At 52.2% G+C, this 57,671-nt stretch carries 56 protein-coding genes (2 of these 56 cut by a window edge); 16 read left to right on the forward strand and 40 right to left on the reverse strand.

Going from position 1 to position 57,671, the window contains the following annotated elements; all coding sequences use genetic code 11:
• The 7 genes from nuoG to lrhA all read right to left on the reverse strand — a co-directional run.
• On the reverse strand, positions 1-1,682 hold the 5' portion of the coding sequence (gene nuoG, locus PMPD1_RS15135; RefSeq protein WP_173634829.1) for an NADH-quinone oxidoreductase subunit NuoG. Its footprint begins 1,042 nt before the window's first position; only the first 1,682 of its 2,724 coding nucleotides appear in the window; the start codon lies at positions 1,680-1,682; the stop codon falls past the left edge of the window.
• A gap of 158 nt (positions 1,683-1,840) precedes the next feature.
• Positions 1,841-3,187, reverse strand: a complete 1,347-nt coding sequence (gene nuoF, locus PMPD1_RS15140) for an NADH-quinone oxidoreductase subunit NuoF (RefSeq protein ID WP_173634830.1) — start codon at positions 3,185-3,187, stop codon at positions 1,841-1,843.
• Complete coding sequence (nuoE, locus tag PMPD1_RS15145; protein WP_173634831.1) at positions 3,184-3,699, reverse strand: NADH-quinone oxidoreductase subunit NuoE; 516 nt, start codon at positions 3,697-3,699, stop codon at positions 3,184-3,186. The genes nuoF and nuoE overlap by 4 nt, the downstream gene beginning before the upstream one ends.
• Positions 3,700-3,701: 2 nt before the next feature.
• Positions 3,702-5,501, reverse strand: a complete 1,800-nt coding sequence (gene nuoC / locus PMPD1_RS15150; protein WP_173634832.1) for an NADH-quinone oxidoreductase subunit C/D — start codon at positions 5,499-5,501, stop codon at positions 3,702-3,704.
• A 116-nt stretch (positions 5,502-5,617) separates the two neighbouring features.
• Positions 5,618-6,292, reverse strand: a complete 675-nt coding sequence (locus PMPD1_RS15155) for a NuoB/complex I 20 kDa subunit family protein (RefSeq protein ID WP_173634833.1) — start codon at positions 6,290-6,292, stop codon at positions 5,618-5,620.
• Between the two features lie 15 nt (positions 6,293-6,307).
• The gene (locus PMPD1_RS15160; protein ID WP_173634834.1) at positions 6,308-6,745 is read right to left on the reverse strand and encodes an NADH-quinone oxidoreductase subunit A; all 438 of its coding nucleotides are present in this window, start codon (positions 6,743-6,745) and stop codon (positions 6,308-6,310) included.
• 666 nt (positions 6,746-7,411) lie between these two features.
• Positions 7,412-8,338 (reverse strand): transcriptional regulator LrhA, encoded by a 927-nt coding sequence (lrhA, locus tag PMPD1_RS15165; RefSeq protein WP_173634835.1) that lies wholly within the window; start codon positions 8,336-8,338, stop codon positions 7,412-7,414.
• Between the two features lie 1,023 nt (positions 8,339-9,361).
• Here lrhA and PMPD1_RS15170 point away from each other — a divergent pair.
• Together PMPD1_RS15170 and yfbR are read left to right on the forward strand one after the other, a co-directional pair.
• Positions 9,362-10,579: a pyridoxal phosphate-dependent aminotransferase gene (locus tag PMPD1_RS15170; RefSeq protein WP_173634836.1), complete on the forward strand. Its 1,218-nt coding sequence runs from the start codon at positions 9,362-9,364 to the stop codon at positions 10,577-10,579.
• Between the two features lie 77 nt (positions 10,580-10,656).
• A complete protein-coding gene (gene yfbR, locus PMPD1_RS15175) occupies positions 10,657-11,256 on the forward strand; it encodes a 5'-deoxynucleotidase (protein WP_173634837.1) in 600 nt (199 codons plus the stop codon).
• Positions 11,257-11,268: 12 nt separating this feature from the next.
• On the opposite strand, the gene PMPD1_RS15180 is transcribed toward yfbR, so the two are convergent.
• The 4 genes from PMPD1_RS15180 to yfbV form a co-directional block, all read right to left on the reverse strand.
• On the reverse strand, positions 11,269-13,101 hold the full coding sequence (locus PMPD1_RS15180) for an SLC13 family permease (protein ID WP_173634838.1): 1,833 nt from the start codon (positions 13,099-13,101) through the stop codon (positions 11,269-11,271).
• A 79-nt stretch (positions 13,102-13,180) separates the two neighbouring features.
• On the reverse strand, positions 13,181-13,840 hold the full coding sequence (locus PMPD1_RS15185) for a sugar phosphatase (protein ID WP_173634839.1): 660 nt from the start codon (positions 13,838-13,840) through the stop codon (positions 13,181-13,183).
• A 14-nt stretch (positions 13,841-13,854) separates the two neighbouring features.
• Positions 13,855-14,349, reverse strand: a complete 495-nt coding sequence (locus PMPD1_RS15190; protein ID WP_173634840.1) for a YfbU family protein — start codon at positions 14,347-14,349, stop codon at positions 13,855-13,857.
• Positions 14,350-14,492: 143 nt separating this feature from the next.
• Positions 14,493-14,945: a terminus macrodomain insulation protein YfbV gene (yfbV, locus tag PMPD1_RS15195; RefSeq protein WP_173634841.1), complete on the reverse strand. Its 453-nt coding sequence runs from the start codon at positions 14,943-14,945 to the stop codon at positions 14,493-14,495.
• Positions 14,946-15,279: 334 nt separating this feature from the next.
• Here yfbV and ackA point away from each other — a divergent pair, with 334 nt between their 5' ends.
• Positions 15,280-16,482, forward strand: coding sequence for an acetate kinase (gene ackA / locus PMPD1_RS15200; RefSeq protein WP_173634842.1), 1,203 nt, complete (start codon positions 15,280-15,282; stop codon positions 16,480-16,482).
• A 68-nt stretch (positions 16,483-16,550) separates the two neighbouring features.
• Positions 16,551-18,692, forward strand: a complete 2,142-nt coding sequence (pta, locus tag PMPD1_RS15205; RefSeq protein WP_173634843.1) for a phosphate acetyltransferase — start codon at positions 16,551-16,553, stop codon at positions 18,690-18,692.
• A gap of 60 nt (positions 18,693-18,752) precedes the next feature.
• Here the strand turns inward: pta and PMPD1_RS15210 are convergent, their stop codons facing one another.
• The 5 genes from PMPD1_RS15210 to PMPD1_RS15230 form a co-directional block, all read right to left on the reverse strand.
• Complete coding sequence (locus PMPD1_RS15210; protein WP_173634844.1) at positions 18,753-19,706, reverse strand: transketolase family protein; 954 nt, start codon at positions 19,704-19,706, stop codon at positions 18,753-18,755.
• A complete protein-coding gene (locus tag PMPD1_RS15215) occupies positions 19,699-20,532 on the reverse strand; it encodes a transketolase (RefSeq protein WP_173634845.1) in 834 nt (277 codons plus the stop codon). Before PMPD1_RS15215 ends, PMPD1_RS15210 begins: the two co-directional genes overlap by 8 nt.
• Positions 20,532-21,914 (reverse strand): PTS ascorbate transporter subunit IIC, encoded by a 1,383-nt coding sequence (locus tag PMPD1_RS15220; RefSeq protein WP_173634846.1) that lies wholly within the window; start codon positions 21,912-21,914, stop codon positions 20,532-20,534. Before PMPD1_RS15220 ends, PMPD1_RS15215 begins: the two co-directional genes overlap by 1 nt.
• Before the next feature lie 20 nt (positions 21,915-21,934).
• Positions 21,935-22,207, reverse strand: coding sequence for a PTS sugar transporter subunit IIB (locus tag PMPD1_RS15225; RefSeq protein WP_173634847.1), 273 nt, complete (start codon positions 22,205-22,207; stop codon positions 21,935-21,937).
• Between the two features lie 98 nt (positions 22,208-22,305).
• Positions 22,306-22,749, reverse strand: a complete 444-nt coding sequence (locus PMPD1_RS15230; protein ID WP_173634848.1) for a PTS sugar transporter subunit IIA — start codon at positions 22,747-22,749, stop codon at positions 22,306-22,308.
• Between the two features lie 350 nt (positions 22,750-23,099).
• Here PMPD1_RS15230 and PMPD1_RS15235 point away from each other — a divergent pair, with 350 nt between their 5' ends.
• The gene (locus PMPD1_RS15235) at positions 23,100-24,116 is read left to right on the forward strand and encodes a LacI family DNA-binding transcriptional regulator (protein ID WP_173634849.1); all 1,017 of its coding nucleotides are present in this window, start codon (positions 23,100-23,102) and stop codon (positions 24,114-24,116) included.
• On the opposite strand, the gene yfcD is transcribed toward PMPD1_RS15235, so the two are convergent.
• A complete protein-coding gene (gene yfcD, locus PMPD1_RS15240; RefSeq protein WP_173636244.1) occupies positions 24,093-24,638 on the reverse strand; it encodes an NUDIX hydrolase YfcD in 546 nt (181 codons plus the stop codon). The genes PMPD1_RS15235 and yfcD overlap by 24 nt on opposite strands.
• Before the next feature lie 125 nt (positions 24,639-24,763).
• Positions 24,764-25,405: a glutathione transferase gene (gene yfcF, locus PMPD1_RS15245; RefSeq protein ID WP_173634850.1), complete on the reverse strand. Its 642-nt coding sequence runs from the start codon at positions 25,403-25,405 to the stop codon at positions 24,764-24,766.
• Between the two features lie 238 nt (positions 25,406-25,643).
• Here yfcF and yfcG point away from each other — a divergent pair, with 238 nt between their 5' ends.
• Entirely contained in the window at positions 25,644-26,270 is a 627-nt protein-coding gene (yfcG, locus tag PMPD1_RS15250; RefSeq protein ID WP_173634851.1) for a GSH-dependent disulfide bond oxidoreductase, read from the forward strand.
• Between the two features lie 102 nt (positions 26,271-26,372).
• Positions 26,373-27,266, forward strand: a complete 894-nt coding sequence (locus PMPD1_RS15255) for a TIGR01777 family oxidoreductase (protein ID WP_173634852.1) — start codon at positions 26,373-26,375, stop codon at positions 27,264-27,266.
• A gap of 37 nt (positions 27,267-27,303) precedes the next feature.
• Here PMPD1_RS15255 and hisP read toward each other — a convergent pair whose 3' ends face one another.
• The 14 genes from hisP to pdxB all read right to left on the reverse strand — a co-directional run bounded on the left by hisP (position 27,304) and on the right by pdxB (position 40,341).
• Positions 27,304-28,077 carry a histidine ABC transporter ATP-binding protein HisP gene (gene hisP / locus PMPD1_RS15260; RefSeq protein WP_173634853.1) on the reverse strand — a complete coding sequence of 258 codons (774 nt, stop codon included), beginning with the start codon at positions 28,075-28,077 and terminating at the stop codon, positions 27,304-27,306.
• An 8-nt stretch (positions 28,078-28,085) separates the two neighbouring features.
• On the reverse strand, positions 28,086-28,802 hold the full coding sequence (locus PMPD1_RS15265; RefSeq protein WP_173634854.1) for an ABC transporter permease: 717 nt from the start codon (positions 28,800-28,802) through the stop codon (positions 28,086-28,088).
• Positions 28,799-29,485 carry a histidine ABC transporter permease HisQ gene (locus PMPD1_RS15270; RefSeq protein ID WP_173634855.1) on the reverse strand — a complete coding sequence of 229 codons (687 nt, stop codon included), beginning with the start codon at positions 29,483-29,485 and terminating at the stop codon, positions 28,799-28,801. Before PMPD1_RS15270 ends, PMPD1_RS15265 begins: the two co-directional genes overlap by 4 nt.
• A gap of 83 nt (positions 29,486-29,568) precedes the next feature.
• A complete protein-coding gene (gene hisJ / locus PMPD1_RS15275; RefSeq protein ID WP_173634856.1) occupies positions 29,569-30,351 on the reverse strand; it encodes a histidine ABC transporter substrate-binding protein HisJ in 783 nt (260 codons plus the stop codon).
• A gap of 276 nt (positions 30,352-30,627) precedes the next feature.
• Positions 30,628-31,197 carry a UbiX family flavin prenyltransferase gene (locus PMPD1_RS15280; protein ID WP_173634857.1) on the reverse strand — a complete coding sequence of 190 codons (570 nt, stop codon included), beginning with the start codon at positions 31,195-31,197 and terminating at the stop codon, positions 30,628-30,630.
• Positions 31,198-31,298: 101 nt separating this feature from the next.
• Complete coding sequence (gene purF / locus PMPD1_RS15285) at positions 31,299-32,816, reverse strand: amidophosphoribosyltransferase (RefSeq protein ID WP_173634858.1); 1,518 nt, start codon at positions 32,814-32,816, stop codon at positions 31,299-31,301.
• A 36-nt stretch (positions 32,817-32,852) separates the two neighbouring features.
• Positions 32,853-33,338 (reverse strand): colicin V production protein, encoded by a 486-nt coding sequence (cvpA, locus tag PMPD1_RS15290; protein WP_173634859.1) that lies wholly within the window; start codon positions 33,336-33,338, stop codon positions 32,853-32,855.
• A 156-nt stretch (positions 33,339-33,494) separates the two neighbouring features.
• The gene (dedD, locus tag PMPD1_RS15295) at positions 33,495-34,202 is read right to left on the reverse strand and encodes a cell division protein DedD (RefSeq protein ID WP_173634860.1); all 708 of its coding nucleotides are present in this window, start codon (positions 34,200-34,202) and stop codon (positions 33,495-33,497) included.
• Entirely contained in the window at positions 34,192-35,460 is a 1,269-nt protein-coding gene (gene folC / locus PMPD1_RS15300) for a bifunctional tetrahydrofolate synthase/dihydrofolate synthase (RefSeq protein WP_173634861.1), read from the reverse strand. The genes dedD and folC overlap by 11 nt, the downstream gene beginning before the upstream one ends.
• Before the next feature lie 67 nt (positions 35,461-35,527).
• Complete coding sequence (accD, locus tag PMPD1_RS15305; protein ID WP_173634862.1) at positions 35,528-36,439, reverse strand: acetyl-CoA carboxylase, carboxyltransferase subunit beta; 912 nt, start codon at positions 36,437-36,439, stop codon at positions 35,528-35,530.
• Positions 36,440-36,599: 160 nt separating this feature from the next.
• The gene (locus PMPD1_RS15310) at positions 36,600-37,250 is read right to left on the reverse strand and encodes a DedA family protein (RefSeq protein WP_173634863.1); all 651 of its coding nucleotides are present in this window, start codon (positions 37,248-37,250) and stop codon (positions 36,600-36,602) included.
• Between the two features lie 28 nt (positions 37,251-37,278).
• Complete coding sequence (truA, locus tag PMPD1_RS15315) at positions 37,279-38,097, reverse strand: tRNA pseudouridine(38-40) synthase TruA (RefSeq protein WP_173634864.1); 819 nt, start codon at positions 38,095-38,097, stop codon at positions 37,279-37,281.
• Positions 38,097-39,107, reverse strand: coding sequence for an aspartate-semialdehyde dehydrogenase (locus PMPD1_RS15320; protein ID WP_173634865.1), 1,011 nt, complete (start codon positions 39,105-39,107; stop codon positions 38,097-38,099). Before PMPD1_RS15320 ends, truA begins: the two co-directional genes overlap by 1 nt.
• Positions 39,108-39,204: 97 nt before the next feature.
• Positions 39,205-40,341 carry a 4-phosphoerythronate dehydrogenase PdxB gene (gene pdxB, locus PMPD1_RS15325; protein WP_173634866.1) on the reverse strand — a complete coding sequence of 379 codons (1,137 nt, stop codon included), beginning with the start codon at positions 40,339-40,341 and terminating at the stop codon, positions 39,205-39,207.
• Between the two features lie 293 nt (positions 40,342-40,634).
• Here pdxB and PMPD1_RS15330 point away from each other — a divergent pair, with 293 nt between their 5' ends.
• Entirely contained in the window at positions 40,635-40,934 is a 300-nt protein-coding gene (locus PMPD1_RS15330) for a hypothetical protein (protein ID WP_173634867.1), read from the forward strand.
• Between the two features lie 66 nt (positions 40,935-41,000).
• On the opposite strand, the gene PMPD1_RS15335 is transcribed toward PMPD1_RS15330, so the two are convergent.
• From PMPD1_RS15335 to PMPD1_RS15345, 3 genes are all read right to left on the reverse strand, one after another.
• Positions 41,001-42,626 (reverse strand): cholesterol oxidase substrate-binding domain-containing protein, encoded by a 1,626-nt coding sequence (locus tag PMPD1_RS15335; protein WP_354292646.1) that lies wholly within the window; start codon positions 42,624-42,626, stop codon positions 41,001-41,003.
• A gap of 258 nt (positions 42,627-42,884) precedes the next feature.
• On the reverse strand, positions 42,885-43,673 hold the full coding sequence (locus PMPD1_RS15340; RefSeq protein WP_173634869.1) for an AraC family transcriptional regulator: 789 nt from the start codon (positions 43,671-43,673) through the stop codon (positions 42,885-42,887).
• 64 nt (positions 43,674-43,737) lie between these two features.
• Positions 43,738-44,484, reverse strand: a complete 747-nt coding sequence (locus PMPD1_RS15345; protein ID WP_173634870.1) for an acid phosphatase — start codon at positions 44,482-44,484, stop codon at positions 43,738-43,740.
• 190 nt (positions 44,485-44,674) lie between these two features.
• Here PMPD1_RS15345 and PMPD1_RS15350 point away from each other — a divergent pair, with 190 nt between their 5' ends.
• On the forward strand, positions 44,675-45,592 hold the full coding sequence (locus PMPD1_RS15350; RefSeq protein ID WP_173634871.1) for a DMT family transporter: 918 nt from the start codon (positions 44,675-44,677) through the stop codon (positions 45,590-45,592).
• Positions 45,593-45,725: 133 nt separating this feature from the next.
• Positions 45,726-46,766, forward strand: a complete 1,041-nt coding sequence (flk, locus tag PMPD1_RS15355; RefSeq protein WP_173634872.1) for a flagella biosynthesis regulator Flk — start codon at positions 45,726-45,728, stop codon at positions 46,764-46,766.
• Between the two features lies 1 nt (position 46,767).
• Here flk and PMPD1_RS15360 read toward each other — a convergent pair whose 3' ends face one another.
• Positions 46,768-47,220: a rhodanese-like domain-containing protein gene (locus PMPD1_RS15360; RefSeq protein ID WP_173634873.1), complete on the reverse strand. Its 453-nt coding sequence runs from the start codon at positions 47,218-47,220 to the stop codon at positions 46,768-46,770.
• Positions 47,221-47,318: 98 nt separating this feature from the next.
• On the opposite strand from PMPD1_RS15360, the gene pdxR reads away from it, so the two are divergent.
• Positions 47,319-48,761, forward strand: a complete 1,443-nt coding sequence (pdxR, locus tag PMPD1_RS15365) for a MocR-like pyridoxine biosynthesis transcription factor PdxR (protein ID WP_354292918.1) — start codon at positions 47,319-47,321, stop codon at positions 48,759-48,761.
• Here pdxR and PMPD1_RS15370 read toward each other — a convergent pair.
• Positions 48,712-49,908 (reverse strand): MFS transporter, encoded by a 1,197-nt coding sequence (locus tag PMPD1_RS15370; RefSeq protein ID WP_173634875.1) that lies wholly within the window; start codon positions 49,906-49,908, stop codon positions 48,712-48,714. The genes pdxR and PMPD1_RS15370 overlap by 50 nt on opposite strands.
• Positions 49,909-50,527: 619 nt before the next feature.
• Here PMPD1_RS15370 and PMPD1_RS15375 point away from each other — a divergent pair.
• The 5 genes from PMPD1_RS15375 (at position 50,528) to PMPD1_RS15395 (ending at position 56,756) form a co-directional block, all read left to right on the forward strand.
• Positions 50,528-51,514 (forward strand): autoinducer 2 ABC transporter substrate-binding protein, encoded by a 987-nt coding sequence (locus PMPD1_RS15375; protein ID WP_173634876.1) that lies wholly within the window; start codon positions 50,528-50,530, stop codon positions 51,512-51,514.
• A gap of 152 nt (positions 51,515-51,666) precedes the next feature.
• Positions 51,667-53,166, forward strand: coding sequence for a sugar ABC transporter ATP-binding protein (locus PMPD1_RS15380; protein WP_173634877.1), 1,500 nt, complete (start codon positions 51,667-51,669; stop codon positions 53,164-53,166).
• A complete protein-coding gene (locus tag PMPD1_RS15385) occupies positions 53,159-54,145 on the forward strand; it encodes an ABC transporter permease (RefSeq protein WP_173634878.1) in 987 nt (328 codons plus the stop codon). Before PMPD1_RS15380 ends, PMPD1_RS15385 begins: the two co-directional genes overlap by 8 nt.
• A 1-nt stretch (position 54,146) precedes the next feature.
• The gene (locus tag PMPD1_RS15390) at positions 54,147-55,100 is read left to right on the forward strand and encodes an ABC transporter permease (protein ID WP_173634879.1); all 954 of its coding nucleotides are present in this window, start codon (positions 54,147-54,149) and stop codon (positions 55,098-55,100) included.
• 18 nt (positions 55,101-55,118) lie between these two features.
• Positions 55,119-56,756 carry an FGGY-family carbohydrate kinase gene (locus PMPD1_RS15395; protein ID WP_173634880.1) on the forward strand — a complete coding sequence of 546 codons (1,638 nt, stop codon included), beginning with the start codon at positions 55,119-55,121 and terminating at the stop codon, positions 56,754-56,756.
• Positions 56,757-56,819: 63 nt separating this feature from the next.
• On the opposite strand, the gene PMPD1_RS15400 is transcribed toward PMPD1_RS15395, so the two are convergent.
• The 3 genes in view from PMPD1_RS15400 to PMPD1_RS15405 are tightly spaced (at most 10 nt apart) and all read right to left on the reverse strand, a layout consistent with a single transcriptional unit that may run on beyond the window.
• Positions 56,820-57,158: a contact-dependent growth inhibition system immunity protein gene (locus PMPD1_RS15400; protein ID WP_173634881.1), complete on the reverse strand. Its 339-nt coding sequence runs from the start codon at positions 57,156-57,158 to the stop codon at positions 56,820-56,822.
• A gap of 10 nt (positions 57,159-57,168) precedes the next feature.
• Positions 57,169-57,231 carry a hypothetical protein gene (locus PMPD1_RS22890; protein WP_435529740.1) on the reverse strand — a complete coding sequence of 21 codons (63 nt, stop codon included), beginning with the start codon at positions 57,229-57,231 and terminating at the stop codon, positions 57,169-57,171.
• A gap of 8 nt (positions 57,232-57,239) precedes the next feature.
• Positions 57,240-57,671, reverse strand: partial view of a hypothetical protein gene (locus PMPD1_RS15405; RefSeq protein WP_354292647.1) — the 3' portion only. It continues 39 nt past the right edge of the window; the window shows 432 of its 471 coding nt (coding positions 40-471); its start codon lies beyond the right edge, outside the window; its stop codon occupies positions 57,240-57,242.

Consider the following 57,671-nt stretch of genomic DNA (forward strand, 5'->3'; position numbering starts at 1 on the left):
GCAGCTCCGCTGGCTAACTCGTCCAGCGCGGCATCCAGCGTTTTACCGCCAATCAGTCCCAGCCCCACGCTGTTGGCCGCACCGGCAAGGAGCGTAATGCCAACCTCGGCGCCGCGGCCTTTCAACGCTTTCGCTACGTTCGCCGCCGCTTCGATCATCGCTTCGCTACCCGAGTGGGTACCGGAAATAATCAACGGTTTTTTCGCACCGGCCAGCGCCTGAACGATAACGTCGATTTTGCCTTTCAGGCTACCCTCGATATCGCTCACCGCCGGGGCACTGTCATCCAGGGCATGTGCAATAGCAAACCCGAGGCGCGCCTGATCTTCTACCGGGGCGCGATAACTCCACGCGGCGATATCATCAAGACGCGTTTCATCCACGTTGGTCACAAACAGCGGATGTTTTGCGTGCTGACCGATATTCAGGATGGCGGCAATCTGCCAGTCGGCTACTTTCTGTGCCGCCGCCATTTCACGGGCCTTGCCTTTAACCGCCTGGCGAACCGACAGCGCCACGCGAGCGCCGGTTTGCGTCAAGTCTTCACCTAACACCAGCACCGCATCGTAGCTTTCGATTTCACGCAGCGCCGGCGTATGAATGCCGCCGTCTTGCAGCACTTTCAGCATCAATTCGAGGCGAGCCTGCTCGCCTGCCGGGATACCGGTGGAGAAGTTTTCCGCGCCCACCAATTCACGCAGCGCGAAGTTGCTTTCTACGCTGGCGCGCGGCGAGCCGATACCAATCACTTTTTTCGCCTGACGCAATATATCCGCCGCACCCTGCATCGCTTGCTCAGCGTTGAGCGCAATCCAATCATCGCCGCGGCGTTGCATCGGCTGACGGGGACGATCTTTCAGGTTAACGTAGCCGTAACCGAAACGCCCGCGGTCACACAGGAAGTAATGGTTAACCGTGCCGTTATAGCGGTTTTCGATACGGCGCAACTCGCCATAACGTTCGCCGGGGCTGGTGTTACAGCCGACGCTGCACTGCTGACAGATGCTGGGCGCGAACTGCATATCCCATTTACGGTTATAGCGCTCGGAATGGGTTTTATCGGTGAACACGCCGGTCGGGCAAATTTCCACCAGGTTGCCGGAAAATTCGCTTTCCAGCGTGCCATCTTCCGGACGGCCGAAGTACACGTTGTCATGCGCGCCATAGACGCCCAGATCTTTACCGTCGGCATAATCTTTGTAATAACGCACGCAGCGGTAACAGGCGATACAACGGTTCATCTCGTGGGAGATAAATGGACCGAGATCCTGATTGCGATGGGTACGTTTCGTGAAGCGATAACGCCGGAAGCTGTGCCCCGTCATCACCGTCATATCCTGAAGATGGCAGTTGCCGCCCTCTTCACAAACCGGACAGTCATGCGGGTGGTTGGTCATTAACCACTCCACTACGCTTTCGCGAAACTCTTTCGCTTCACCGTCGTCAATAGAAATGAACGTGCCATCAGACGCGGGCGTCATGCATGACATGACCAGGCGACCGCGGGTATCTTCGGCATTTTGATATTGCTTCACTGCACACTGGCGGCAGGCGCCAACGCTTCCTAGCGCCGGATGCCAGCAAAAATAAGGAATATCGAGGCCGAGGGAAAGACATGCCTGCAACAGGTTGTCCGCTCCATCCACCTCATATTCTTTACCGTCTACATGAATTGTAGCCATAGTAACATGCTCAAGTAAGGCCCATGCTCAACACAGGCGTTTAACACAAATTCTTTGAGTAATTCAGCAAGTCGCCGTTTTCGCTTATTCCCGTCCTATTTCAAGCTGCAGGTGCGTTAGCGACACTCGAATTATTTAGGGTTGATTCTTTTGCAAAATTACCAGCGCGCTTTCAACAGGTTGGGCTGAATACCGCCAATAGCACGGGTATTGCCGAAGACCTGTGGCGCGATGCCAGCCTCAAACTCATCACGGAAATATTTAATGGCGCTCTGTAACGGTTCCACCGCACCTGGCGCATGCGCGCAAAAGGTTTTACCCGGGCCGAGTTGGCGACACAGTTGCTCAAGCGTTTCGATGTCGCCTGGCTGGCCTTTCCCCTGCTCCAGCGCGCGCAAAATTTTCACGCTCCACGGCAAACCGTCGCGGCATGGCGTACACCACCCACAGGATTCACGAGCAAAAAACTCTTCCAGGTTGCGCACCAGGGAAACCATATTGATTTCGTGGTCCACCGCCATCGCCAACGCGGTGCCTAAACGGCTACCGGCTTTACCGATGCTGGCGAATTCCATCGGCAGATCAAGATGCTGCTCGGTCAGAAAATCGGTACCCGCGCCGCCTGGTTGCCAGGCTTTAAATTTCAAACCATCGCGCATGCCGCCTGCGTAATCTTCGAGGATCTCACGCGCGGTGGTGCCAAAGGGCAATTCCCAAACGCCCGGATTTTTCACCCGGCCAGAGAAGCCCATCATTTTGGTGCCGGTATCGTCGCTACTTGAGATGCCTTTGTACCACTCCACGCCATTGGCCAGAATCGCCGGTACGTTCGACAGCGTTTCAACGTTATTAACGCAGGTCGGTTTACCCCACGCGCCAGCAGAGGCCGGGAACGGCGGTTTTGAACGCGGATTCGCGCGGCGACCTTCAAGGGAGTTAATCAGCGCGGTTTCTTCACCACAGATATAACGTCCGGCGCCGGTATGCACGATCAATTCAAAATCAAAACCGGTACCGAGGATATTTTTCCCGAGGAACCCCGCTTCGGTTGCTTCGGCAATTGCACGGCGCAAGTTCACCGCTGCTTCAATGTATTCACCGCGTAAGAAGATGTAGCCGCGATACGCTTTCAAGGCAAAAGCGCTGATCAACATCCCTTCCACCAATTGATGCGGCAGTTGCTCCATCAATAGACGGTCTTTATAAGTACCTGGCTCCATTTCATCAGCATTACAGAGCAGATAACGGATATTCATCGACTCGTCTTTCGGCATCAGGCTCCACTTCAAACCGGTGGAGAAGCCTGCGCCGCCGCGCCCTTTCAGGCCGGAATCTTTTACCAACGCGACGATTTCATCCGGCGCCATGCCTTTCAGCGCTTTTTCCGCCCCGACGTAACCGTTTTTACTGCGATACTCATCAAACCAAATCGGCTGCTTATCATCGCGCAAGCGCCAGGTTAAAGGATGGGTTTCCGCAGTACGAATGATCTGTTTGAATGTCATTGATACTGCTCCAGTAAAGAGGCAATTGACTCCGGCGTTAAATGTACGTGGGTATCTTCATCCACCATCATGGTTGGGCCTTTGTCACAATTGCCAAGGCAACAGGTCGGTAGCAGCGTGAAACGCCCATCTTCCGTGGTCTGGCCCGGTTTGATGTTCAGGTTATCTTCTAATGCGGCCTGAATCCCCTGATAACCGGTAATGTGGCAAACCACACTATCGCAATAGCGGATCACATGGCGGCCAACCGGCTGGCGGAAGATCTGGCTATAAAATGTCGCCACCCCTTCAACATCGCTGGCCGGGATCCCCAGCACTTCAGCAATCGCCTCAATAGCGCCATCCGGCACCCAGCCACGCTGTTTTTGCACAATCTTCAACGCTTCAATCGAAGCGGCGCGTGCATCTTCGTAATGATGTTTTTCATGCTCGATGGCGTCACGTTCCGCCGTGCTCAGCACAAAGACCTCATTCGGGTCGATCGTTTCGATCGCAATTTTCTGATCGTGCATAATTAGCGGTCCACATCTGACATAACAAAATCGATACTACCGAGGTAAACGATCAAATCGGATACCAGACTGCCACGGATCACGGAAGGGATCTGTTGCAGATGCGGGAAGCTTGGCGTGCGCACGCGGGTGCGGTAGCTCATGGTGCTGCCGTCGCTGGTTAGGTAGTAACTGTTGATTCCTTTGGTCGCTTCAATCATCTGGAAGGATTCATTGGCTGGCATAACCGGGCCCCATGAAACCTGCAAGAAGTGAGTGATCAGCGTTTCAATATGCTGCAATGTACGCTCTTTTGGCGGCGGCGTCGTCAGCGGATGATCGGCTTTAAACGGACCTTCCGGCATATTGTTCAGACACTGCTCAAGAATACGCAGGCTCTGACGCAACTCTTCCACTTTCAGCATAACGCGGCTGTAGCAATCACTTACGCCATCGCCAACCGGGATTTCGAAATCGAAATTCTCGTAGCCAGAGTAAGGACGCCATTTACGCACATCGAAATCAACCCCGGTGGCGCGCAGACCCGCGCCAGTGGTGCCCCACGCCAGCGCCTCGTCGCGACCATAGGCGGCAACGCCTTTTGAACGCCCAATCAAAATGGTGTTTTTCAGCGCGGCTTTTACATAGGAATCAAGACGTTTCGGCATCCAGTCAAGGAATTCACGCAGCAAACGATCCCAACCTTTCGGCAGATCATGCGCCACACCGCCGATACGGAACCATGCCGGATGCATACGGAAACCGGTAATCGCTTCGACCAGATCGTAAATTTTCTGGCGATCGGTAAAGGCAAAGAACACCGGCGTCATCGCGCCAACGTCCTGAATAAAGGTGGAGATATACAGCAAATGGCTGTTGATACGAAACAGTTCGGACAGCATCACGCGGATCACGTCTACCCGCTCTGGCACCTTAATACCGGCCAGTTTTTCAACCGCCAGTACGTAAGGCATTTCGTTCACGCAGCCGCCGAGATACTCGATACGGTCAGTATACGGAATGTAGCTGTGCCACGATTGGCGTTCACCCATTTTCTCCGCGCCACGGTGGTGGTAACCAATGTCTGGCACGCAGTCAACAATCTCTTCGCCATCCAGTTGTAGGATGATACGGAATGCACCGTGCGCTGATGGGTGGTTCGGGCCGAGGTTCAGGAACATAAAGTCCTGATTTTCGGTGCCGCGCTTCATGCCCCACTCTTCTGGCTTAAAGGTCAGTGCCTCCATCTCCAGGTCTTCTTTCTGTTTGGTCAACACAAACGGATCGAATTCTGTGGCGCGCGCCGGATAGTCTTTACGCAACGGGTGCCCTTCCCACGTCTGCGGCATCATAATGCGCGTCAGGTGCGGATGGCCGTCGAAAGTAATCCCGAACATTTCCCAAGTTTCACGCTCATACCAGTTCGCGTTAGGGAACAGTTTGGTGATGGTCGGCACATGCAAATCGTTTTCAGATAATGCCACCTTGAGCATAATGTCGCGATTTCGTTCAATAGAAATCAGGTGGTAGAAAACGGAAAAATCCGCAGCGGGTAAACCGGTGCGGTTAGTACGAAGGCGCTCATCCATGCCGTGAAGATCGAACAGCATCACATAGGGTTTCGGCAGTTTACGGAGAAACTCCCCTATTTCCAGTAACTGTTCACGTTTCACCCAAACAACCGGCACGCCGGTGCGGGTGGCCTGAACAGTAAAGGCATCCGGCCCAAAACGGTTACGCAACTCGCCGATCACTGGATCATCCAGATGATCCCGGGTTTGCCATGCATCCTGCGCGAGATCTTGCGTGGTTAAATCTGTCATAAGTTACTCACTATTGTGGCCTGCGAACAGGCGCGAAGTAACAGGTTTCAGGATGGGATTTGCGCGTTAAGTTGTGGTGTTGTTGCGCTGTGGCTCCGCATCCATTTACTCCTGGCTTAAATTTCGTCAGGCGTACGCAGGTTGGTTACCGCAATACGCTCGCCGCGTTTTCTTTCACGCTCTGATTGCATATTGGCGCGGTAAACACCCTGATCGCCAACCACCCATGAAAGCGGACGACGCTCTTTACCAATCGACTCTTGCAGCAGCAATAATGCCTGCATGTAAGCTTCAGGACGCGGCGGGCAGCCAGGAATATACACATCAACCGGCAAGAATTTATCGACGCCCTGAACCACAGAATAGATGTCGTACATACCGCCGGAGTTAGCGCAAGCGCCCATGGAAATGACCCATTTCGGCTCAAGCATTTGGTCATACAAGCGTTGGATCACCGGTGCCATTTTAGTAAATGGCGTACCAGCCACCACCATGAAATCAGCCTGGCGAGGAGAAGCACGCAGTACTTCCGCCCCAAAACGCGCCACATCGTGTACCGCAGTGAACGATGTCACCATTTCCACGTAACAGCACGAAAGGCCGAAGTTATACGGCCAAAGAGAGTTTTTGCGTCCCCAGTTCACCATATCATGCAGGGCATGTTCTAACTTGCCCATGTAAACGCTACGGTGAACATGCTGTTCCAGAGGATCGGTAACGATCTCCTGCTTTTGTAGGGGATAACGGTCGTTCTCACCGTTCGGGTCTATGCGGGTGAGCGTATAGTCCATCTTAATGCCTCGCTGTTACTGCTTTTGAGGGTTGGTGTGACTGACCGTGTCGGTTTTAACCGCCACGCGACGACGCGCGGGAGCCCAATCCAACGCGCCAATGCGCACCAGATAGACTAAACCAGCCAACAGCACCAAAATGAAAATTGTGGCTTCAGCAAAACCGACCCAGCCACTTTCGCGGATAGAAGTCGACCATGCGTATAAATAGAGGGCTTCGACGTCGAAAATAACGAAAAACATCGCAACCAGATAGAATTTGGCAGAAAGGCGGATATGCGTGCTGCCAACCGGGTCAATACCGGATTCAAAAGGAGTGTTTTTATGCCTTGCGCGCGCTCTGCCACCCAATAGCCAGCCACCGGCTAACATAAAGCAACACAAGCCTAAGGCGATAACGACGAAAACAGCGAATGCCCAATAATGAGCGATGACTTCTGTGGTTGTTGACATACTCTATGCTTAACTCTAAAAGTGGCGCTTAGCGTCCTGCATAGCCTGGTTAGGCCGTGAACACACCACATCGATTCAAGGGAAGGATGAAAAACCTTATAAATTTTGCTGTCTTTAAGGCATAAGCAGCAATTTTATGGGGTTTTTTACTCCTTTCTATAACCTTTTGTCAACTTTGACAAAAGTATCCACACACTAATTTACACCCGCTGCATTTTATTAACATATGATGCGCAGAAAGTAGGCTAAATCGAGTCAGTCTAGTCGTGTGAATAAAGTGTAGCGGGTATTTATAAGTATGGATCGCGCGTTTAACAAACATATTTTGACAGGATTCCTGCCATTTTCATGCCCCTTAAAAGGGTTATTTTTTTGATCCAGAGCACACTTTTGCCCTTTTTGCGTTTAAAAACACCGCTTTTTTCTCTTGACGCCCCCGCTAACGACTCCGATCTGCGGTTTCCATACCTGCTGAGCAAGGTTCTGTTTATGGGTTGACAAAAGTTGGCAATCCTATTCTCTTTTTTGGCTCCCAAATGGCATAAAAGCCAAGTAAAAGTTATAAAAAAAGCCTTTAGAGTAAATCAGCGCTCTAAAGGCTTTTTTTGGCAAGCTAAGCTGGATGATTACCGCATAAAAATCCGGTAATAAGCACGCAATACACGGCTACTCTTCATCATCCACCAGCACTGAGCTGTCCTGGCCGCTGGCGGTCAAATTATAGGGGTCGTTACTGGAATCCATCGCGTTGAAAATGGCCAGCGCAAGCTCATTTTCACTGTCAGGATTGCGGCAAAGTAAGTATTGCGTATCCGGCAACACGGGCAGACCTTCCGCCGCGCCCATCACCCGCAATTCCGGGCTCATCATTTCAACCGGACGCGCCGTGACGCCGAGCCCCGCCTTCACCGCCGCACGCACGGCAGCTAATGTCGAAGCCACGTAGGAGATACGCCACGGAATCCCTGCCTCGTTCAAATGGTCGATAGCCATATCGCGATAGGGGCTTGGCTCATCCAACAACACCAGCGGAATCGCCTCGCCGTGCTGAAAGATATAATCTGCTGCGCAATACCATAAGGTGGGCGACGTGCGTAACACTTGAGAAGTAAAGGAGCCTGGGCTGGAAGTGGTCACAACCAGATCGACTTCGCCCTGGTTGAGCATTTCCATCATGAAGGGATTACGCTTCACGCGAACATCAATTGCCAGTTTGGGATAAACTGACGTCACGCGGTTCAGTAAGAAAGGTAAAATCGTATCTGAAGTGTCATCCGATGCGCCGATGGTTAACACGCCTTGCACATTGCTGTACATCAGAGAGGTGCAGGCTTCATCATTAAAACGCAATATTTTTCGGGCATAACCTAACAGTTGGATGCCGTGCTCAGTCAGTAACTTATTACGCCCATGACGGGCAAACAACTCTTTACCAACCAGTTGTTCCAGACGTTGCATCTGCTGGCTTACTGCCGATTGCGTTCTGCATACGGCCGCTGCGGCGGCGGCAAACGTATTAAGATCCGCAACCGCAACAAACGTTCTCAGCAGATCGAGATCGAGATTGAGTATCGGACGATTTGCATTAGTCATATTTTCTTCACTTATAAATTTTTTAAAAACAGCTACCCTGGTGTTATTACACGCGTTATCAAAACGATACGCGGTAATAATTGCGCGATGGTTAGAGTAAATAATGAGGCTTCAACACATCGCTATAACTTGCTTTACGAACCTGAGAATCTCCTTTTCATGATATCCAACCTGATATTTCCATATCAGGCACGAGAATGGATACCCGTTATCAGATACGCGACCGGCGCTCGTCGACCGTCAGTAAAATGCGGAATACCGCGTTGTAGTTTGGTGAATTAAAAACCGCCGCCCTTCTCAACAACAGGCTGCGGGGCCGCTGGTTTAACACAACCATTAGAGCCATACTGCCAAAAACGCGACGATTGTCGCGCAAAATTAGTAAACACTACTTAACTTTTATCACAATAAAACAGGAACCTTTATAACCTGAAACATTGCCATTTTTGACGCAATGTTCCCTGATGATTATCCTGCCATAATGCCGATTAATTTTTAAGCCCCAAATGAGTTATTCTTATCAGTAAATCGGGAAAACATCGCTAAACCGGCATTCCAACACGCCTCTTGCGCTAAATTTTTTCGATCAATTTACATACAGCGCACGCCAGTTCATATTACCCTTGACGGTAACTTTTCTGGTTGACGCCTGACAACTGGTCAAACCTGTGCTTAAAAAAAGCCATTTAAGTAGAAAAATTTAACTATTTCAGCGCGCATCAATCCATCATTTTTTATTTGTATTCACCCTTCGGGCTCGGCGCGCATCATTAGTCAAATACCGTTACGCCACCTTTACAGCATACGGTCATCCATCCAGATAAAAAACCAAACTCATCAAAATAATCAGTTAATAATACCAGTTATCTTACCATTACCGCCTCAGCGCACCAGCAGAGCGCGCAAAGCCTCCTGATAGCGCCAAAACTGGATACTACCCTTCAAAAGCGGCGGTCAGAGGAGTAAATTGTGCGGGTTCGTTTCCACGGCAGGAAAACGGTTCTGCCAGTTAAGGCGGTTGTGATGAATGTAATAATTAATAAATCCGGCAAGTTGGATAACGTCTGCTATGACATCCGCGGGCCAGTGTTAAAAGAGGCTAAACGCCTCGAAGAAGAAGGCCATAAAGTTCTCAAACTTAATATCGGTAACCCTGCCCCATTCGGCTTTGACGCGCCGGATGAGATTCTGGTCGATGTGATCAGAAATCTGCCAAGCGCTCAAGGTTACTGCGATTCGAAGGGACTTTATTCAGCCCGTAAAGCCATTATGCAGCACTATCAGGCGCGAGGAATTCGCGATATTACCGTTGAAGATATTTATATCGGTAATGGCGTATCTGAACTGATTGTGCAATCGATGCAGGCCTTGCTGAACAGCGGCGACGAGATGCTGGTTCCTGCGCCAGACTACCCGTTGTGGACCGCCGCCGTCTCGCTGTCGAGCGGAAAAGCGGTGCACTACTTATGCGATGAGTCCGCCGACTGGTTTCCCGATCTCAATGATATTCGCAGCAAGATCACGCCGCGTACCCGCGGGATTGTGATTATTAATCCGAACAACCCCACCGGGGCGGTTTATAGCAAAGAGTTGCTGATGGAAGTGGTTGAAATCGCCCGCGAGCATAATCTGATTATTTTCGCAGACGAGATCTACGACAAGATCCTTTACGACGCGGCGCAGCACCACTCTATCGCGGCATTGGCGCCTGACTTGCTGACCATTACCTTTAACGGCCTGTCAAAAACGTATCGCGTAGCGGGCTTCCGTCAAGGCTGGATGGTGCTTAGCGGGCCGAAGCAACACGCGAAGGGTTATATTGAAGGGCTGGAAATGCTGGCCTCAATGCGTCTGTGCGCGAACGTTCCCGCACAGCATGCCATTCAAACGGCGCTTGGCGGTTATCAAAGTATCAGCGAATTTATCGTTCCCGGCGGCCGGTTGTATGAACAGCGCCAACGCGCCTGGGAATTAATTAACGATATTCCCGGCGTCACCTGCGTGAAGCCTCAAGGCGCGTTGTATATGTTCCCGCGCATTGATGCGAAAAAATTTAACCTCCAGGACGATCAGAAAATGGTGCTGGATTTTCTGCTGCAGGAAAAAGTGCTGCTGGTACAAGGCACCGCGTTTAATTGGCCATGGCCGGATCACGTGCGCATTGTGACGTTGCCGCGTGTGGATGAGTTGGAAATGGCCGTCAGTAAGTTTGGTCGCTTTCTGCAGGGCTATCGCCAGTAAAACGACAGGCGTTATACTGGGTCACCGAAGGGCGGATTTTCCGCCCTTTGCCTTTTGATTACAGGACACCGCCGCTCATGAACCAAAGCCATTTCTTCGCTCATCTCTCACGTCTGAAGCTGATCAACCGCTGGCCGTTGATGCGTAATGTGCGCACGGAAAATGTCTCGGAACATAGCCTGCAGGTTGCGATGGTGGCCCATGCGCTGGCCATCATAAAAAACCAAAAATTTAACGGTAATCTCAATGCTGAACGCGTGGCGATGATGGCGCTTTACCATGACGCCAGCGAAGTTCTGACTGGCGATCTGCCCACGCCGGTAAAGTATTACAATGCGCAGATCGCGCACGAATATAAAAAGATTGAAAAAATAGCGCGACAGAAACTGATTGAGATGCTGCCCGCCGAGTTGCGCGATGCCTGGCGGCCACTATTGGATGAGCAACAGCATTCAGAGCAAGAAACCGCGCTGGTCAAACAGGCTGACGCGTTATGCGCTTATCTAAAATGCCTTGAAGAACTCTCTGCCGGTAACCATGAATTTAGCCTGGCAAAAACGCGTCTGGAAAAAACACTTAGCCAACGGCGTAGCCCGGAGATGGACTACTTTATCGAGGTTTTCGTCCCCAGCTTCAACCTGTCACTGGATGAAATCTCTCAAGATACACCCTTGTAATACATAGCGATGTTAAAAAGGAAACCACAACGGGACTAACACCACGCTGACCACCATCACCACCAAGGTAAAAGGCACGCCGATTTTAACGAAATCAACAAAGCGATAGCCGCCAGGCCCCAGCACCAGGGTATTGACCGGTGAAGAAACCGGCGTCATAAACGCCGCCGATGCCGCGATGGCAATAATCAAAGTGAAGGGATACGGCGAGAGCCCCATTTGATGCGCGGCCGCGATGCCGATCGGCGCCATCAACACGGCGGTCGCGGTATTGGAAATAAACAATCCGATTCCGGCGCAAAGCACAAACAGACAGGCCAGCATAACGTGCGCGCTGCGTTCTCCGGCGAGCGCCATTAATCCATCAACAATCAATGTGATGCCTCCGGTTTTCTGCAACGCTAGCGCAAATGGCATCATTCCGACGATCAACAGCAAGCTCGGCCAGTGGATAGCGCGTAATGCGCTCTCCATATCAATACAGCGAAATTTTCCCATCAGCAGGCAAGCGAGTAGCGCGGCAATCGGGTTAGGGATTTCGTCAGTGAGCATCATCGCCACCATCAACGCAAGGCAGAAGAGCGCATGCGGCGCCTGACTGTGCGCTGGCGTAACCTCATCCACTTCTTCAGGTAGCGTCAGCAACATAAAATCACGACTCTGTTGCTTCAGTTGACCAATACGCTTCCAACTCCCGATAACCAGCAAGATGTCGCCTAACTCCAATGCTTCATCGGTTAATGCTCCCGCGATTGGCGTACCACGTCGCCGAATCCCTACCACGCTGAGCCCATAACGGCTACGAAACGCCAGTTCACGCAAACTTTTACCGGTTAACGCTGAGTCCGGGATCAGTGCCACTTCCGCCATCCCCACATCCCGGGCGTGCCCAGAAAAATAGTCACCCCGCAATATTTTTGGCTCAAGTTGCTGTTCGCGACAAAACTGGCGCACATCTATCTCTGCGGCCGACATATCAATCAATAAGACATCCCCGGCGCGAAATTCGGTGGTTCCACTCACCGCCACCATCACCCGACGAAATTTTCGCCAGCGTTCCAACCCGACGATATTGGCACCGTACCGTTCACGCAGTTCGAGGGCGTCAAGGCGTTGACCAACTAATGGCGAAGAGGGACGAATGGCCAGACGACGCGCGCGTCCGGCTAATTTATAGTCGCGGATCAAATCATGAAAGTTACGCCGTCTTACGCCGCCTGGCGTGGTTTCTTGCGTGGGCGTGACCAGCCAGAAGCGTGCGACCAGCATATAACCAATCCCAAGCAGTAACACCACCAGTCCGATAGGCGTAACGGCAAAGAAGCTGAACCCTGCCAGCCCTTCACGCACTAACTCGCTGTTGACCACCAGATTGGGCGGTGTAGCCACCAGCGTCATCATGCCGCTGATAAGCCCGGCAAAACTAAGCGGCATCATCAAACGCCCGGGCGAGGTGCCCATTTTCGCCGCGATGCTTATCGCCACCGGAATAAAAATCGCCACCACACCGGTTGAACTCATAAATGCCCCGAGCCCGGCTACGGTGAGCATCAATAACACCAGCATCCGGGTTTCACTGCTGCCTGACATTTTGATTAACCACTCGCCTAATTGAAGCGCGACACCGGTACGCACCAACCCCTCGCCAATCACGAACAGTGCGGCAATCAGAATGACGTTGGGATCGCTGAAACCAGCGGTGGCCTCCTGGAGGGTTAACGGGCCGCCGAGGACCAGGGCGATAAGTGCTAGTAGCGCCACCACATCCATACGGAGTTTGCCCGAGACAAACAGGAAGATGGTAACGGCAAGGAGAGAGAGAACCCAGAGTAGTTGACTATTCATGCCACCATGCCCGGCAAAAACGGAATGTGCCAAGCATGCCATAAAATTAACCCCGCTATAGCGGGGTCAAATCATGAACTTAGTGTTTTCGATGTGCTTCTATCACACCCTCTTCGGATTTATTGATAATCAGCTCTTCGAGTGAGGTCAGCACCATATCAACTTCATCCAGCCGCGGCGAGTTGGCCGGTGCGTTAACAGCGATAACATGGCACCCAGCCGCTAGCCCGGACAATATCCCGGCGGCGGCATCTTCTACCACCACGCACTCTTCCGGCTCCAACCCGAGTTGCTGCGCGCCTAACAGATAGGCATCCGGCTCCGGTTTACCACGCGCGACGCGCTCAGCCGTAATAAAAATGTCCGGTTCAGGCAATTGAGCGGCGGACCGACGTGCCGACGCCACCGGCTGGGTTCCTGAGGTAACAATCGCCCATGGAATAGCCAGTTCGTCTAAGGTTGCCAGTAATTGCTGCGCGCCCGGCAACGCAGTCACGCCTTCGGTATCCTCTGCCTCTTGCGCTTCCAGTAGTTGAAACTCCCGCAGGATTTCCTCTTCTGAATGGTTAGCCATGAAATGGCGCAGTGAAGTGATCGCCTGTTTACCGTGGATGAAGTTCAAAATCTCATCGGCGGCGATACCACGACGTTTTCCCCAGTTTATCCATGCGCGTTCAACCGCGGGCAAAGAATCCACCAGCGTGCCGTCTAAATCAAACAGAAAACCTTTAAACTTCACTACATTATTCCTTCTCAGGCATTAATAATTTGCGCGATCTCATTCGCACTCAGGTGGTATTGACGTGGACAAGTTTGCCACACTGTCAGCATACGTTGGTACTTTTCCCACATCGGCGTCTGCGCGTTAAACCCATGGGTACCAGAATCAAAATGCGTATAGCGCCCTTCGACGTTCACCATAAAACGCACATAACCAAGGTAACGCGCTTCGGTCGCCGCATCAAAACCCAGAAAAGCCAAACGGCGTTGCTCCAGCGCTGCGGTGTCTTTTAGGTTGCCCCATGAAACCTGTAATGCGTGGTGCATTTCCATAATATTGATGATGGTGCGGCAGGTCTCTTCCGTCAGTTCGCCAAACTCACGATCAAGTTCGCGCATTTGCAAACCATAACCCCGTTCAATGATGGTTTGCTGACGGCGATAGCGCTCGGCGTTGTCCGGATCAAGCATTGACATCATTTTATATTGGTTGGAGAGAATGAGACGTTGGGCGTTGGTCATTTCCATTTAGAGCTCCTGTATCACCGGGCAAGGTAGTTTTAGCTTTAAGGATTGCACAATGGGAGATAACACGGTATCGCAAGCCAGCATTTCTTTGATTTAGCCCGGGTTCACTCTCATTTATTTTTCAGTGTGAACCCGAGGACAGATCAAAGATCGTCAAGAAAGGTTTTATCAAGCTGCTTGAAAGCACGCTTCAGCACATCAGCCAGCGACTGATAGGTCGGTTTCCCCTCAACCGGCGCAATCGCCTGCCCGGCTTCTTGTAGCTTGGCGCGCACTTCATGAAACCAGTGCAGCAGCGTAGGAGGAAGAGGCGTCACCGAGCGCTTGCCCAGCCACCATAAACCCTGCATTGGCAGGCTACAGGTGAACAACGCGGTGGCAACGGCGGGACCAAGTTGCCCACCTAACGCAATTTGCCAGGTCAGCGTAAAAACGGCCAACGGCGGCATAAAACGCACCGCGAAACGTGTGGCAGTGCTAATGCGGTTTTCAGGGAACATCGGCGCGAGGCGTTTATCATTCGGCCATGTCTTCATATAGTGCTGTCCGAGCTGGAAAAGTTTGAACCAACTCACGGTGCCAGATTCATTCGCCATGGCAAACCTCAACTTCGGGGATAAGGATTAAAAAAAACATATAACGAAACAACTATAAATAACATCCTTCAAAAGATTTTGTCTTTAAGAGTGACAGTCGGTATCCTGTGCGCGCTTTTCACACGCCGCAGGCATCTTCATCCTTACAATGCCCGGTCGAACCATGATTAGCTAAGTAATTTTCAAAAAAATTTGTAAAATTACCGTGTTTTTTTGCCATTGAACAAATTTTTATCGATGGCTTTATGTTTATCATTAATGTACCAGCTTTCATGCACTACGCTGATAGTCTGACTGACTTTTTTTTAGCCACTTTTATTAAATAGGTACTTCCATGTCGAGTAAGTTAGTACTGGTTCTGAACTGCGGTAGCTCTTCTCTGAAGTTCGCCATCCTCAACCCGGCGAACGGCGAAGAGTTTCTGTCAGGTTTAGCCGAATGTTTCCACCTGCCGGAAGCCCGCATTAAGTGGAAACTTGATGGCGCTAAACAAGAAGCGGCTTTGGGTGCCGGCGCGGCGCACAGCGAAGCACTCAATTTCATCGTTAAAACTATTCTGGCACAAAAACCCGAGCTTTCCGCACAAATTGCTGCAATCGGTCATCGTATCGTACACGGCGGCGAAAAGTTAACCCACTCCGTCGTCATTGATGAAAACGTGGTACAGAGTATTAAAGACGCTTCTTCTTTCGCACCGCTGCACAACCCGGCGCATCTGATCGGTATTGATGAAGCGATGAAGAACTTCCCGCACCTGTCAGATAAGAATGTCGCTGTTTTTGACACCGCTTTCCATCAGACAATGCCGGAAGAGTCCTATTTATATGCGTTGCCGTACAAATTGTATAAAGAACACGGTGTTCGTCGCTATGGCGCACATGGCACCAGCCATTATTACGTGACGCACGAAGCAGCGAAAATGTTGGATAAGCCGCTGGAAAACCTGAATATCATCACCTGTCACCTCGGTAATGGCGGTTCGGTTTCAGCTATCCGTAACGGTGTTTGCGTTGATACCTCAATGGGGTTGACGCCGCTGGAAGGTTTAGTCATGGGCACCCGTAGCGGTGACATTGACCCGGCAATCATTTTCTTCCTGCACGATACCTTAGGGATGAGCGTTGACGCCATCAACAAGTTGTTGACCAAAGAGTCTGGCTTGCTCGGCCTCACCGAAGTCACCAGCGATTGTCGCTATGTGGAAGAAAACTACACCACTAAAGAAGACGCGAAACGCGCGATGGATGTGTTCTGCCATCGTCTGGCGAAATACATCGGCTCGTACACTGCGCTGATGGAAGGCCGTCTTGACGCGGTGGTCTTTACTGGCGGTATCGGTGAAAACGCGGCGATGGTACGCGAGTTGACGCTGGGCAAGCTGGCCTTACTCGGTTTTGATGTCGATCATGAGCGCAACCTTGCGGCGCGTTTTGGCAATAGCGGCTTCATTAATAAAGAAGGCACTCGCGCGGCGGTGGTTATCCCGACCAACGAAGAGTTGGTCATTGCTCAGGACGCTGCGCGTCTCACCGCTTAATACTTCTCCTCCGCCAACGCATGTTGGCGGAGTTGTTTTGACACCATGCAATACCTGAGAGGTTTACCGTGTCACGTACAATTATGTTAATTCCGACCGGCACTAGCGTCGGTCTAACCAGCGTCAGCCTCGGCGTTATCCGCGCGATGGAACGCAAAGGGGTTCGCCTCAGCGTCTTCAAGCCTATCGCTCAGCCGCGCGCTGGCGGCGATGCGCCCGATCAAACCACCACCATTGTGCGCAAGAACTCCGCGATCCCAGCCGCCGAACCGCTGGCAATGTCTTGGGTTGAATCCCTGCTCGGCTCCAATCAGCAAGATGTGCTGATGGAAGCGATCATCGCGCGTTACCATGAAAATACCCAAGATGCGGAAGTGGTCTTGGTTGAGGGCTTGGTTCCTACACGCAAACATCAGTTTGCCAATGCGCTGAACTATGAAATTGCCAAAACGCTGAATGCGGAAATCGTCTTCGTCACGGCGCTGGGTAATGACTCACCGGCACAGTTGAAAGAGCGTATTGAACTGACGCAAAGCAGCTTTGGCGGCAGCAAAAATAAAAACATCACTGGCGTAATCATTAATAAACTGAACGCGCCGGTTGATGAGCAAGGCCGTACCCGCCCTGACTTGTCTGAAATTTTCGATGATTCGACAAAAGCCAGCGTGGCGAATATCGATCCGAAACAACTGTTCGCTAACAGCCCGCTGCCGGTACTGGGCTGCGTGCCGTGGAGTTTCGATTTAATCGCCACCCGCGCAATCGATATGTGCCACCATCTGGGCGCGCGTATCATTAATGAAGGTGATATCCAAACGCGTCGCGTTAAATCGGTAACGTTCTGCGCCCGTAGCCTGCCGCATATGCTGGAACATTTCCGTCCCGGCTCGCTGCTGGTGACCTCTGCCGACCGTCCTGACGTGCTGGTCGCCGCTTGCCTGGCGGCGATGAATGGCATTGAGATTGGCGCGATCCTGCTGACTGGCGGTTATGAAATTGATGACCGCATTAATAAGCTGTGTGAACGTGCCTTCCAGACTGGCCTGCCGGTATTTATGGTGACCACCAATACCTGGCAAACCTCCCTGAGCCTGCAAAGTTTCAACCTCGAAGTCCCAAGCGATGACACGCAGCGCGTCGAAAAAGTGCAGGAATATGTGGCCAGCCACATTGATGCCGACTGGATTGAATCGCTGACCGCCACCTCAGAACGTAGCCGTCGCCTGTCGCCGCCTGCCTTCCGTTATCAGTTAACTGAACTGGCGCGTAAAGCCGGTAAACGTATCGTTCTGCCGGAAGGCGACGAGCCGCGTACCGTTAAAGCGGCGGCCATCTGTGCCGAACGTGGCATTGCGACCTGCGTACTGTTAGGTAATCCGGATGAAATTCAACGCGTCGCCGCCGCGCAAGGCGTTGAATTAGGCAAAGGCATCGAAATCGTCGATCCGGAAGTGGTACGTGAAAACTATGTTCCGCGCCTGGTTGAGTTGCGTAAGAACAAAGGCATGACCGAGGTTGTTGCCCGCGAACAACTGGAAGACAACGTGGTACTTGGCACCATGATGTTGGAAAAAAGCGAAGTCGACGGTCTGGTTTCCGGCGCGGTTCACACCACCGCAAACACTATCCGTCCGCCGTTGCAGTTGATCAAGACCGCGCCGAATAGCTCGCTGGTGTCTTCCGTGTTCTTTATGCTGCTGCCGGAACAAGTACTGGTCTATGGCGACTGCGCCATCAACCCGGATCCGACTTCCGAGCAGTTGGCGGAAATTGCTATCCAGTCCGCAGATTCCGCCACCGCGTTCGGTATTGAGCCACGCGTTGCGATGATCTCTTACTCTACCGGTAACTCCGGTGCCGGTAGCGATGTGGAAAAAGTCCGCGAAGCAACCCGTATCGCCCAAGAGAAACGTCCGGACCTGGTGATTGATGGTCCTCTGCAATATGACGCCGCGATTATGGCGGATGTTGCCAAGTCCAAAGCACCAAACTCGCCGGTCGCCGGTCGTGCAACCGTGTTTATTTTCCCGGATCTGAATACCGGGAACACCACCTACAAAGCGGTACAGCGTTCAGCCGATCTGATTTCGATTGGCCCAATGCTGCAAGGGATGCGCAAGCCGGTTAACGACCTGTCGCGCGGTGCTCTGGTAGACGATATCGTCTATACCATTGCTCTAACCGCTATTCAGTCTTCACAGGCCGAATAAGCGTTACGCGCAACAGAAAAGGCGGCTGATTAGCCGCCTTTTTCATCTTCTTACCACGCCTTACAACAACTCGCGCGCCGCTTTAACTATCTCTTCCGCCGTCAAACCATACTCCTGCTGAAGAAACGCTTGGGTACCAACCTGGCCATAACGCTCCTTCACACCAACGCGGCGCATCGGCACCGGGCAGGTTTCGACTAACACTTCCGCCACCGCCGAACCCAACCCGTTATGGATACTGTGGTTCTCACAGGTCACAATTCGGCCGGTCTTTTCGGCATAATTTTTCACCAACATCCGGTCAATCGGTTTCAGCGTAAACATATCAATCACCGCCGCATTGACGCCCTGCTCCGCCAGAATATCAGCGGCTTTCAACGCCTCGGCAACCATAATGCCATTGGCGATTAGCGTAATATCCTTACCATCACGCAACAGGTTGCCCTTACCTATGGTAAAGGTCGATCCTTCCTGATAAATCTTCACCGCCTGCTTACGGATGGTACGCACCCAATAGAAACCGTTTAGCGTCATCAACTGGTTTAAAATGTCTTTAAACATGGCGGCATCGGTCACCTCCATCACCACCGAGTTCGCCAACCCGCGCACAATACCCATATCTTCAAACGACATGTGCGTACCACCATTGTGACACGCGGTCACCCCGGCATCGGAAGCGATCACCTTGACGTTGTTATGCTGATAATCCAACGACATAAACAACTGGTCGAAACAACGGCGGCTGGCGAAAGCGGTAAAGGTGTGAACAAACGGCGTCCGTCCGGTTAGCGAAAGCCCGGCCGCCACGCCGATGACATTCGCTTCCATAATGCCGCAGTTAATGACCTGATGCGGAAAATCACGTTGTACGCCATCCATCGCCATTGAGCTCATTAAATCGGCTTCCAGAGCAATAATGGGGCTATTGGCTTCAATCTGTTCACGCACCATACCGGCATAAACTTTGCGCATCTCCTGCGCATCTTTTTTCAGTTCCAACGCGACTTCAAACATGCGCCACCTCCAGTTGTTTAATCGCCTGCTCCATTGCCTGAAGCTGCTCATCGGTTAAACGTAAATGATGGGAATTCTTCATCTGTTCGAGGTAAGGCACACCTTGTCCTTTGATGCTATCAAGAATAATCACCAACGGACGTTGTCCCTCTTCACGCGCCGGTTTCAACGTATGTTGCAGCGTGGCAATATCATCCCCTTTGATCATCGCGGTATCGAAACCAAACGCGCGGAATTTCCCTTCCAGATCGAACGGTTGAATTACCTCATCCAGCGCACCATCAAGCTGCTGTTTATTCCAGTCGATAAATAGCGTCAGGTTATTCAGGCGATGATGGGCGATAAACTGAAATGCTTCCCAGCATTGCCCTTCATTCAGTTCACCATCACCGAGAATACAGAACACGCGGTTTGCACGATGCGCCAGCCGATGCGACAGCGCCATACCGGCGGCGATAGAAACGCCCTGCCCCAGCGAACCGGTGGTAGCGTCCACGCCGCGCGTTTTCAGCCGGTCGGGATGGCTCGGCAACCGCGTACCGTTTTCATTGAGCGTTAACAACTGTTCACGCGGGAAGTAGCCCTTAATCGCCAACGTGCTGTACAGCGCCGGGCCGGCATGCCCTTTCGATAACACCAGATAGTCACGCTCGGCCCAATCCGGGTCACCGGGATCAATGCGCATAATATCGCCATACAATACCGCCAGCGTTTCCACCACTGACATGCTGCCGCCGTAGTGACCAAACCCTAAGTGCGTTAACGCTTTTAATGTCTCAACGCGAATATCGCGTGCCAGTTCGCTGAGTTCCTCAAGATTACTCATTACTTAACCTCCGTATTTTTTTCCGCATCGGATACCGGGCGCTTACTCAAATAGTTATGCGCCACCAGTACCGCGAAGAAGCCAATCACCACCACCATGATGGTTTCCTTGTTGAGGAAGCGCGCGAGATTACCGAGGATGATCCCAACCACGCCAAAATCGGCGTCAGAGAAGGTGGTATTGGCGAAACCAATCGCCCCCAGTACCGGCAGCAACAGAACCGGTAAGAAGGTAATCAACAACCCGTTGGCAAACGCACCTAACATCGCGCCGCGTCGGCCGCCGGTCGCATTACCGAAAACACCCGAGGTCGCGCCAGTGAAGAAGTGCGGCACTACGCCGGGGAGGATCAATACCAATTTCATTTGCCCCAGCAGAAACAACCCCACCAGGCCGCCCAGGAAACTAAACAGGAAACCAATCAGTACCGCATTTGGCGCATAGGGATATACCACCGGGCAATCCAGCGCGGGCCGGGCATTAGGAACCAGTTTTTCCGAAAAGCCGGTAAAAGCCGGTACGATTTCGGCCAGAATCAGGCGGACGCCTTGCAAAATAATGAATACCCCGGCGGCGAAAGTAATCGCCTGAATAATGGAATAAACCAGAAAGTTTTGACCGGCACTCAGTTGACCTTCGACATATTCTTTACCGGCGCAGACCGCAAGGATCATATAGATAATGATCATCGTCATCGAGATTGAGATTGAGCTGTCACGCAAAAAGCTCAGGTTCTTCGGTAAGTTCATCTCCTCCGTTGAACGGGATGATTTGCCGCTGATACTACCGATCCAGCCTGCCAGTACGTACCCCATAGTACCGAAGTGACCAAAGCCAATATCATCATTACCGGTAATTTTGCGCATATACCGCTGCGCGATGGCCGGGAAAATCGCCATAATCATCCCTAGCGTCAGTGCGCCGGTAAATACCAGCGAAGCGCCTTCAAAGCCGGCAACGCTTAGGATTACCGCGATCATACACGCCATGTAAAAGGTGTGATGACCGGTCAGAAAGATATATTTCAGGCGAGTAAAGCGGGCGACAATAATATTGGCGACCATCCCGAATGCCATAATTAACGCGGTTGAAGCACCGTATTTCTCCAGCGCAATAGAAACAATCGCTTCATTATTAGGAATAATCCCCTGAATATTAAAGGCGTGTTCAAACATGCCGCCGAGCGGGTTAAGTGAACTGACCAACACCGTCGCGCCACCGCCCAGAACGATAAAACCAAGAATGGTTTTTACCGTGCCTTTTACCACATCGGAAAAAGATTTCTTTTGTGCCAGCAGGCCAATCAGCGCGATTAAGCCAACCAGAACTGATGGCACTTTCAGAATATCGACAACAAACTTCAGCGTTTCCTGGATAAACATATCCACCTCGCTAAGCGTGATTAGTGGTTGGCGAAATAAGCAGCGAGCTTAGTTTCCAATTCATTAATATCGATGATGTTATTTATCACCAATAGTTGGTCTTTCGGTACGCTAGCGCTTTCTGCAATATCTTTCGCCATCACAAACAGGTCGGCGGCGTCCGGCGTTGCGGAAGAAAGGTCGGAGTGTTCTACCTCCGCTTCAATTTCCAGCTTTTTCAGTACCTTTTTAATATTCATTTCAACCATAAAACTGCTACCGAGCCCGGAACCACAAATAGCCATAATTTTCATTCTATTTACCTTTACATTTTTTAGGGTACAAAGATCCCTCGCCATTTTATTATGGCGATGTCATCTTACGGTTTTTAATTAACCTGAAATCGGCGATATCAGAACGTTGATATTAGTTGTTCTATCTCCCCGACAGTACGCGCCTGGTGTAATTTTTCCATTACCGCATCAGCGGTAAACATTTCAGCTAAGCCCGTAATTATTTCGATATGGCTATGTTTATCCGGCGCCGCCAACATAATAATCAGATCCACCGGGTCATTTTCATCAGAGTCAAAACTCACTCCCTGCTCAAGTTTTAATAGCGAAAGCCCGAGCCCATTCGCTCCTTCTTCTGGCCGGGCATGCGGCATCGCTAACCCCGGCGCCAGAACATACCACGGACCTAACGTTTGGTGATTGTGGATAATTGCCGACAAATAATTCGGCGTGATGACCTGTTGCTGCAGCAGCGGCGCGGCGCAACGCTCCAACGCCTGCTGCCAATCAGCGACTGAACGCGCAAATTGTATCGTGTCATCATGAAGCCAGGTTTTTAGCACATTGCCTCCAGGTAATAACGTGAGGGAATAAAACGGCAGAACAAACTCTAATCAACGGCCATCGGACCAACCGTGATCAGTATCACAAAGATAGCGCTATCATCAGGAGAGCATCAGAAATGTGATAGCGCTATCAAAATCATTTCCCGTCACCAATTCCAGCGCGAATAAGCGTATACTTTCCCCCTATTAATCCGTGGGCTGATGCCAAAATGGCTTGATTTTTATCCTAAATAATTCGAAATGCAGTAAAGCAACAACCTTGAGCTTTACTTGAATAAGCGGTTCGGGTGACTGAGCCGGAGTATGACGGATAGACAAGGGCTCCCCTTTCCTCAACAGGAATGCAGATGTCGATTAATCGTAAAAGGCGCGGCACCGGTCGCGTTACGTTGGCTGACGTAGCCAACCTGGCGGGCGTAGGCACCATGACGGTTTCCCGCGCCTTACGCACGCCGGAACAAGTGTCAGATAAGCTGCGCGAAAAAATCGAGGCGGCGGTAAGCGAACTGGGCTATATGCCAAATCTGGCGGCCAGTAATCTGGCCTCCGCCTCGTCATACAATATCGCGATGGTGGTGCCCAGCCTGGCCGAAGCGGGCTGTACCGAAATGTTTGCCGGGTTACAACAAATCCTGCAACCGGCGGGCTACCAGATTATGTTAGCCGAGTCTCAGCATCGTCTGGAACGTGAAGAAAAATTACTGGAAACGCTGCTACCCTGGAACCTGGCTGCGGCAATTTTGCTCAGCGTTGAGCACGCCGATAGCGTGCGCCAGTGGCTGGAAAACAGCAGCATACCGGTGCTGGAAATTGGCGCGGTGCGTGCCGATCCGATCGATATTAATATCGGGATCGATAACGTTGAGGCGATGTATCAAATCACCCAAACCCTGATCAAGCGCGGTTATCAAAACATCGGTTTGCTGTGTGCCAATCAGGAACAGTGGATTTTTCAGCAACATCTGCAAGGCTGGCATAAGGCGATGTTGCGTAACCATATGTCGCCGCATCGGGTCATTAATGCCGCCGCCGCGGCGAATTTCTCTACCGGCGCACGTCAACTCCCGGAGTTTTTGCTTAACTGGCCGGAGCTGGATGCGCTGGTCTGCGTTTCTGATGAGCTGGCCTGTGGCGTTCTGTATGAATGCCAGCGGCGACGGATTAAAGTTCCTGATGATTTAGCGGTAGTGGGGTTCGGCAATAGCGATGTCAGCATGGTCTGCCAGCCTGCATTAACCACGATGGCAGTGCCACACCGGCAAATCGGTATTGAAGCCGGGCGCGCCTTGTTGGCGCGCCTGAACGATGAAGAGTGGGAAAGTAAACCTATTGCCCCACAACTATGCCTGCGGGAGAGCTGTTGAACGATGCGGTTCGTTGTTACGACTTAGCCATAGTGACAGCGCCTTCAGCGAGTCAGCGGTGAACTCGTCGCAACGGGCGGTGATCTCTTCCGGCGTTAACCAGAAGACTTCGTCCACTTCCTCTTCCTGCATAGCGAACGGGCCATGAGAGACGCAGCTAAATAACCCGCCCCACACGCGGCAATGCGGATCTTCAAAGTAAAACAGGCCATGTTCCGCGAACGGTACATCTGCAATACCGAGCTCTTCTTCCGCTTCGCGCCGGGCCGACTCCAGTAAAATCTCGCCGCTTTGCACCACGCCGCCAGCGGTGGCATCCAGCATACCTGGCATAAAATCCTTAGTCTCGGTACGTCGTTGTACCAGAATTTTACCCATGCCGTCATGTACCACAATATACGTCGCGCGATGACGCAAGCATTGCGCTCGCATTTGTGCCCGGCTCGCCTGAGCAATCACTTCGTTCTCTTCGCTAACGATATCGACCCATTCAGTTCCGGCAGCCTGACTTTGCTCCACCATCAGTAACCCTTTTATGTTTGGCGCGATTGCGCGTTGTCTCTTTGCCACCACCATTGCGTCTGGCCGACGCAAGCTGCCTTAAAGTAATGGCTTCATGGCCCGGACGCAATAAGCATGTCGCGGACTTAATGACTTTTGCCCGATTCCGCCAGCCAAAGCTGAACTGAAGCGCGTTGCCACTGAAACCAGGCGTATTCACGCAGCTTTTCAGGGATTTCATCGCCGTGTAATGCCAGGCGGTTCAGCATGACGGCCAAATCGGTATCGGCAATTGACCATTCGCCGAATAGGTTTTGTTGACCGGCGCTAAGCAGATGCCCGGCCCCGGCAATCAGTTTATCCGCCGAGCGTTGTGCCTCTGCCGACAACGGGGCGAATTTCTTACCGGCAAACAGCACCTCGGTCGAACGCTCGCTACGAATTGGCATAAAATCACTACGTAACCATGCCTGAACCTCTCTGGCACGCGCACGTTTTTCACGGTCGGCGGGATACAGCCGCTCGAAATCCGGCGCCGGGAAACGTTCTTCCAGATATTCATCAATCGCTGACGATTCACTGAGAAAAAAATCATCAACTTGTAATGTCGGAACTCGACGCGTCAACGAAATCTTACTGTAAGCGGTTTCCAGATTTTCACCGCGACCAAGGTCAATCCGTTGTAAGGTAAAGGGCACGCCTTTTTCACTCAGAGCAACATAGACCGACATGACATAGGGGCTAAAAAAAGACGCATCAGACCATAGGGTGATAGCGGGATGGTTCATTTTCTTTCCTCAACTGACTTCAGGCTGCATGTATACGGCTGCCACCCGACTGATTTTACGGATAACCTTCGCATAATTGAACCTTCTGTTTACCGACTTTTTGTGCCGAAGGCAATCCGTTCCGCGCGGGATTTTTTCCCGCTTTAGTACCAGACAAATGGAGATTGTCATCGCGCGCTGAATTGAACTATAGTCCTTAATTCCTGCCGATTACCGCTTGATTTTATTGGGAGTCATTATGATAGATCTCTACTATGCCGGCACGCCAAACGGTCACAAAATCACGCTTTTTCTGGAAGAAACCGGATTACCTTACAAATTACACCGTGTCGATATTAGTAAAGGCGAACAGTTTCAGGCTGACTTTCTCGCTATTTCTCCTAACAACAAAATTCCGGCGATGGTTGACCATCATCCGGTTGACGGCGGTGCGCCAATTAGCGTTTTTGAATCCGGCGCTATTCTGCTCTACCTCGCCGAAAAAAGCGGTAAATTCCTCAGCGCAGAGTTGCGTGAGCGCACAGTCACTATGCAGTGGCTGTTTTGGCAGATGGGCGGCTTTGGGCCAATGCTAGGACAAAACCACCATTTTAATCACTACGCGCCACAGCCGGTTCCCTATGCGATTGAACGTTATCAGGTGGAAACACAGCGTTTGTACGGCGTGTTAAACACCCAGTTAGAAAAACATGCCTACGTGGCTGGCGAACACTACAGCATTGCGGATATGGCGATTTGGCCGTGGGCCAACTCCCATGAGCGGCAGCGCATTAACCTCGCGGATTACCCGGCAGTACATAACTGGCTAGAGCGCATTCGCGCACGTCCCGCTACCCAGCGGGCATTGGCGTTAGCGAACCGCTGAAAACGGGTTAAACAACAGGGCGACGAATAAGGCGTGCGCGCGGCACGCCGTTCTCTTCTATGCTGAAACTATGCTGTTCAACAATGCATAAGGAAACTCAGCATGCACATTTTACTGACCGGCGGCACCGGTTTAATCGGCCGCCATCTGATCCCCCGCCTGCTTGAGGCCGGTCATGACATCAGTGTGGTTACGCGCGATGTCGGCGCGGCGCGTGAGCGGCTTGATGAGCGGGTCAATCTATGGTCCGGGCTGGCACAACAGCGTGACCTCAACGGTATTGATGCGGTCATTAATCTGGCTGGCGAGCCCATTGCCGATAAACGCTGGAGCGAGACGCAAAAACAGCAACTGTGTGAAAGCCGCTGGCAATTAACCGAACGTATCGCCTCACTGATTAATGCCAGCAGCGCCCCGCCAGCGGTACTGATTTCCGGCTCCGCCACCGGTTACTACGGCGATACCGGGGAACTGGTTTTAACCGAAGAAGATCAAGGACAAGAAGAGTTTACCCATACGCTTTGCGCGCGCTGGGAAGCGTTGGCGCTAACCGCTGCCAGCGATCGGACGCGCGTTTGCCTGTTGCGCACCGGTGTCGTGTTGTCGCATGACGGCGGGGCACTTGCCAAAATGAAACTGCCCTTTCGGTTAGGCATCGGCGGCCCGATCGGCAGTGGAAAGCAATATATGCCGTGGATCCACATTGAGGATATGGTTAGCGCGATTATGTGGTTATTAAATAATCCGCACTTACGTGGGCCGTTTAATCTGGTCGCGCCTTATGCGGTACGTAACGAGCAATTTGCCGCGATGCTTGGTCATGCATTACACCGCCCGGCCTTTATGCGAACGCCGGCCAGCGCCATTAAGCTGATGATGGGGGAATCGTCAGTGTTGGTGCTCGGCGGGCAGCATGTGTTGCCCAAACGCCTGCAGGAGTCTGGATTCAATTTTAAGTGGTATCAGTTAGATGAAGCGCTGGCGGATGTGGTGTGAATCAGCGAGTTGGCCGGGTCTCCCCGGCCAATGCCAATTATTTTAACGATCCGGAAAGGAACTGCTGCAACCGCTGGCTTTTCGGGCTACCGAATACCGCTTCCGGCGAGCCCTCTTCCTCAATCTTACCTTGATGCAAGAAAATCACATGGCTGGAAACATGGCGGGCAAACTCCATCTCATGCGTCACGACCACCATGGTTTTCCCCTCTTCCGCCAGCTTCTGCATGATCCTTAGCACTTCGCCTACTAGCTCAGGATCGAGCGCCGACGTCGGCTCATCAAATAACAGGACTTCAGGCTCCATCGCCAGCGCACGCGCAATTGACACTCGCTGCTGCTGGCCGCCCGACAGATGTACCGGATATTTCATCCGTGCCCGCTCATCAATTCCAACCTTATCAAGATAACGCACCGCCCGCTCGCGCGCCTCCGGCTTACTTAAGCCCAAAACCTGGATCGGTGCTTCCATCACGTTTTCCAACACCGTCATATGGCTCCAGAGATTAAAGTGCTGGAACACCATCGTCAGACTGGTACGCAACGTACGTAGCTGTTCTTTATTCGCCACTTTAAGCTGACCGTCGGTGTCACGCACCAACGACACTTCTTGGTTATTAACCGCTATCGAGCCTTCGCTCGGCTTTTCAAGAAAGTTGATACAACGTAAAAAAGTACTTTTCCCGGAGCCCGATGAGCCAATAATACTGATGACGTCGCCCGCATTCGCCTGCAACGAAACGCCCTTCAGCACCTCATGCTCACCGTAACGTTTATGGAGTTCGGTAACGCTTAATTTATTTTCGGCCATAGTCATACTCAATGGGACGATGAGGGGTTCACATGCGCTAACCAGCGTTTCTCCGCCTTGCGGAACAGGCTAATCAGCACATAAGAGATGCACAAATAGAGTACCGCCGCGATACCAAACGCGGTAAATGGCTGATAAGTCGCGGAGTTAATATCCCGGGCAACTTTTAGCAAATCCGGCACGGTTGCGGTGAACGCCAGCGCGGTAGAGTGCAGCATCAAGATCACTTCGTTACTGTAAACCGGCAAGGCGGTACGCAATGCGGAAGGCAGAATAATGCAGCGATAAAGTTTAAACGTCGAAAAACCATAAGCTCTGGCAGCCTCAATCTCGCCATGCGGTACTGCGCGAATCGCCCCGGCAAAAATTTCGGTGGTGTAAGCACAGGTATTTAAGGTAAATGCCAGCAGTGTACAGTTCAGCCCGCTGCGGAAAAACGCGTTCAGCAGCTCCGAGCCTTTGACGATTTCCAGGGTATACATTCCGGAATAAAACACCAACAACTGGACATACAGCGGCGTACCGCGAAAAACATAGGTAAACAGCCAAACCGGTAAGCTTATCGCCCGATTAGGAGAAACGCGGGCAATCGCCAGTATGACAGCCAGACAACCGCCAATGACCACCGAGATAATTAATAACCACAGCGTCATCGCCACGCCGGTAAAGCGGTAACCATCGGTCCAGAGCAGGGCTTTCCAATATTCGTGTAGTATATCGATCATAGCTCCGCCCTTTTCACGCCCACCGTATAACGGCGTTCAAGCCACAACAACACGCCGTTTGATAGCGTGGTAAATATCAGGTAAATCACCCCGGCAACAATCGCGAAGAAGAACGGCTGCCAAGTGCTTTTGCCCGCCAGTTGTGTGGCTTTCACCACATCTTCCAGCCCCAATAGCGACACCAGCGCGGTGGCTTTAAGGATTACCTGCCAGTTGTTGCCGATTCCCGGCAGCGCATAGCGCATCATGGCGGGAAACATTATCCGCCGGAAAGTTTGTGACCCGGTGAAACCAAACGCCGTCGCCGCCTCAATCTGCCCGCGCGGCACGGCAAGGAACGCGCCACGGAAGGTTTCCGTGAAATACGCGCCGTAAATAAAGCCCAGCGTAATGATCCCGGCCACCATCGGATCAATATCGAATTGCGCCATACCGAGCGCATCCGTAACCTGGTTGAGCATGATTTGCAGGCCATAAAAAATCAGCAACATCAGTACCAAATCAGGCACGCCGCGAATCAGTGTGGTGTAACCTTCAAAAATCAGGGCAAGGAAGCGATTACCAGAGAGTTTGGCGCCTGCGCCAATCAGGCCGAGGATAACCGCAAGCAAGACGGAGCTCAGCGCCAGTTCCAGCGTGACCAGCGCGCCTTTGAATATTACGTCAGAATAGCCATACAACATGGGAATTTTCCTGTCGTGCCAGAGCAAACGAAAGGCTACCCGCCTGATGACGACGGGCAGCGATGAAGAACGACAGGCGGCAATTAATCGCCGTACACATTAAAGTCGAAATATTTTTTCGCTATCTTGTCGTAAGTACCGTCTTTACGCATCGCTTCGAACGCTTTGTCGATAGACGCCTTCAGATCGGTATCATCTTTACGCAGCCCCATACCGGTGCCGACGCCGAAGATTTTGTCATCTTTAACTGCCGGACCGGCAAACGCGTAGTCTTTGCCAACCGGTTGTTTGAGGAACCCTTCGCTGGCCTGCACTTCATCCTGGAAAGCGGCATCAATACGGCCAGCGTTCAAATCCTGGTAGACCAAATCCTGGTTTGCATAAGGCGTCACGTTAACGCCTTTTGGACGCCAGTACTGGTTGGCATACGTTTCTTGGGTGGTGCCCTGTAGGAAACCGATATTTTTGCCTTTCAGCGATTCAATCGTCGGTTGCAGTTTAGAGCCTTTTGGCGCGACCAGACGTGCGTTAGCGGCGTACAGTTTGTCGGAGAACGCGATCTCTTGCTGACGTTTTTCAGTAATGGAAAGCGAAGAGATAATCGCGTCGATTTTTTTCGCTTTCAGCGACGGAATGAGGGCATCGAAATCACTTTCGACATAGGTACATTTGGCGGCAATGCGTTTGCAGATTTCATTGGCCAAATCAATATCAAACCCTACCAACTGGCCCTGTGCGTTTTTCGACTCAAACGGTGGATAGGTTGGGTCAGTGCCAATGCGTAGCGATTGTGGTACGGCGGCAAATACGCTGCCGGCGCTGGAGAAAGCCAGCATCAAAGACAGAGCCAGGACTCGCTTTTTCATAGATTACCCTCGAGTGAAGTGCTTCTTGTTATGGTGTGCATCGTGTGTTTGCGCTGTTGAATTTGCACTTTTCATGCCAGTTCTGGCGGCCTAAGACGCCGCTCACCGGTCCGCTAAGCGATACGCCTAAAATCGGCGTTAACGCGTAGATTGCGAGGGAAAATATAGCAGGGTTGTTAAGACGAAAAAGCAACTATGTTACGTTTTGGTGCACGCGATGCACGAAAAGTGATCCAGGCTGGATAATTGCACCGCGATGGGTCATTAATTGAACATCTATGCACCTTGCCAGCGCGTAAACAGGTCTTGCGGCAAGTTAATATCAAACTGATCGAGGATACGGTTGACGGTTTGGTCAACAATCTGCTGCACGTTTTCCGGGCGGTGATAAAAAGCGGGTACCGGCGGCATAATAATCGCCCCCATCTCCGCTGCGGTGGTCATCATCCGCAGGTGGCCGACATGGAGCGGGGTTTCACGTACGCACAAGACCAACTTGCGCCGTTCTTTGAGTACTACATCGGCGGCGCGCGTCAGCAAGCCGTCGCTATAACTGTGAACAATGCCAGAGAGGGTTTTCATTGAGCAGGGCGCAATCACCATACCGTCGGTTTTAAACGAACCGGATGAGATGCTGGCGGCAATATCGCGCACATCATGCACCACATCGGCAAACCCCTGTACCTCACGTAACGTATAATCGCTTTCCAGCGCCAGCGTTTGCCGCGCCGCCTGACTCATCACCAAATGGGTTTCGATTTCCGGCAGCGTTTGCAATATCTGCAATAGACGCACGCCATAAATGACGCCGCTGGCGCCGGAAATGCCGATGATCAGTCTTTTCATTACGTTGCCTTGTTAAAACGTATTCAGGGCGATGCATGCATCGCCCCTACGTGTCTCGCGCCCGGGCAAGCCCGGCCAATCTATTTGCCTATCCTCAACGATTACCCTTCATTATGCAACTCAAGGTTCTCTACCTCATTCTGCCGCGCCAATGCCTTTGCATCATCATTACGCAGCGACTGGAGGTACTCCAGATAGCGCTGATCCACATCTTTGGTTACATAGACGCCGTTAAACACCGAACACTCAAATTGCGTAATGTCCGGATTCTCTTCACGTACCGCATCAATCAGGTCATCCAAGTCCTGGAAAATCAGCGCATCGGCTTTAATGAGCGCGCGGATTTCCTCTACTTCCCGGCCATGAGCAATTAACTCGGTGGCACTGGGCATATCAATGCCGTACACATTCGGGAAGCGAATTTCCGGCGCGGCAGAGGCCAGATAGACCTTTTTCGCGCCCGCTTCGCGCGCCATTTCGATAATTTGCTCGGAGGTGGTGCCACGCACGATCGAATCATCCACCAGCAGCACATTCTTATCGCGAAACTCGGCGCGGTTAGCATTCAACTTACGTCGCACCGCGTTACGCCGCAATTGCTGGCCCGGCATGATAAAAGTACGCCCAACGTAGCGGTTTTTCACAAAGCCCTGCCGGTATGGCTTATCCAGAATACGGGCAATTTCCAGCGCCACATCGGTCGAAGTTTCCGGGATCGGAATCACCACATCAATGTCGAGATCTTCCCATTCGCGCGCGATTTTTTCACCCAACTTGGTGCCCATCCGCACGCGTGCGCTGTAGACCGAGATTTTATCGAGGAAAGAATCCGGACGCGCAAAATATACATATTCAAACAAGCAGGGGTTGCTTTTGGGATTCTCGGCGCACTGGCGAGTGAACAACTGCCCTTTTTCGGTGATGTACACCGCTTCGCCCGGCGCCACATCTCGCAGAAATTCAAAACCCAGCGTATCCAGCGCGACACTTTCGGAGGCGACCATATATTCCACCCGCTCATCCGGCAGCCGACGTTTGCCCATCACTAAAGGACGAATGCCGTTCGGATCGCGGAAGGCGACCATGCCATGACCGATGATCATCGCCACACAGGCGTAAGCGCCACGCACATGCTGATGCACTGCCGCTACCGCTGAGAAAATATTTTCCGCTTCCAGCGGATAGTGCTGAAAACGATCCAGCTCCTGCGCAAAAATATTGAGCAGAATTTCGGAATCCGAGGTGGTGTTGACGTGACGGCGACCGCTTTCAAACAGTTGCTTACGCAGCTCATGGGCGTTAGTCAAATTGCCGTTATGCGCCAGAGTAATGCCATAAGGTGAGTTAACGTAGAAGGGCTGCGCTTCAGAGGCGCTGGAACTACCCGCCGTTGGATAACGAACATGGCCGATACCCATATTGCCCTGCAAACGCTGCATATGGAGTGCTTCGAACACATCACTGACCAACCCGTTGGCTTTACGGAGACGGAAACAGTTCAATGCGTCGATAGTACAAATGCCTGCGGCATCCTGCCCACGGTGCTGAAGCACCGTTAACGCGTCATAAATCGACTGGTTTACCGGCATGAATCCGGTGATACCGACAATACCGCACATGTAGTCATATCCTCATAAGCCGCACCCCCGGCGCGATTACCGGGGTAAAAAACTCGACGTGCTTTTTAGGTAGTCAAAAAACCACCCGATGATGCCACGGAACTGGGGAATGAGTTGGGACTGCTGCCAGTCAGGGCTTTTTGAAAAGCCGGTGAAGACATCAAGGAAGAACAAAATGGCGGAAACAATCAGCACGCCACGTACCGCCCCGAAACAAACGCCTAACACCCTATCGGTACCTGACAGCCCGGTCTTATCAACCAGTGTGCCGATCACATAATTCACTATCGCGCCGACAATCAGCGTGGCGATAAACAGCACCGCGATGGCGATCCCATTTCGCACCAGTTCATCTTCAAAACCTGTAAACCAGACCGCGAGGAAGGAGTAGTAATGACTGGCGACAAAGAATGCGCACCCCCAGGCAACGAGAGAAAGTGCTTCCCGAACAAACCCACGGATTAGGCTGACAACAGCCGAAAAACCGATAATCGCAATAATGACGTAATCTATCCAGATCATGAACTCTTCCAGCGACAGTGCCCCTGCATCCAGTTCGGGGCGAATTCTAACAGAAAAAGAAAACGTTTGCGTAGGGGTTTTCTTTTTCCAGACCAAATAAAAAGGGGCGATGAAAAAAAGCTAATCCCCGCCCCTGGTTAGCGCAATTGCACGCGGTTAACGTGCGCTATAGGGCTTCACCACGCCGCCTAGTCCGGAAATGCCCTTCAGCTCGCTGACCGCAGCCTGCATTTTGGCTTTCGATGCATCCGGCCCGACATAGATGCGGGTGATTTGCCCCTGCACCGGCGTGGCGGGAACGGTAAAGGCACGATAACCGGATAACCGTAGCTGTGCCACGACTTCGCTCACCTTCGCCGCATTTTTCAATGCGCCCAGTTGCACCACCCAAGCCTGCCCGCTCGGCGCTGGCGACTCCTGAGGTTTCGCTTCCGGTTTCGGTACTTCAACCGGCTTAGGTTTTGGCGGCTCAACCGGTTTTGGCTTCGGTTGCTCAACCGGTTTCGGTTTTGGCGTTGCCACCGGTTTCGGCTTCGCCGGCTGCATTGGCGGCGGCGCGACAACCGTCGGCTGATTGTCAGACTGTGGTACCGCCGTGCCGTTATCCGCCGATTGCGCCGGACGCGCGCTATTCCCTTCTACCGCCGCGCTGGCGCCTTCCGGCGGCTGCGCCGGGAGGGATTGCGTAACTGGCGGTACCATATCGGTATCCTGTTGGTCATCCGGTTTCGGCACCAATGGAATGGCCGCGAACTCTTCTTTGTAATGCTTTTTCTTGCCGTCGAGTAAGCCCGGCAACACAATTACGCCAACGGCGACCAAAATAACGGTCCCGACTAAACGGTTTTGAAACTTACTTGCCACTGCCGTTCTCCGTTTCCATCGCTTCCATCACCTGCGCCACGGTATGAAACGATCCACATACCAGCACAATATCCTGTACTCCCGCCGCGCGCTGTGCCGCACGCCATGCTGCTTCAACATTGGCAAATGCCTGCGCGTGCGGTAAATGGTCAATTAATTGCTGTGCCGTTGCGCCACGCGGCCCTGCCAGCGGCGCGCAGTACCATTCATCGACTTGCGGCGCTAAACAGGCGAGCGTACCGGCAATATCTTTGTCATGCAGCATCCCAACCACCGCATGGACTTTACCCTGCTTCGGCAGCGCCGCCAGGCGACTGGCAAGATACGCTGCCGCATGCGGATTATGCGCCACATCCAGGATCACCTGCGGCGCATGCGCCACGGTTTGAAAACGACCGGGTAAGGTAGCTTTATCCATCCACTGCCGAATCAACGCTTCCGGGACGGTGAGTTCAGAAAGACGCAATGCAGCCAATGCGGTCGCGGCATTTGGCAACGGTACTTGCGGCAACGGCAAATGGTTTAACGTTCCTTGCGCATCCTGGAACGTCCAACCCTCGCCATCTTGATGATAACGCCAGTCACGATCGCATCGGGCGAGCAGCGCGCCCTTTTGGTGCGCAACATCAGCAATGGATGTCGGCATATCGGGCTCGCCCACGACCGCAGGTTTATTGGCGCGAAAAACGCCGGCCTTCTCTCGACCAATGCTTTCGCGGTCTGGCCCCAGCCAATCGGTATGATCTAACGCGATGCTGGTCACCACCGCTACATCCGCGTCAACAATATTGGTCGCGTCCAGCCGCCCACCTAACCCCACTTCAAGGATCACCACATCCAGCGCCGCCTGCTTAAACAGCATCAGCGCCGACAAGGTACTAAACTCAAAATAGGTCAACGACGTGTCACCCCGTCCGGCTTCAATCGCAGCAAAAGTCGCGGTATGTGCTGCTTCGTCCAACTCTTCGCCCTGCACTCTTACCCGTTCGGTATAACGCAGTAAATGCGGTGAGCTATAAACGCCGACGCGATAGCCTGCCGCCAATAACAGCGTTTCTAAAGTGCGACAGGTGGTGCCTTTGCCATTGGTCCCCGCCACGGTAAACACCGTCGGCGCCGGTTTAAGCAGACAGAGATGCGATGCGACGCGCCGGATACGATCCAGCCCGAGCTCAATGGCCTGAGAATGTAAATGCTCAAGATAATGAAGCCACGTGGCCAAAGGCGACGTGGCTTGAGGAAGGTGAAGATTATCCATGTGTCCCGTTCACAGCGTTACGGTTCATTGGTGAAAGGAACAGCAAGCTGTTCCTCTCCATCATCTGTCAGGCCTCGTTGCTTTCCGGTGCGGCATCGGCGAGATGCTCGTCACCATCGTGCAAAGGCGCTGGCAGGTTCATCATTTTCGCCAGATGGCTCGCCAGCTTGTAACGCATTTCCGGGCGACGAATAATCATATCAATCGCGCCTTTCTCAATCAGGAACTCGCTGCGTTGGAAGCCTGGCGGCAATTTTTCCCGCACCGTTTGCTCAATAACACGCGGACCGGCGAACCCGATCAGCGCTTTTGGCTCGGCAATATTCAGATCGCCCAGCATCGCAAAACTGGCGGAAACGCCGCCCATAGTCGGATCGGTTAATACAGAGATATACGGTAAGCCGCGCTCTTGCATTTTCGCTAACGCCGCGCTGGTTTTCGCCATCTGCATCAGCGACATCAGCGCTTCCTGCATACGTGCGCCACCGCTGGCTGAGAAACAGATCATCGGACAGTTATCTTCCAGCGCCTGCTCGACCGCGCGCACGAAACGTGCGCCAACCACTGAGCCCATTGAGCCGCCCATAAAGGAAAACTCAAACGCGGCGGCGACAACCGGCATCCCATGCAGGGTGCCTTTCATCACGATCAACGCATCTTTTTCGTCGGTCTCTTTTTGCGCGGCGGCCAGACGATCTTTGTACTTTTTGGAATCGCGAAACTTGAGCACATCTTTCGGCTCCAGCTCACTGCCCAACTCGACCAGCGTGTCCTGATCTAACAGGCTGTGCAAACGCTCACGGGCGTGCATACGCATGTGATGATCGCATTTCGGGCAAACTTCCAGATTGCGTTCCAGTTCTGCGCGGTACAGAACCTGCCCGCAACTATCACACTTGGTCCAGACCCCTTCCGGGATACTTGCCTTGCGTGATGGGGTAATTGTGCTCTTATTGAGAATTCGTTCAATCCAGCTCATTGATGACCTTTCTGTTTGAACCTGGTGAAACCAGTTTTTCTTGTTGCTGCCGAATTCACGTTCAGCAGACCATAAATGTCGCTCATTAAACCATAACCAACCGACACTGTGGATAAAAATCTGGTCGAACCGGTTGGTCTGGTATTTTTATTAGCCGGGTTTACTGACGCGCCGCACGACGATGGCGCCAGAATTCAACCACACCGGGCAGAATAGACACCACGATAATCGCCACAATCAACAGTTTCAGGTTCTCCTGCACCACCGGCAAATTGCCAAAGAAATAGCCGCAATACGAGAACAGTAGCACCCACAGCAAGCCGCCCGTCACATTGTAGAGGGCGAAATAACGATAAGACATGTGCCCCATGCCGGCGACAAAGGGCGCAAAAGTGCGCACTATCGGAACGAAACGCGCCAGAATAATGGTTTTCCCGCCGTGCCGTTGGTAAAAAGCGTGGGTTTTATCCAGGTAACTGCGGCGAAAAATTTTTGAGTTTGGATTGCTGAATAATCGCTCGCCAAACAGACGACCAATGGTGTAATTCACCGCATCGCCCAGGATAGCCGCTAGCGCCATCAGCGCCACCACGAGATGGACATTCAAATCATTACCCGGTAACGCCGCCAACGCACCAGCAACAAACAGTAATGAATCGCCCGGCAGAAAAGGCGTCACCACCAGGCCGGTTTCGCAAAACAGGATCAGGAACAGAATGGCGTAAACCCATACGCCATATTGCGCCACCAGTTGCGCCATATGGACATCAATATGCAGGATAAAATCGACGACAAAACGGATTAGATCCATAACTCTCCCTTACTCCCCACCATCAATATTAATCTTCAAGGAACAGCGGCCCCATTGGCATCTGCGGCAAATTGAACTGTGCCGGATAATCCACCGCCACCAAATACAGCCCTTCCGCTTTGGCGGTTGCCGCCGCCAGCGTACGATCTTTCGCCGCCAGTAACGTTGCCATCCACGTTTCCGGCTGGTTGCCGCAGCCGATTTCCATCAGGCTACCGACAATGTTACGCACCATATGGTGCACAAACGCATTGGCCTTAATATCTACCACCACATAAGCGCCATGGCGGCTAACATGAATATGCATCAGGTTACGCCACGGGGTACGTGACTGACACTGCACCGCCCGAAACGAAGTAAAGTCGTTTTCACCCAACAGACACTGCGCCGCACGCTGCATTTTCTCCGCATCCAGCGGATGGTAAAAATGCGTCACGCCACCGTGTAAAATCGCCGGACGTAAGCGTTGATTATAAATCACGTAGCGATAACGACGGGCGGTGGCGCTGAAACGTGCGTGAAAATCCTCTGAGACCGGCTTCACCCACCGCACCGCGATATCGTCAGGCAGATTCGCATTGACGCCCAGCGTCCAGGCGGAATCTTTACGCAGTGACGAGGTATCAAAATGCACCACCTGACCGGTACCGTGGACACCGGCATCAGTTCGACCGGCGCAAAACACGTTCACGTCATGATTCGCCACTTTTGACAGCGCTTGTTCTAACCGCCCTTGCACGCTGCGAACTTCCTGCTGGCGCTGCCAGCCGTAGTAACGGCTGCCATCGTATTCAATACCGAGCGCCAGCCTGATGGTTTCAGCGCTGGCGTTTACCGCTTCACTCATTAGTACATATACTCCTGCACCAGTTTTTCGGCGGTTTTGAGCGCCATTAACGCACCGCCAAAGCGGATATTATCGGCAACCGACCATAGCTGTAGCAGTTCCGGCACGCCATAATCATTACGCAAACAGCCAATACTGAGTTGAACATTTCCTGAGGCGTCGCCAACCTGAGTCGGGTAATCGTTCTCGTCCGATAAGCCGATATCCGGCGCGCGCTGCAGTTCATCGTAAGCCTCTTCTGCCGACAATGGCCGTAAGCTCTCCAAATGCACGATCTGCGCATTGCCGTAAAATACCGGCGCCTGCACGCTGCTGACTGAGATGGGCAAACCTTCATCCTGCATCACTTTGCGTACTTGCTCGACTAGACGACGTTCACTCTCCACGCTGCCTTGGTTATCAGGCAACTGCGGTAAAATATTGAACGCCAACTGGCGGCCAAAAAAGTGCTCTTCCGCCGGTACGCCATTCAGTAAACGCGCGCTTTCGCCTGCCAACGCGTCAACCGCCGCTTTGCCATGCGCCGACGCCGAGAGTAAATTGGTGACCTGTAAGCGGCTCAGGCCCGCCAGCTCAACCAGCGGTTTAATCGCACAGAGTAACTGGCTGGTTAAACTCTCCGCGACACACACAATATTGCGGTTGCGGTAATCGGCCAGCGCTTGTGGATTAACATCCGCCACCACCAGCGGAACGTCCGGCTCAAGGGCAAACAGATCGCTGCTATCAATCACCAGACAACCGGCGCTGGCCGCCTCTTCGGCATAGCGTGCCGAGGCTTCGCGCCCGGCGACAAAAAAAGCCAGTTGCGCGCGTGACCAATCAAACTCAGCGGCCTCTTGCACCTGAATAGATTTGCCTGCGAAACGCAGCGTTTCGCCCGCACCGCGCTCGCTGGCCAGCAACATTAACTCACCAACCGGGAACTGACGTTCCGCCAGTAACTCCAGTAAAGCGTTCCCTACTGCGCCTGTCGCGCCTAAAAGCGCAATATTCCAGCCGTCAGACATGTTGGTTTACTCCAGACAATGGCATAAAAACAGAAGGCGGTGATATTCACCGCCCGTTGATTCAGACTTTTCCCGCTTAGGCGGTGAAAAAAACGGCTTAGCGTGCAGCGTGGTACACCGCGTCAAACCCTAATTTTTGCAATAACGTCGCCGCCCCGGCATCATCACACTGCACATGCAGCGATGACCATTCACGACGCTCTTGATACTGCTTGCGCAGCCGATCAAACTCACCCGCAATCGCGGCCACTTTTCTGAGCGGCGCATCATCGCGGCGCACATCATACACCAGATGTACTAAACGTTTTAGCGTCGCCTGATCGAGCGGGCCATGTAACGTAATGCGGCCAAACTCCGGCGGCGGTAATAAGGTATCTAACGCGACCTGCTGTTGCTGGCCGATAAAACGGCTCCAGGCCTCAAAGACCTGGGTCGTGCCGCGTGCCTTACCTTCAAGGGTATAACCGGCGATATGCGCGGTGCCAATATCCACCTGCTCCAACAACGGCAACGACAGATCTGGCTCCGGTTCCCATACATCCAGCACTACGCTGAGATCATCGCGTTGTCCAAGAACGCGTAGCAATGCCGCATTATCCACCACCGGGCCGCGACAGGCATTAATCAGAATGGCGTTAGGTTTTAGCGCATTCAGTAACGTTTCATCGGCCAGATGATAGGTTTTATAGGGCCCCTCTTTGAATAGCGGGGTATGGAAAGTGATCACATCAGCTTTGGCGACCACCTCTTCCAGCCGCCGAAATGGCCCGTCCTCACCGTTATCGGCACGCGGCGGATCGCACAGTAAGGTCCGCACACCCCAGGCTTCAAGCCGTTTTTGCAGGCGTGCGCCCACATTGCCGACGCCGACAATCCCTACCACCCGATCGGTAAGCTGGAAGCCATCACGTTCCGCCAAGAGCAGCAACGAAGAAAACACATATTCCACCACCGCAATGGCGTTACAACCGGGCGCGGCGGAGAAACCTATACCGGCGCGCGCCAGAAACGCTTCATCAATGTGATCGGTTCCGGCCGTCGCAGTGCCGACAAATTTAACCGACTTATCGCCGAGTAAGGCTTCATTAACCTTGGTCACCGAACGCACCATCAGCGCATCGGCCTCCGCCAGCTCCGCCTGCGGGATCGGGCGACCGGGTACCGCGACGACGTCGCCGGTACGGCTAAACAGTTCGCGCGCATACGGCATGTTTTCATCTACGAGGATTTTCACGAATTGGTTTCCTGCATTGGAAGAGTCGAGAGGAGGTGAAGCTCTATTTTAGAACGCCACAACCCGCGTTACAACGTCAACGGGGCTGATCCTGGCCTGCGCAACCTGGGTTTATCGCCGTAAAGTGATAGAAATTTCTTAAAATTAGGATAAAAAATACGCTTTTTATGATTTTAGTTAATGTTAACAAGTTTTAATATAAGCGCGCCAATAGAAAGGCGTACTTATATAAGTTGTGGCTCAAATAAGTCTTTTCTTAAAAATCGTGGTCACACTCATTTACAGGAGTTCTAATGAGAGAATTAACATTATACGAAGTGGAAAATGTTTCTGGCGCAGGCGTAATAGATGGCCTGGGAGCGCTAGCCGGGAACCTGGTTATAGATGTGGTCAAGTTAATCAATGATGTGTGTAACACATCCTTTGGTTTTATCCCCGGCCAGCTCGCCGATCGTATCGGACTGAGTTCGGTTCATCACGCTATCGACTCGTTTTTTTACGGTATTTATAAGGGTGTGATAGGTGTGGCCGTTTTATTAGGCGGCGATGGTGATCGTGTGACTTATCACTACGAAGAAGAATGGGGTAGCTAAATCTAACAGGTTTAAAACCGATCTCTTGAAATTGTGTTCGTAGAGATCGGTTTTGCTTAGTTTAACTTATCTTCCTGCCTTCGAGAGGCGTTCAAGTAAGGGTGAAGTAAACAGATGGTGTGGATCATACTTATCCAATATATCCATCGCCGATTGCCAGTTATTCTCATCAGCGCCGCGTGTTAAGCTAGCCGGTATTAATTGATTAATAACGCGCTCATTCTCCCAGGTCCCTTCCGGGGTATAGCCCCATCCTTTACTCCATTCAACACGGCATTCAGCATAATCACCGGAAAAATGTTCAAATATCCACTGTTCCATTTGTTGATAAAACACGTTGGCATCGGGAGTATCCGGATGCGATAAATTATCCAGCCAGATAACCGTATCCCAATCAGGGCGATCTTCTCGCCGTCTGGCTGCGGAGAACGCGGCAACCTGAGCGCCAGCAACGATTGATTCGTCCGGGTTATCAACCCCTGTCACTCTGATTTCAACCGCATTATTCATCGGATAAGAATTACGTGTCTGATATAACGCCACCATTTCCCGATATTTTTGTACGAAATCATAAATTACCTGCTGCATTTTATCGCGCCGGGTCAAAATAGCATAACCATTTGCCGTTACACGCAGCGTACTGGGTTTTACATACAATAAAAGGTCTTTACTCCAGCCCCAAAGGTCAAAAGAGAGCGTGGTACCAAGACCGGCTTTGACCAGTTCTAACTCAGCATTCCCTACCGCAGGCGCTGCTTCCGGATGACCGGTAGTAAAGTTTTTAATTAATTTCTCAAGGCTGGCTGGCAAATTATCGCTAAACGGATAATTAAAAGGCGAAGAAACCCTGCGAGATACACCATTATAAGTGGGATTTTCCGTCCACACTTTTAGCCAGGGTTCTTCCGTAAAAGGAAACCAAATAGCCTCTGCCCTTCCGCTACGCTCAACAAAGCTCGCGAACGAATTTTTCCTGTCTGCTTGCTCAGCAAACAGGTCGCTTGCAGGAATATTAACGTAACTTTGACAACGTAAGCGCTTATTGCGCGGAACCTGCAAGGTGACTTCAACAATCAAAGCCCGCCCAATATGAACCATAAAAGCAGAAATATCTTTGTCGTTACGCTGAAACGTTTTTAATACATAGCTTTGCGCCGTTTCATCCCAAACGATGGCCGTCAAAGAAACGATACTATTACTCAGGGTGCCATAACAACCGCCGGCTGGTCGCTCCTCTCCTGTAGCCGGCATGCCAGTACCATGAGCCCCGATAGCTAACACGCCGCCAAGGGTTAAATCCCCCGGCGCCGGGGTGGCTAAAAAACCGAGTTTACTTTTTTCAAGCTTCGTTAACAGCGCTTCCATCGAAACCCCAGTCTGCGCCGTGACCACGCCATAATTACCCATGACTTCGATACGCATACTATTTAGGTATTTCTTCAAATCGATTAATAAAACCCGGCTATTATTCTCACCATTAGCGATAGTCAATTGCGACCAGTTATGCATATTCCCGAGCGGCCTGACCCGATACTTCTCCTGATACGCCCAGTTAACGGCCACCACTAATTCCTGTGTGGTTTTGGGTTGAAAGGTAAGTATATGTTTACCCTCGGTTTGTTTAGACCAGTTTATAAAGTCAGAATAGAAAAATTTAAACGGCGGTGTTATTTTATTTTCCATAAATATCATATCCTTATATTCATATTAATCTATAAATTATCTTAACAACTGTATATATATACAGTAAAAAATATAAAAGGACACGTTCTGCATGTCAATCTAAGCGTTTGCAGGTCAAATACAGAAAAGCCTTATATATCAGCTAAAAGAAGAAAAATGCTTTATTAAAAAGATAAAAAATCATATTTTTTACGAGAAAAGCGAAGGGAATACCGACGGAAAAGCGAATGTTAAGTGGGGTTATTTTTATTCACCTAAAAAGCTAAATTATATTTTCGCCGCCTGAGACTGCCGATAACGTTCCGGTGTGGTGCCCGACTGCTGTTGGAACATCACAATCAGCGCCGAGGCCGAGCTGTAGCCAAGATCCAGCGCGGTGTCCTGCACCGTTTTTCCCTGCTCCAGTAACGAAATCGCATGTAGAAAACGCAAACGCTGCCGCCATTCGCTAAATGACATACCCAGCAGCGCCCGGCAACGGCGTGCCAGCGTACGCTCGGTGGTATAGACCCGTTGCGCCCACTGCGCCAGCGTCGTGTTATCCGCCGGATTTTGTTCCAACGCCTGAAGAATGGGCGCCAGATATTTATCTGATGAATAAGGAAGATAGCTGGTTTGCACTTCCGCCTTATGCAACTGATCGTAAAGCACTTCGCACAGCCGTAAATCTTGTGCGGTTTGCGGGTTTAATACTTGCCGTTCAGCGCAATCCTCCATAATCGCGCTGGCAATCGGCCCGACTTTCAATAAACAGGCTTGCGCCGGCAATTCGCCACACAAGGCGGCGGCAATATTGAAAGTACGGAAGTAAGCCTGTTTCAGATTATAACTGGCGTGCTGTTTTCCCGGCGGGATCCAAATCGGCAAATCGGTCGGCGTCAGCAGCCGCTGCCCCTCAACGTGCATTTCCAGCACATTACACTTAACGAAAATCGCCTGCCCCCACGCATGCGCGTGCGGCAAATATTCGGTTTTCGCATTCGATTGTTCATAGCGTAAAAAGAAACGGAAATTATCAGCCAGTTGCGGTTCTTGATAGGTCAGTTGATGTGACATAGTATCCGGCGCCAAAACAGGTTTGTCCGATTTTAACCATCCCGTCAAAATCGGACAAGGTGTTTTACGGTTGAATCAAACGGCTACCGGTTTGCTGCGTTTGGCGCTGAAACTCTTGCTTCGCGCCATTAAGCGCACGGATAAACTCGGCATTATTATGCAGGCTGGCGACCACTGCCGCGCCCATTAAACGCCCATTGTCCACATCGCTTTGCCAATGTGCGCCACACACCACCCGGCTCTGACCAAAGTCATAGCCACGTTTAAGGATTTCCGTCTGGCGCGCCGGATTTATTTCAGCCAGCACCAGCGCTGCCGCCCAGCCGAAAGAGGCGTGCCCGGAAGGATAAGAACCGGTGTCTTTCATCTCCTTATCTTTTTCCGGCGTACAGGTGTGATCTTTATAGACCACAAACGGGCGCACACGCATATAGTGGTTTTTGGCTCCCCGCATCGCATAGTCATGGCTATCTTGCAGTACACGCGTTAGCAACGTATAAAGCGCAGGGGTTTTTTCTGGCGAGATTTCCTGACCGAACGCCGCTGAGAAAATGTCGGTAATATTTTTATAATCCGCATCGCTACGCGCCAACGCTTCACGCTGTGGGTTTTTCAGGGTATGCCCTTGCAGATAAACTGCCTGATCGTTGAGAAAAGCAGTGGTATTTTCAGCGGGCGGCGGCGGCAGGATGGTTAAACTGTCCGGCGCGTCCTGCGGGGTGAGAAAACCTTGTGGTTTTGCCTGCGAAGCGCAAGCGGTGAGTGCGGTCATCACGACCATCGCCATAATGGCTTTTTGCTTTACGTTCATCCTTTCTCCTTATATAAGCGCCGCTTATTATGCCTCTCCAATGTAGGGACGTTAGACAAAAAATGATATTCGCGAAAATGACTGACCTGAATTTGTCCGACAGAAAACTTATTTTGTCCGATTTGCACTATCTCTGGCAAAGCAGACAAGCATACACTGCGCGCAGGTTTTGAAAACAGTGAGAAGGTCGATGAATTTTTTGTTTCCTCTGTTCGCGGTATTGATCTGGTCCGTGAATGCGATCGTCAGCAAGATGTCTGCCGGGGCTATCGACCCGGCGGCGATCTCTTTTTACCGCTGGCTGCTGGCACTCCTCGCGCTAACGCCGTTTGTGTTGCCTTCCGCCTGGCGTAATCGTCGTCAGATTGCTCAGGTTTGGTGGAAACTGTTAATTCTCGGCCTACTTGGCATGGTGCTCTATCAGAGCCTTGCTTACTATGCGGCGCACAGTGTGACGGCACTGTTCATGGGTATCTTAAATGCCTTAATCCCGCTATTAACGGTGCTGATCAGTATTGTGGTGTTGCGCGTAGCGCCCACGCTGGGCATTTTAATCGGCAGCATACTATCCTTCGGCGGCTTGGTTTGGCTGGTTAGCCAGGGAAACCCGCACGCACTGCTGACACATGGCCTGGGGAAAGGTGAACTGATGATGTTCGCCGCCTCAACCTCTTATGCGTTATACGGTGTGTTGACGAAACGTTGGGCGATTCAACTCCCCAACTGGCAAAGCCTGTATATGCAGATTCTGTTCGGCGTGGCGTTACTGACGCCAAACTTCCTAATGGCCTCGGATGTCTCGCTCACTCTGCACAACATCCCGTTGGTGCTGTTTGCCGGTATTTTTGCTTCTATCATCGCGCCTTTCTTGTGGATTCAGGGCGTGATGCGCATCGGTGCCAGCACCACCAGTATTTTTATGAATCTCGCGCCGATCTTTACCGCGATTATCGCGGTCCTGTTTCTGCATGAAAGCCTGCGCAGCTACCACTACATTGGCGGCGGTGTAACGCTATTAGGGGTGATTCTGGCACAGCGACTGCGCACGCCGCTGCGTCTGCGCAAGCGAACAATTCCCCCAACGTCAGAGGCTGACTCTGGCGCCTAATCCTGCACCGGATAATAAATCTCGGTAGAGCCGCCCTCGCCTCTACCGATTACCGGGCGGGATTGTTATCATAGTGAATTGTCTGATTTCTCCGGCGCACCCCGGACATTGACCAGTTTTGAAGGACTTCGCTATGCAACCTCTTACCGGCCCCGGTGCGCCTGCGGGCGATCGCACAACGTCTTCTGTTTCCGGTCAATCGCGTACTGGTGGCGTGGGCGATCAGCCACTTTCGCCCGCACAACGTACTGCGCTGGAACGTTTGGTGGTGCGTATAATGTCGCTCAGTTCGCTGAAGTCTGCGGAATTATGGGCGGGTTTGCGCCATGAAGTCGGCGTAAAGAATGACGCAGAATTACTCTCACGTCATTTCCCGGCTGCCGAACAGTTTCTTACAACGCGGTTGTCGCAGGTACAAAACAGCCACGCCACGCGCCAGTTGATGCAACAGCTTTCCGACCTACTGCCACAAGGTAATAATCGCCAGGCAGTGAGTGATTTTATCCGCCAGCAGTTTGGTCATACCGTGTTGAGTTCACTCTCACCGGACCAGTTGCGCCAAGTGTTGACCATGTTGCAAAACGGTCAGTTAGCCATTCCGTTACCACAGCAAACCCGAACCACCGATCGTACGCTATTGCCCGCCGAGCACCATACGCTCAATCAGCAGGTGGCAAAGCTGGCGGCGGCCACCGGTGAGCAGCCGGTCAAATTGTGGGCGGCGGTGTTGAAATTAGTGAATCTGAAAAGCGGCGATCCGATTCCGTTGCGGCATTTCCCGTTGCTGACACAATATTTGCAAACCCGACAGACGCTTAGCCAGCACAGCGCGCCAACCTTGCGTTTGCTGGAAGCCTCATTAAAGCAGCCGCTGGATAACGCGGAACAGCGTCTACTGGAGGATTACAGCCAACAGCGTTTTCAGGCGACGCCATTAACCACCCTGACCGCCGCACAGGCGCAGGATCTGCTTAACCTGCTGTTTGCCCGTCGCGCGGAGCGCAACCAGGAAGCAGAGCCGGTGCTGGCGGAGAGTGATATTAATCCGCAGCCGATTTGGTATCCGCTAGCCAATGCCCTACCAGGTTTTCTCCAACCGCTGGCCAACCGCCCCGCATTTGGCGCGTTCGCACTGATCGTAGTTGTCGCGCTGCTTATGTGGATTCTTCTGTGAGTTAACAGCCGCACTCAGGCAGCGGGGCCGCTTCCGGCCAGTTGCCTGCTGCGTCACCGGCTACCACCGGGTGTCTGTCACGCTGCCAGAAATCGAAGCCGCCAATTAATTCCTTTACCTGAAATCCCGCTGTCGCTAGCTTCCACGCCGCCTTGGTTGAGCCGTTACAACCAATGCCGTCACAATAAGTGATATAGATTTTATTGCGATCCAACCCAGCCAGGGATTCGGCAGTCATAGTGCGATGCGGAAAACTTACTGCGCCACAAATGTGACCACGACGATAAGCATCACCGGAACGGGCATCAATGACTACCAACTCATCAACCCCTCGTGCCAGGTCTTCTGCCACGTCCCACGCATCAGCATAATAGGCCAATTTATCCGCCAGCCAGCGCGCACTCTGTTCAGGTAAAGGGGGAGGAAAAGCTAACACCGACGAGGTGACATTCATTGTAATTCTCCAATGGGTATTTCTCTCGATAATAAGGCATATTGGCCTTATACTTGAGACCCATTTGGCGCAATTAATAAGACCAATTTATGGCCATTATTACCACACCTTTAGTGACACTGTTTGCTTCACAATTGGCAAGCACCAAACGCGAACGCCTTTGCGCCACACTACGACAAGCTATCGCCCACGGCGCATTAAAGCAGGGAGAACGCCTCCCTTCTTCACGACTGCTGGCAACTGACCTGGCATTGTCGCGCGTAACGGTTGAAGCCGCCTATCAACAACTGGAAAGCGAAGGATATCTAACACGTCAAACCGGTAAAGGTACTTTTGTCGCAATAAAGATAGCGCCACCGCTTGCCCGGCTTACCCATACCCGCCAGCCGATCAAACTGTCGCGGCGTGGTCAGCAAGTGGTATCTACCGGCGGCTGTCAGGATCCGCCCTTTCCCTACGCCTTCGCCGCTGGCTCACCGGAGCTACGCGCTTTTCCTCATCAACTGTGGCAGCGCATTAGCGCAACACAACAGCGTCGACATGGCGCTAGCGTTATGCGTTATGGCGATCCGCAAGGTTACCTCCCACTACGCAACGCTATCGCACACTATCTGGCGCAATCGCGCGGTGTAATCTGTCAGGCTGAGCAGGTAATGGTACTGACCAGTTCTCAGCAGGCGCTACATATGTTGGCCCTGGCGCTACTCGATCCGGGCGACCAAGTCTGGCTGGAGAACCCCTGCTATCCGGGCGCCCGCCACGCCTTTATTAGCGCAGGCGCTAATCTCACACCGTTGGTGATGGACGCCGATGGCGCTAGGGTACAGCAAGGACAGCCAAAACTGATTTATCTGACACCGTCGCATCATTATCCAAGCGGCGTCAGCATGGGGCTATCACGACGGTTAGCGTGGCTAAATCTGGCGCAAGCGCAACATAGTTGGTTAGTTGAGGACGATTATGATAGCGAGTTTTGGTACCATGACCGGCCAATGCCTGCGCTTCAGGGGCTTGATCGCGCCGGACGTGTTATCTATCTCGGTACATTTTCAAAATCTCTTTTTCCCTCACTCCGTCTTGCTTATCTTGTGGTTCCCCCCGCGCTGGTTGAGCCGTTATGCAAATTACGCAGCGTGATTGATGGTCATAGCGCGTTGCTGCCGCAGGCAATCACCGCCGACTTTATTGAACAAGGTCACTTCTCCGCCCATTTACGCCTGATGCGCCAGCTTTATCACAGCCGACGTGATTTGTTACTGGAACAGTTGCACAGCCGGTTAGCGGAGCGGCTCACGCCAATCTCCAGTAGTGGCGGTTTGCAATTAACGGTAAAACTCAACGATGGGGATGATGGCGTATTAGCGCAACAGGCCAGGCAACAAGGGCTGTTATTACCGCGTCTGGCACCGCTCTATGCGCCCTCTTCCACGGCACAACAAGGATGGATTTTAGGTTTCTCCGCGCTGGAACGCGCGGAGATTATAGAGGGGGTTAACACGCTGTCGCGGGTACTTTATTCAGACGGGCAAAGCTTAGCGTAACCAACATACCCAGCGCGGCGCACAGCGCACCGGCAAAGTAAACGGCGCCATAGCCCAACGAGGTCGCCAATATGCCGGTCAATGGCCCGCTAGCGCCGTACGCGATATCCTGGAAAGCGGCGAAACCGCCTAATGCCGTACCACGGACTTGCGGCGCCACACGCTTAACCACTTCCACGCCCAGCGCCGGAAACACCAACGAACAGCCGCAACCGGTTAACGCCGCGCCAATCAACGCCATCCAGCCGCTATCCGCCAGCCCGAGAACGAATAACCCTCCCGTCTCCACCAGCAGAGAAATCAGCGCCACGCGCGCGCCGCCGAGGCGATCGGGCATCCAGCCAAAGAAAATGCGCATGAGTACAAAAGCACAGCCAAAAGCCGTGAGTGCAAACCCGGCGTTTCCCCAGCCCTCTGCGGCAAAATAGAGCGAGATAAATGTCCCAATCACCGCGAAGCCAACCCCTTGTAACGCCAGGGCAAAACCGGGATGCAAAATTTGCCGCACCACTTGCCACATGCCCGGACGCTCGCCACTCACCGTCGGCACCGCCGGGATCCAAAAATTGAATAGCATCGCGAACAGCGGCAACACCATCGCGCTGATCCCCAATCCGGCGAAGCCGTGATAGTGATAAATCAGCAGACCAAGCGGCGCACCAGCGGCCAGGGCGCCGTAAATCGCCATCCCGTTCCACGACATAACCAATCCGGAACGCTTATGACCAACCAGCCCCAACCCCCAGGTCAAGTTGCCAGTAAGCAACAGGCTTTCGCCAAAGCCCAGCATTAAGCGCCCCAATGCCAGCAGCGCGAACTTACCGGGCACCGACAGCGGCAGTAGCGCCGCCAATAAATAGGCCACACCGACCAGCGCCACCGCCAACATACCGTGTAAGGTCGTTGACTTGGCCCCATGCCCATCGGCTCGTTTACCGGCAAAGGCGCGAGTCAACAAGGTGGCAAAAAATTGAATCCCTACCGCCACGCCCACCATGACGTTGTTTAGACCAAGCTCATGATGAACAAATAGCGGAATAACCGGCAGGGCTAACCCGGCGGTTAAGTAGGTTAAGAAAACAGCAAAAGAGGTACAGGCTACGCGGGGTTTACCACGAGCAGCACTGTCAAATGATGTACCTGACATTTGTCACGTCACTCCTGTTATTACGCAGGCGCCAGGATATCCGCGCGCCCAAAAAACCCCGCAGCCATAGCGCGGGTTGGGTGCGTTGGTTAACGTAAACGCTTACGCAACATCATGACAATGTTGTGGATGGAATAATTGCCGGGCCAAGTTTGCCCGCTTCGCTGGCGATTGTCAAAATTCGTCCTCACAGCCGAAAAGTAATTTAATGACGAAATAAAAATCATCTGAAAGCCTCTTTCCGTGGCTCGCTAACCGCCATAAACCGGAAGATCCTCACATAATCTTAAAATAAATCCGGCATAGAGGCTTATCGACAGCGTAAAAACCCCTTTCGACGACCTTAATATTCGGAAAAAGTATTGTTTTTGTTAAGTTAAAGTTAAATAGCAACAAATTAAAAACATTAAAAAGAAGTAATAATCCTACTAAATATTTAATTTAACTAAAAATTAACCATAATTTAACCAAAAATACACACAAACGGACGTCGATCACAATTATCTGTTTCGTTAAGGCTTTTTTCCCCGCCACGTTGCTATGTTGAAAACGTGATCTAACCCATCACGTTTATCCCAGCCAACACCATAACGATATGCCCTACGATAAAGGTACTGCTATGAAATTTAACCTCGCATTACTTAATGCATGTGTGGTTTCTGCGTGCATGCTGCTCTCAACACCTTCGTTTTCCGCGGAAAAACATGACATTGCCGTGGTTGCAAAAGTAACCGGCATTCCGTGGTTCTCACGTATGGAAGTCGGCGTCAAAGAAGCGGCGCAAAAGCTGAATGTTAATGCTTACCAGGTGGGCGCTTCAACACCTGATCCGGCACAGCAAGTTAAAGTTATTGAAGATTTAATCGCCAAAAAGGTCGACGCCATTATCGTGGTACCCAATGACGCCAAGGTACTGGAACCGGTACTGAAAAAAGCACGCGCTCAGGGCATTGTGGTGCTGACGCATGAATCCCCCGACCAGCAGATTGGTCAGTGGGATGTGGAAACCATCGACAGCCAGAAATATGCCGAAAAGAACATGGATGAACTGGCAAACGCGATGGGCAAAAAAGGCGGCTATGCCATTTACGTTGGCTCGCTGACGGTGCCGTTACATAACGCGTGGGCAGATGCGGCGATTAAGTACCAAAAAGAGAAGTACCCGGAAATGCATGAGGTGACCTCACGGCTGCCTGTAGGGGAAAGCATTGATAAATCCTATGCCACTACGCTGGATCTAATGCGTACCTATCCTGACCTGCGAGGCATCATCGGCTTTGGTTCGCTAGGCCCGATCGGTGCTGGTCAGGCGGTGAAGAGTAAACGCGCGAAAAACAAAATCGCGGTGGTCGGTATTGCGATGCCAGGCCAAGCCGCGCCGTATCTTGCCAGCGGCGATGTGAAAAAAGTGCTGCTATGGGATCCGAAAGACGCCGGTTACGCGTTGGTTAACCTCGCCGACCAGATGTTGGATGGTAAACAGGTTACTAGCGACTTTAGCGTCGACGGGTTAGGCAAAGCCGATGTCGATAGCAAAAATCACGTCATTCGTTTCAATCGTATTTTGGAAGTGACCAAAGATAACGCCAAATCGCTCGGCTTCTAAGGCCCACCACCGGTGTGCTACCACGCGCCGGTGGTTAACCACATTAAGCTTGCAGCGGGAATACCGGGGCGGAGAAACGCCGCGCCGGGTTCTGCACAGATTATTGGGTTTGCATCCATTTGAATCGATAATTTCTTCACCGGGAATCAGCTATGACTTCTCTCTCACCGTTCATCTCGCTGGAAAAAATCAGCAAAAGCTTCCCTGGCGTTAAAGCGCTGGATAACGTTTCGCTCACGCTGAATAGAGGCGAAGTACACTGCCTGGCGGGCCAGAACGGTTGTGGTAAAAGTACCATCATCAAAATTATTTCCGGCGTCTATCAGCCGGACAAAGGGGCGCAAATTGCCGTTGACGGTAAGTTGTTTAACCACCTAACGCCAAAACTCTCCGCCTGGTACGGGGTTCAGGTTATCTATCAGGATTTATCGCTGTTTCCCAACCTGTCGGTTGCCGAAAACATCGCGGCACAGCATTTTTTACCCGGCGGCCATTTTTGGGTACAACGCCCGGCGATGCGCAAACTGGCGCGCGACACCATGGCACGCATCGGCGTCACGCTCGATCCCGATCGTAAGGTGGAAAAACTCTCTATTGCCGACCGCCAACTGGTCGCCATTTGCCGCGCACTGGCCGCTGACGCCACATTAGTGATAATGGACGAACCGACCGCCTCTCTTACGCGCGTAGAAGTCAATGGCCTGTTGCGGGTGGTTAACGAACTCAAAACCGCCGGAATCTGCGTGGTGTTCGTTAGCCATAAGCTAGATGAAGTAATGGAGATCGCCGACCGTATCAGCGTCATGCGTGATGGCAAGCTGGTTGGCACCTGGCCTGCCCAAGAGTTGGATAGCGATGAACTGGCCTTTTTGATGACGGGACAGCGATTTACTTTTAGCCACTTACCTGAACGCGCCAGCGCTGACGAAACGCCGCTACTGGAAGTGCGCGACCTCTCTCGTGCCGGGCAATATCAGCACATCAACCTCAGTTTACGCAAAGGCGAAATTACCTCGATCGTTGGCCTTCTTGGCGCCGGACGTACCGAACTGTGCCTTTCCTTATTCGGTATGACCCAACCCGATAGCGGTGAAATTCGTATTGGCGGACAGCCGGTTGTGTTACGCAGCAATCGCGATGCCATTCGGCACGGTATTGCCTACGTTTCAGAAGACCGGCAAACCCAAGGGCTGATTATGGCCCAATCGATTTTCGACAACACACTGGTTTCCATTTTCCCACGCCTGCGACGCGCCTCAGGATTATTCGATAACGTTAAAGCGCGGCATATCGTGGCGCAACTGATCCGTGAACTGAATATTAAAGTCTCTGATAGCCAACTACCGGTACAGACCTTGTCGGGCGGCAACGCGCAACGTATCGCGATCGCGAAATGGGTGGCGACCGAACCACAAGTGCTAATCCTTGATTCGCCCACCGTCGGCGTCGATATCGCCAACAAAGAGGGTATCTATCGCATTGCCCGTCAGTTAGCGGAAACCGGTATGGCGGTATTGATGATTTGCGATGAGATCCCGGAAGCCTTGTACAACAGCCATCGCGTGTTAGTCATGCGTAAAGGCGAACTGGTCGCCAGCTTCGCGCCGCATCACTCCTCAGAAGAAGAGATAGCCGGAGTAGTCAATGAATAAGCAACTTCGACATTTAATGACGCATCATGAGTTCTGGCTCGGCATATTAATTCTGCTGCTGGCGATTGGGCTCAGCATCCGTACCGATGAATTTATGACGCTGGGCAATATGACTGACGTCGCCACCAGCTACGCGATTTTAGGCATCCTGGCCTGCGGATTATTTGTGGTGTTGATTGCCGGAGGGATCGATATTTCTTTCCCGGCGGTAACCGCCATCGCGCAGTATGTAATGGCAAGTTATATGCTGGCGCACGGGGGCAACCTGGTACTCTCGCTGGTGATTGCCATGCTTTGTGGAATGGTGCTTGGTTTGTTTAACGGCTGGTTGGTCTACGTGCTACGCGTACCGGCCATTATTATTACCATCGCGACCCTGAATTTGTTTTATGGCCTGCTGGTATGGTTTACCGATGGGAAATGGCTGTATGGCTTTCCTGACTGGTTTATGAATGGCATTAACTGGTTTTCCTTTACCGCGTCGGATGGCTACGAATATGGTGTGACGCTGCCGCTGCTGTGCTTAGTCGCCGTGTTTATCGTTACCGGTGTATTAATGCGTTATACCCGTCTCGGGCGGCAAATCTATGCCATGGGCGGCAGCCGAGAGTCGGCCTCGCGGTTGGGCATTAACCTGCTGACGCTGCACTTTTATGTCTATGGCTATATGGGGTTACTGGCCGGGATTGCGGCAGTGGTACAAGCGCAGACGACACAATCGGTCGCGCCTAACTCGCTAGTGGGCTATGAACTGACAGTGCTGGCAGCGGTAGTGCTGGGCGGAACCAGTATGACCGGCGGGCGCGGTTCGTTAACCGGCACCCTGCTCGGCGTAATGCTGCTGGCGTTTTTACAAAATGGGCTGACGCTGCTGGCGGTCTCCTCATACTGGCATATGGTTTTTAGCGGCGTGATTATCCTGGTAAGCATTAGTGCGACGGCCTGGAACGAAAAACGCAAATTAGCGAAGGGGTGGTAAAATGGTCTCTGTGATGCGCATTTTCCCCGATGATCGCATTATTCGCCTGCAACTGGTGATGATTGTCGTGGTTTTGGCTCTGTTCTCTTTCGCACTGGGCGGTCGTTTCTTTAGTCTGGCAAACTTCCAGTCCATCGCGACACAGTTACCGGTATTAGGCATGCTGGCGTTGGGGATGGGGTTGACCATGCTAACCGGCGGCATCAACTTATCGATTATCGCCAGCGCCAATGCCTGTTCATTATTGATGGCGGCGGTCATCGTTTCTCATCCGGGTCAGCCGCTATTTCTACTGCTGGCGCTGCTGGCAGGCCTGCTGCTGGCGGTGCTGATTGGTATCTTAAATGGCGTGTTGGTGGCGTTTATCGGCGTCTCACCTATCTTAGCCACGCTCGGCACCATGACGCTGATTGGCGGCCTGAATATTTTGCTCTCTAACGGCACCGTTATCTCCGGCTTCCCACCGTTAATTCAGTACCTGGGGAATGGCGATGTGCTCGGAATTCCGGTCGCCATGCTGCTGTTTTTAGCGGTCGCATTCGCGTTGTGGGCACTGCTGGAAAAAACCACGCTGGGTCGCAGCATTTATCTGATGGGTTCCAACGAACAAGCCACCCGCTTTAGCGGAGTGAATACCCATCGGGTGCAAATCACCGTCTATATTCTGTCGTCAGTATTAAGCTGGGTCGGCGCGTTGTTAATGATGGCGATGTTCAACTCCGCCAAAGCAGGCTATGGCGAGTCTTGGTTGCTGATTACCATTCTGGCATCGGTGCTGGGCGGGATTAATCCCGATGGCGGATTTGGCCGCGTGCTCGGGCTGATACTGTCGTTAATTGTGCTGCAAATGTTAGAGAGTGGTTTGAACTTACTTGGCGTAAGCAGCTATCTCACCATGGCGCTCTGGGGCGCGGTACTGATTCTATTTATCGCATTGCAAAATCGCAGATTCTGAATTTTCGAGGGAAGAGAAATGGCGAGTTATTACATCGGCGTTGACGTCGGAACCGGCAGTGCGCGTGCAGGCATCTTTGATATTCGTGGTCGGATGATGGGCCAGGCCAGCCGGGAAATCGCAATTTATCGGCCGCAGGCCGACTTTGTGGAGCAATCTTCCGACAATATTTGGCAGGCCGTTTGTCAGGCCGTGCGTGATGCGATCAACCAAAGCAATATCAACCCGGTGCAGATTAAAGGACTGGGGTTTGATGCCACCTGTTCACTGGTGGTACTGGATAAAGAGGGCAAGCCACTGACCGTTAGCCCTTCAGGTCGTAGCGAGCAAAATATTATTGTCTGGATGGATCACCGCGCCATCGTGCAGGCCGAGCGGATTAACGCCACCCAGCATCGGGTGCTGGATTACGTTGGCGGTATTATTTCGCCGGAAATGCAAACCCCGAAGTTGCTGTGGCTCAAGCAACATATGCCGAATACCTGGAAGAATATCGGTCACCTGTTTGACCTGCCTGATTTTCTCACCTGGCGCGCCACACAAGATGAAACGCGGTCGTTGTGTTCCACCGTCTGCAAATGGACCTATATGGGCCATGAAGACCGCTGGGATGATAGCTATTTCCGCCAGATTGGCCTGGAGGATTTGCTGGAGCATGATGCCGCCAAAATGGGGCGTGAAGTGAAAACCATGGGCGAGCCGTTAGGCCACGGTCTGACGCAACGTGCCGCCAGTGAGCTAGGATTGCTGCCCGGCACTGCGGTCAGCGTATCGATTATTGATGCACATGCCGGCAGCCTTGGCACGCTTGGCGCCTCCGGCCCTTCCGGCGAGCACGCGGATTTTGATCGGCGCATCGCTCTGATCGGCGGCACCTCAACCGGTCATATGGCGATATCCAAAGGGCCACGTTTTATTAAAGGTGTTTGGGGGCCGTACTTCTCGGCGGCGCTGCCTGACTTTTGGCTTAACGAGGGCGGGCAATCGGCAACCGGCGCACTGATTGACCATATGATCCAATCTCACCCTTGCTACGCCACGCTGCTGGAGCAGGCGACAAGCCTGGGCCGAACGATCTATGAAATGCTGAACGATATTCTGCGCAAACTGGCCGGGGAACCGGAGAAGATTGCTTTTTTGACGCGCGACATCCATATGCTGCCCTATTTCCACGGTAACCGCTCACCCCGCGCCAACCCAAACTTGACCGGTATTCTTACCGGCTTAAAACTGTCGCGTACCGTGGAGGATATGGCGCTACATTATCTGGCGACCATTCAGGCTATTGCGCTGGGTACCCGGCATATTATTGAAACCATGAATCAAAGCGGCTATAGCATTGATACCATTATGGCTAGCGGCGGTGGTACTAAAAACCCGATTTTTGTTCAGGAACATGCCAACGCAACCGGCTGCGCCATGTTGTTGCCGGAAGAGAGTGAGGCAATGCTGCTCGGCGGCGCGATGATGGGCACGGTAGCAGCAGGCGCTTATGACAGTTTGCCGGAGGCGATGAATGCCATGAGTCGGATTGGTAAAACCGTGACGCCGCAGACCAATGAGATCAAGCAGTATTACGATCGTAAATATCGTGTGTTCCGCGAGATGTATCATGATCATATGAAATATCGCCAGATGATGCAGGAGAATGACTGACCGGCGTGATTAGGATTCAGGATCGGACCAGGGAGGGTCTGGTTTTGGTCACCCGAATGCGTGTTAAATGCGCGATAACTCTGTTGAATAGCCGGTAGCTTGCATATATTCCAGCAGGCGCTGCTTAACCATATCCAGCCATGCCTGAGCAGTAAGATCCCATCGTTGCGGAGCAAATTCGCCATCATAGCGAACCTGCAAAACCTCAATCCTGTCTGTCTGCGCTTCCAGTTCCAATAGATTCGCCAGTAACATGCGCAGACAGAACTCTGACGACGTCGTCAAATATTCATTAAGCAGAGTATTAAGATCGCAATTCTCATCGAAAATGTCACAGTCCTGCCCAAAATAGATCAAGATAAGATTATCTAACTCGCATGTTTTATCTATGTTTGTGTCCATCCCTTTCTCCTTAAGGCACCGGAAATGCCGTTACAACAAAATATGTTTTATTCCCATGTTTTTTTGCTTCCAATATTACCCTTACTGAGTAAGTTTTTTTACCATGGGATTTCCCTTATCTACATATCTTCCGGTTGAAAAGTAGAAACGCTGATCAAGACGTATCCTGGAGCCTGGCTGCATGTATTTTAAGGCATTTTCAAGCTGTAGACGCTTCATTGACAATACTTCTGACTTCGCTGCCGCAATCTCCGCAAGTCGCGCCGTCGCGGTATCCGTCTTACGACCGGTCAGAACTTGCTGAAACGCTGTATTCAGCGTATCAAGGCTATGAGCCCCGACCACTACGCATCCGGCTTTCGTAATCATCGTGGGTTCCGGCACAATACAAAGTATTCCGGCACCGAATATTTCAACCACGCCGCCAATAACGCCGAGCCCGCCCCATAAACGGTTACTCATAGTTTCACCAGAACTGACATTTTTTCTGCGTAAAATAGCGGTCATTTGCAC

Source organism: Paramixta manurensis, assembly GCF_013285385.1.
Taxonomy (GTDB): Bacteria; Pseudomonadota; Gammaproteobacteria; order Enterobacterales; family Enterobacteriaceae; genus Paramixta; species Paramixta manurensis.

Excerpts from the sequence above, each read along its gene's own strand:
- nuoF (WP_173634830.1), bottom strand. The coding sequence starts at position 3,187 with ATGACATTCAAACAGATCATTCGTACTGCGGAAACCCATCCTTTAACC.
- nuoE (WP_173634831.1), bottom strand. The coding sequence starts at position 3,699 with ATGCACGATCAGAAAATTGCGATCGAAACGATCGACCCGAATGAGGTC.
- nuoC (WP_173634832.1), bottom strand. The coding sequence starts at position 5,501 with ATGACAGATTTAACCACGCAAGATCTCGCGCAGGATGCATGGCAAACC.
- PMPD1_RS15155 (WP_173634833.1), bottom strand. The coding sequence starts at position 6,292 with ATGGACTATACGCTCACCCGCATAGACCCGAACGGTGAGAACGACCGT.
- PMPD1_RS15160 (WP_173634834.1), bottom strand. The coding sequence starts at position 6,745 with ATGTCAACAACCACAGAAGTCATCGCTCATTATTGGGCATTCGCTGTT.
- lrhA (WP_173634835.1), bottom strand. The coding sequence starts at position 8,338 with ATGACTAATGCAAATCGTCCGATACTCAATCTCGATCTCGATCTGCTG.
- PMPD1_RS15170 (WP_173634836.1), top strand. The coding sequence starts at position 9,362 with ATGAATGTAATAATTAATAAATCCGGCAAGTTGGATAACGTCTGCTAT.
- yfbR (WP_173634837.1), top strand. The coding sequence starts at position 10,657 with ATGAACCAAAGCCATTTCTTCGCTCATCTCTCACGTCTGAAGCTGATC.
- PMPD1_RS15180 (WP_173634838.1), bottom strand. The coding sequence starts at position 13,101 with ATGAATAGTCAACTACTCTGGGTTCTCTCTCTCCTTGCCGTTACCATC.
- PMPD1_RS15190 (WP_173634840.1), bottom strand. The coding sequence starts at position 14,349 with ATGGAAATGACCAACGCCCAACGTCTCATTCTCTCCAACCAATATAAA.
- yfbV (WP_173634841.1), bottom strand. The coding sequence starts at position 14,945 with ATGGCGAATGAATCTGGCACCGTGAGTTGGTTCAAACTTTTCCAGCTC.
- ackA (WP_173634842.1), top strand. The coding sequence starts at position 15,280 with ATGTCGAGTAAGTTAGTACTGGTTCTGAACTGCGGTAGCTCTTCTCTG.
- PMPD1_RS15210 (WP_173634844.1), bottom strand. The coding sequence starts at position 19,706 with ATGTTTGAAGTCGCGTTGGAACTGAAAAAAGATGCGCAGGAGATGCGC.
- PMPD1_RS15215 (WP_173634845.1), bottom strand. The coding sequence starts at position 20,532 with ATGAGTAATCTTGAGGAACTCAGCGAACTGGCACGCGATATTCGCGTT.
- PMPD1_RS15220 (WP_173634846.1), bottom strand. The coding sequence starts at position 21,914 with ATGTTTATCCAGGAAACGCTGAAGTTTGTTGTCGATATTCTGAAAGTG.
- PMPD1_RS15225 (WP_173634847.1), bottom strand. The coding sequence starts at position 22,207 with ATGAAAATTATGGCTATTTGTGGTTCCGGGCTCGGTAGCAGTTTTATG.
- PMPD1_RS15235 (WP_173634849.1), top strand. The coding sequence starts at position 23,100 with ATGTCGATTAATCGTAAAAGGCGCGGCACCGGTCGCGTTACGTTGGCT.
- yfcD (WP_173636244.1), bottom strand. The coding sequence starts at position 24,638 with ATGGTGGAGCAAAGTCAGGCTGCCGGAACTGAATGGGTCGATATCGTT.
- yfcF (WP_173634850.1), bottom strand. The coding sequence starts at position 25,405 with ATGAACCATCCCGCTATCACCCTATGGTCTGATGCGTCTTTTTTTAGC.
- yfcG (WP_173634851.1), top strand. The coding sequence starts at position 25,644 with ATGATAGATCTCTACTATGCCGGCACGCCAAACGGTCACAAAATCACG.
- PMPD1_RS15255 (WP_173634852.1), top strand. The coding sequence starts at position 26,373 with ATGCACATTTTACTGACCGGCGGCACCGGTTTAATCGGCCGCCATCTG.
- hisP (WP_173634853.1), bottom strand. The coding sequence starts at position 28,077 with ATGGCCGAAAATAAATTAAGCGTTACCGAACTCCATAAACGTTACGGT.
- PMPD1_RS15265 (WP_173634854.1), bottom strand. The coding sequence starts at position 28,802 with ATGATCGATATACTACACGAATATTGGAAAGCCCTGCTCTGGACCGAT.
- PMPD1_RS15270 (WP_173634855.1), bottom strand. The coding sequence starts at position 29,485 with ATGTTGTATGGCTATTCTGACGTAATATTCAAAGGCGCGCTGGTCACG.
- hisJ (WP_173634856.1), bottom strand. The coding sequence starts at position 30,351 with ATGAAAAAGCGAGTCCTGGCTCTGTCTTTGATGCTGGCTTTCTCCAGC.
- PMPD1_RS15280 (WP_173634857.1), bottom strand. The coding sequence starts at position 31,197 with ATGAAAAGACTGATCATCGGCATTTCCGGCGCCAGCGGCGTCATTTAT.
- purF (WP_173634858.1), bottom strand. The coding sequence starts at position 32,816 with ATGTGCGGTATTGTCGGTATCACCGGATTCATGCCGGTAAACCAGTCG.
- cvpA (WP_173634859.1), bottom strand. The coding sequence starts at position 33,338 with ATGATCTGGATAGATTACGTCATTATTGCGATTATCGGTTTTTCGGCT.
- folC (WP_173634861.1), bottom strand. The coding sequence starts at position 35,460 with ATGGATAATCTTCACCTTCCTCAAGCCACGTCGCCTTTGGCCACGTGG.
- accD (WP_173634862.1), bottom strand. The coding sequence starts at position 36,439 with ATGAGCTGGATTGAACGAATTCTCAATAAGAGCACAATTACCCCATCA.
- PMPD1_RS15310 (WP_173634863.1), bottom strand. The coding sequence starts at position 37,250 with ATGGATCTAATCCGTTTTGTCGTCGATTTTATCCTGCATATTGATGTC.
- truA (WP_173634864.1), bottom strand. The coding sequence starts at position 38,097 with ATGAGTGAAGCGGTAAACGCCAGCGCTGAAACCATCAGGCTGGCGCTC.
- PMPD1_RS15320 (WP_173634865.1), bottom strand. The coding sequence starts at position 39,107 with ATGTCTGACGGCTGGAATATTGCGCTTTTAGGCGCGACAGGCGCAGTA.
- PMPD1_RS15330 (WP_173634867.1), top strand. The coding sequence starts at position 40,635 with ATGAGAGAATTAACATTATACGAAGTGGAAAATGTTTCTGGCGCAGGC.
- PMPD1_RS15335 (WP_354292646.1), bottom strand. The coding sequence starts at position 42,626 with ATGATATTTATGGAAAATAAAATAACACCGCCGTTTAAATTTTTCTAT.
- PMPD1_RS15340 (WP_173634869.1), bottom strand. The coding sequence starts at position 43,673 with ATGTCACATCAACTGACCTATCAAGAACCGCAACTGGCTGATAATTTC.
- PMPD1_RS15345 (WP_173634870.1), bottom strand. The coding sequence starts at position 44,484 with ATGAACGTAAAGCAAAAAGCCATTATGGCGATGGTCGTGATGACCGCA.
- PMPD1_RS15350 (WP_173634871.1), top strand. The coding sequence starts at position 44,675 with ATGAATTTTTTGTTTCCTCTGTTCGCGGTATTGATCTGGTCCGTGAAT.
- flk (WP_173634872.1), top strand. The coding sequence starts at position 45,726 with ATGCAACCTCTTACCGGCCCCGGTGCGCCTGCGGGCGATCGCACAACG.
- PMPD1_RS15360 (WP_173634873.1), bottom strand. The coding sequence starts at position 47,220 with ATGAATGTCACCTCGTCGGTGTTAGCTTTTCCTCCCCCTTTACCTGAA.
- PMPD1_RS15370 (WP_173634875.1), bottom strand. The coding sequence starts at position 49,908 with ATGTCAGGTACATCATTTGACAGTGCTGCTCGTGGTAAACCCCGCGTA.
- PMPD1_RS15375 (WP_173634876.1), top strand. The coding sequence starts at position 50,528 with ATGAAATTTAACCTCGCATTACTTAATGCATGTGTGGTTTCTGCGTGC.
- PMPD1_RS15380 (WP_173634877.1), top strand. The coding sequence starts at position 51,667 with ATGACTTCTCTCTCACCGTTCATCTCGCTGGAAAAAATCAGCAAAAGC.
- PMPD1_RS15385 (WP_173634878.1), top strand. The coding sequence starts at position 53,159 with ATGAATAAGCAACTTCGACATTTAATGACGCATCATGAGTTCTGGCTC.
- PMPD1_RS15390 (WP_173634879.1), top strand. The coding sequence starts at position 54,147 with ATGGTCTCTGTGATGCGCATTTTCCCCGATGATCGCATTATTCGCCTG.
- PMPD1_RS15395 (WP_173634880.1), top strand. The coding sequence starts at position 55,119 with ATGGCGAGTTATTACATCGGCGTTGACGTCGGAACCGGCAGTGCGCGT.
- PMPD1_RS15400 (WP_173634881.1), bottom strand. The coding sequence starts at position 57,158 with ATGGACACAAACATAGATAAAACATGCGAGTTAGATAATCTTATCTTG.